Origin of the sequence: Caballeronia sp. INDeC2 (assembly GCF_023631325.1) — a bacterium.
In the GTDB taxonomy this organism is placed as follows: domain Bacteria; phylum Pseudomonadota; class Gammaproteobacteria; order Burkholderiales; family Burkholderiaceae; genus Caballeronia.
The window spans coordinates 57672-115342 of sequence record NZ_JALQDG010000051.1; the positions used below are offsets into that span (position 1 = coordinate 57672).

At 59.5% G+C, this 57671-nt stretch carries 47 protein-coding genes, 5 pseudogenes and 2 riboswitches (1 of these 54 only partly in view); of the genes and pseudogenes, 35 read left to right on the top strand and 17 right to left on the bottom strand.

The genetic code is table 11. The features are described 5' to 3' along the window. The 4 genes from NCS28_RS32535 to NCS28_RS32550 form a co-directional block, all read right to left on the bottom strand. Window positions 1-784 carry the 5' portion of a serine/threonine-protein kinase gene (locus NCS28_RS32535; protein ID WP_250517887.1) on the bottom strand. Its footprint begins 245 nt before the window's first position, so only the first 784 of its 1029 coding nucleotides appear in the window; its start codon is at window positions 782-784; its stop codon lies beyond the left edge, outside the window. Continuing rightward, window positions 777-1235, bottom strand: coding sequence for a hypothetical protein (locus NCS28_RS32540; RefSeq protein ID WP_250517888.1), 459 nt, complete (start codon window positions 1233-1235; stop codon window positions 777-779). Before NCS28_RS32540 ends, NCS28_RS32535 begins: the two co-directional genes overlap by 8 nt. Window positions 1236-1410: 175 nt before the next feature. Further along, entirely contained in the window at window positions 1411-2124 is a 714-nt protein-coding gene (locus NCS28_RS32545; RefSeq protein WP_250517889.1) for an ImmA/IrrE family metallo-endopeptidase, read from the bottom strand. Further along, entirely contained in the window at window positions 2117-2437 is a 321-nt protein-coding gene (locus NCS28_RS32550; RefSeq protein ID WP_250517890.1) for a helix-turn-helix domain-containing protein, read from the bottom strand. Before NCS28_RS32550 ends, NCS28_RS32545 begins: the two co-directional genes overlap by 8 nt. A 189-nt stretch (window positions 2438-2626) precedes the next feature. On the opposite strand from NCS28_RS32550, the gene NCS28_RS32555 reads away from it, so the two are divergent. The 5 genes from NCS28_RS32555 to NCS28_RS32575 all read left to right on the top strand — a co-directional run bounded on the left by NCS28_RS32555 (window position 2627) and on the right by NCS28_RS32575 (window position 8537). After that, window positions 2627-2839, top strand: a complete 213-nt coding sequence (locus tag NCS28_RS32555; protein WP_250517891.1) for a hypothetical protein — start codon at window positions 2627-2629, stop codon at window positions 2837-2839. A 228-nt stretch (window positions 2840-3067) separates the two neighbouring features. Beyond that, entirely contained in the window at window positions 3068-3625 is a 558-nt protein-coding gene (locus NCS28_RS32560) for a Pycsar system effector family protein (protein WP_250517892.1), read from the top strand. 101 nt (window positions 3626-3726) lie between these two features. Next, window positions 3727-4992 (top strand): nucleotide-binding domain-containing protein, encoded by a 1266-nt coding sequence (locus tag NCS28_RS32565; protein WP_250517893.1) that lies wholly within the window; start codon window positions 3727-3729, stop codon window positions 4990-4992. 1174 nt (window positions 4993-6166) lie between these two features. Then, window positions 6167-7954, top strand: coding sequence for a biosynthetic-type acetolactate synthase large subunit (gene ilvB / locus NCS28_RS32570; RefSeq protein ID WP_284506411.1), 1788 nt, complete (start codon window positions 6167-6169; stop codon window positions 7952-7954). Between the two features lie 112 nt (window positions 7955-8066). Then, entirely contained in the window at window positions 8067-8537 is a 471-nt protein-coding gene (locus tag NCS28_RS32575; protein ID WP_250517894.1) for an Lrp/AsnC family transcriptional regulator, read from the top strand. A gap of 482 nt (window positions 8538-9019) precedes the next feature. On the opposite strand, the gene NCS28_RS32580 is transcribed toward NCS28_RS32575, so the two are convergent. Further along, window positions 9020-9730 carry a TetR/AcrR family transcriptional regulator gene (locus NCS28_RS32580; protein WP_250517895.1) on the bottom strand — a complete coding sequence of 237 codons (711 nt, stop codon included), beginning with the start codon at window positions 9728-9730 and terminating at the stop codon, window positions 9020-9022. Window positions 9731-10131: 401 nt separating this feature from the next. On the opposite strand from NCS28_RS32580, the gene NCS28_RS32585 reads away from it, so the two are divergent. From NCS28_RS32585 to NCS28_RS32625, 9 genes and pseudogenes are all read left to right on the top strand, one after another. Continuing rightward, window positions 10132-11388: an acyl-CoA dehydrogenase family protein gene (locus NCS28_RS32585; protein WP_250517896.1), complete on the top strand. Its 1257-nt coding sequence runs from the start codon at window positions 10132-10134 to the stop codon at window positions 11386-11388. A 2-nt stretch (window positions 11389-11390) separates the two neighbouring features. Then, window positions 11391-11936: a flavin reductase family protein gene (locus NCS28_RS32590; RefSeq protein ID WP_250517897.1), complete on the top strand. Its 546-nt coding sequence runs from the start codon at window positions 11391-11393 to the stop codon at window positions 11934-11936. 59 nt (window positions 11937-11995) lie between these two features. Beyond that, entirely contained in the window at window positions 11996-14668 is a 2673-nt protein-coding gene (mdeB, locus tag NCS28_RS32595; RefSeq protein ID WP_250517898.1) for an alpha-ketoglutarate dehydrogenase, read from the top strand. A gap of 31 nt (window positions 14669-14699) precedes the next feature. Next, window positions 14700-16043: a dihydrolipoyllysine-residue acetyltransferase gene (gene aceF / locus NCS28_RS32600; RefSeq protein WP_250517899.1), complete on the top strand. Its 1344-nt coding sequence runs from the start codon at window positions 14700-14702 to the stop codon at window positions 16041-16043. Between the two features lie 41 nt (window positions 16044-16084). Then, window positions 16085-16666, top strand: a complete 582-nt coding sequence (locus NCS28_RS32605; protein WP_250517900.1) for a VOC family protein — start codon at window positions 16085-16087, stop codon at window positions 16664-16666. A 12-nt stretch (window positions 16667-16678) separates the two neighbouring features. Further along, window positions 16679-17572, top strand: a complete 894-nt coding sequence (locus NCS28_RS32610) for a fumarylacetoacetate hydrolase family protein (RefSeq protein WP_250517901.1) — start codon at window positions 16679-16681, stop codon at window positions 17570-17572. Next, complete coding sequence (locus tag NCS28_RS32615) at window positions 17569-17946, top strand: nuclear transport factor 2 family protein (RefSeq protein ID WP_250517902.1); 378 nt, start codon at window positions 17569-17571, stop codon at window positions 17944-17946. Before NCS28_RS32610 ends, NCS28_RS32615 begins: the two co-directional genes overlap by 4 nt. 145 nt (window positions 17947-18091) lie before the next feature. Next, on the top strand, window positions 18092-19192 hold the full coding sequence (locus NCS28_RS32620; protein WP_250517903.1) for a porin: 1101 nt from the start codon (window positions 18092-18094) through the stop codon (window positions 19190-19192). A gap of 78 nt (window positions 19193-19270) precedes the next feature. Further along, a pseudogene (locus NCS28_RS32625) lies at window positions 19271-19544 on the top strand (MFS transporter); the annotation flags it as partial. A 24-nt stretch (window positions 19545-19568) separates the two neighbouring features. Here the strand turns inward: NCS28_RS32625 and NCS28_RS32630 are convergent. Next, window positions 19569-20553: pseudogene (locus tag NCS28_RS32630) on the bottom strand (IS630 family transposase). 87 nt (window positions 20554-20640) lie between these two features. Here NCS28_RS32630 and NCS28_RS32635 point away from each other — a divergent pair. From NCS28_RS32635 to NCS28_RS32660, 6 genes are all read left to right on the top strand, one after another. Continuing rightward, window positions 20641-21363 carry an MFS transporter gene (locus NCS28_RS32635; RefSeq protein WP_284506417.1) on the top strand — a complete coding sequence of 241 codons (723 nt, stop codon included), beginning with the start codon at window positions 20641-20643 and terminating at the stop codon, window positions 21361-21363. Window positions 21364-22065: 702 nt separating this feature from the next. Continuing rightward, on the top strand, window positions 22066-23304 hold the full coding sequence (locus NCS28_RS32640) for a porin (protein ID WP_250517905.1): 1239 nt from the start codon (window positions 22066-22068) through the stop codon (window positions 23302-23304). Window positions 23305-23395: 91 nt separating this feature from the next. Then, complete coding sequence (locus tag NCS28_RS32645; RefSeq protein WP_250517906.1) at window positions 23396-24202, top strand: alpha/beta fold hydrolase; 807 nt, start codon at window positions 23396-23398, stop codon at window positions 24200-24202. 55 nt (window positions 24203-24257) lie between these two features. Beyond that, on the top strand, window positions 24258-25055 hold the full coding sequence (locus NCS28_RS32650) for an alpha/beta fold hydrolase (protein ID WP_250517907.1): 798 nt from the start codon (window positions 24258-24260) through the stop codon (window positions 25053-25055). Window positions 25056-25147: 92 nt separating this feature from the next. After that, entirely contained in the window at window positions 25148-26506 is a 1359-nt protein-coding gene (locus NCS28_RS32655; RefSeq protein ID WP_250517908.1) for an MFS transporter, read from the top strand. A 303-nt stretch (window positions 26507-26809) separates the two neighbouring features. Next, a riboswitch (glycine riboswitch) is annotated at window positions 26810-26899 on the top strand. A 3-nt stretch (window positions 26900-26902) separates the two neighbouring features. Further along, window positions 26903-27006: riboswitch (glycine riboswitch) on the top strand. 70 nt (window positions 27007-27076) lie between these two features. After that, complete coding sequence (locus NCS28_RS32660) at window positions 27077-28330, top strand: D-amino acid dehydrogenase (protein ID WP_250517909.1); 1254 nt, start codon at window positions 27077-27079, stop codon at window positions 28328-28330. A 348-nt stretch (window positions 28331-28678) separates the two neighbouring features. Here the strand turns inward: NCS28_RS32660 and NCS28_RS32665 are convergent, their stop codons facing one another. The 3 genes from NCS28_RS32665 to NCS28_RS32675 form a co-directional block, all read right to left on the bottom strand. Continuing rightward, window positions 28679-29719, bottom strand: coding sequence for a LysR family transcriptional regulator (locus tag NCS28_RS32665; protein WP_250517910.1), 1041 nt, complete (start codon window positions 29717-29719; stop codon window positions 28679-28681). A gap of 1129 nt (window positions 29720-30848) precedes the next feature. Then, window positions 30849-32291, bottom strand: a complete 1443-nt coding sequence (locus NCS28_RS32670) for a recombinase family protein (protein ID WP_250517911.1) — start codon at window positions 32289-32291, stop codon at window positions 30849-30851. Next, entirely contained in the window at window positions 32278-32481 is a 204-nt protein-coding gene (locus NCS28_RS32675; protein ID WP_250517912.1) for a hypothetical protein, read from the bottom strand. The genes NCS28_RS32670 and NCS28_RS32675 overlap by 14 nt, the downstream gene beginning before the upstream one ends. Before the next feature lie 306 nt (window positions 32482-32787). Here NCS28_RS32675 and NCS28_RS32680 point away from each other — a divergent pair. Together NCS28_RS32680 and NCS28_RS32685 are read left to right on the top strand one after the other, a co-directional pair. Then, window positions 32788-33021 (top strand): annotated as a pseudogene (locus tag NCS28_RS32680) (transposase domain-containing protein); the annotation flags it as partial. 103 nt (window positions 33022-33124) lie between these two features. Then, the gene (locus NCS28_RS32685; RefSeq protein ID WP_250517913.1) at window positions 33125-33265 is read left to right on the top strand and encodes a hypothetical protein; all 141 of its coding nucleotides are present in this window, start codon (window positions 33125-33127) and stop codon (window positions 33263-33265) included. 587 nt (window positions 33266-33852) lie between these two features. On the opposite strand, the gene NCS28_RS32690 is transcribed toward NCS28_RS32685, so the two are convergent. From NCS28_RS32690 to NCS28_RS32700, 3 genes are all read right to left on the bottom strand, one after another. Beyond that, window positions 33853-34950 (bottom strand): CobW family GTP-binding protein, encoded by a 1098-nt coding sequence (locus NCS28_RS32690; RefSeq protein ID WP_250517914.1) that lies wholly within the window; start codon window positions 34948-34950, stop codon window positions 33853-33855. Window positions 34951-35019: 69 nt separating this feature from the next. Continuing rightward, window positions 35020-36228 (bottom strand): zinc metallochaperone GTPase ZigA, encoded by a 1209-nt coding sequence (zigA, locus tag NCS28_RS32695; RefSeq protein ID WP_250517915.1) that lies wholly within the window; start codon window positions 36226-36228, stop codon window positions 35020-35022. Window positions 36229-36293: 65 nt separating this feature from the next. After that, entirely contained in the window at window positions 36294-38306 is a 2013-nt protein-coding gene (locus tag NCS28_RS32700) for a TonB-dependent receptor (protein ID WP_250517916.1), read from the bottom strand. Window positions 38307-38588: 282 nt separating this feature from the next. On the opposite strand from NCS28_RS32700, the gene NCS28_RS33490 reads away from it, so the two are divergent. The 3 genes from NCS28_RS33490 (at window position 38589) to NCS28_RS32710 (ending at window position 41957) form a co-directional block, all read left to right on the top strand. Continuing rightward, on the top strand, window positions 38589-39053 hold the full coding sequence (locus NCS28_RS33490) for a Fur family transcriptional regulator (protein ID WP_350029840.1): 465 nt from the start codon (window positions 38589-38591) through the stop codon (window positions 39051-39053). 163 nt (window positions 39054-39216) lie between these two features. Continuing rightward, complete coding sequence (locus NCS28_RS32705; RefSeq protein ID WP_502801273.1) at window positions 39217-40050, top strand: metal ABC transporter solute-binding protein, Zn/Mn family; 834 nt, start codon at window positions 39217-39219, stop codon at window positions 40048-40050. A gap of 746 nt (window positions 40051-40796) precedes the next feature. Further along, window positions 40797-41957 carry an IS30 family transposase gene (locus NCS28_RS32710; protein WP_250517917.1) on the top strand — a complete coding sequence of 387 codons (1161 nt, stop codon included), beginning with the start codon at window positions 40797-40799 and terminating at the stop codon, window positions 41955-41957. A gap of 865 nt (window positions 41958-42822) precedes the next feature. Here NCS28_RS32710 and NCS28_RS32715 read toward each other — a convergent pair. The 5 genes from NCS28_RS32715 to NCS28_RS32735 are packed head-to-tail and all read right to left on the bottom strand — an operon-like array spanning window position 42823 to window position 47806. Next, window positions 42823-44271, bottom strand: coding sequence for an aldehyde dehydrogenase family protein (locus NCS28_RS32715; RefSeq protein ID WP_250517918.1), 1449 nt, complete (start codon window positions 44269-44271; stop codon window positions 42823-42825). After that, window positions 44268-45677: an NAD(P)/FAD-dependent oxidoreductase gene (locus NCS28_RS32720; RefSeq protein WP_250517919.1), complete on the bottom strand. Its 1410-nt coding sequence runs from the start codon at window positions 45675-45677 to the stop codon at window positions 44268-44270. The genes NCS28_RS32715 and NCS28_RS32720 overlap by 4 nt, the downstream gene beginning before the upstream one ends. Further along, the gene (locus NCS28_RS32725) at window positions 45674-45955 is read right to left on the bottom strand and encodes a (2Fe-2S)-binding protein (RefSeq protein WP_250517920.1); all 282 of its coding nucleotides are present in this window, start codon (window positions 45953-45955) and stop codon (window positions 45674-45676) included. The genes NCS28_RS32720 and NCS28_RS32725 overlap by 4 nt, the downstream gene beginning before the upstream one ends. Next, complete coding sequence (locus NCS28_RS32730) at window positions 45948-47069, bottom strand: NAD(P)/FAD-dependent oxidoreductase (RefSeq protein ID WP_250517921.1); 1122 nt, start codon at window positions 47067-47069, stop codon at window positions 45948-45950. The genes NCS28_RS32725 and NCS28_RS32730 overlap by 8 nt, the downstream gene beginning before the upstream one ends. After that, window positions 47066-47806: a GntR family transcriptional regulator gene (locus NCS28_RS32735; RefSeq protein ID WP_250517922.1), complete on the bottom strand. Its 741-nt coding sequence runs from the start codon at window positions 47804-47806 to the stop codon at window positions 47066-47068. Before NCS28_RS32735 ends, NCS28_RS32730 begins: the two co-directional genes overlap by 4 nt. Before the next feature lie 160 nt (window positions 47807-47966). Here NCS28_RS32735 and NCS28_RS32740 point away from each other — a divergent pair, with 160 nt between their 5' ends. From NCS28_RS32740 to NCS28_RS32785, 10 genes and pseudogenes are all read left to right on the top strand, one after another. Then, complete coding sequence (locus tag NCS28_RS32740; protein WP_250517923.1) at window positions 47967-48878, top strand: dihydrodipicolinate synthase family protein; 912 nt, start codon at window positions 47967-47969, stop codon at window positions 48876-48878. A gap of 48 nt (window positions 48879-48926) precedes the next feature. Further along, window positions 48927-49772, top strand: a complete 846-nt coding sequence (locus NCS28_RS32745) for a transporter substrate-binding domain-containing protein (protein WP_250517924.1) — start codon at window positions 48927-48929, stop codon at window positions 49770-49772. A 93-nt stretch (window positions 49773-49865) separates the two neighbouring features. Further along, on the top strand, window positions 49866-50528 hold the full coding sequence (locus tag NCS28_RS32750) for an amino acid ABC transporter permease (protein ID WP_250517925.1): 663 nt from the start codon (window positions 49866-49868) through the stop codon (window positions 50526-50528). Window positions 50529-50536: 8 nt separating this feature from the next. Continuing rightward, window positions 50537-51355: an amino acid ABC transporter ATP-binding protein gene (locus NCS28_RS32755; protein ID WP_284506412.1), complete on the top strand. Its 819-nt coding sequence runs from the start codon at window positions 50537-50539 to the stop codon at window positions 51353-51355. 20 nt (window positions 51356-51375) lie between these two features. Next, on the top strand, window positions 51376-53415 hold the full coding sequence (locus NCS28_RS32760) for an NADH:flavin oxidoreductase (RefSeq protein WP_250517926.1): 2040 nt from the start codon (window positions 51376-51378) through the stop codon (window positions 53413-53415). Between the two features lie 37 nt (window positions 53416-53452). Continuing rightward, window positions 53453-54202 (top strand): electron transfer flavoprotein subunit beta/FixA family protein, encoded by a 750-nt coding sequence (locus NCS28_RS32765; RefSeq protein WP_250517939.1) that lies wholly within the window; start codon window positions 53453-53455, stop codon window positions 54200-54202. Window position 54203: 1 nt separating this feature from the next. Continuing rightward, the gene (locus NCS28_RS32770) at window positions 54204-55136 is read left to right on the top strand and encodes an electron transfer flavoprotein subunit alpha/FixB family protein (RefSeq protein WP_250517927.1); all 933 of its coding nucleotides are present in this window, start codon (window positions 54204-54206) and stop codon (window positions 55134-55136) included. A 154-nt stretch (window positions 55137-55290) separates the two neighbouring features. Beyond that, on the top strand, window positions 55291-56445 hold the full coding sequence (locus NCS28_RS32775; RefSeq protein ID WP_250517928.1) for a porin: 1155 nt from the start codon (window positions 55291-55293) through the stop codon (window positions 56443-56445). A gap of 88 nt (window positions 56446-56533) precedes the next feature. Then, window positions 56534-56737 (top strand): annotated as a pseudogene (locus NCS28_RS32780) (alcohol dehydrogenase catalytic domain-containing protein); the annotation flags it as partial. 2 nt (window positions 56738-56739) lie between these two features. Further along, window positions 56740-57653 (top strand): annotated as a pseudogene (locus tag NCS28_RS32785) (IS3 family transposase); the annotation flags it as partial. Window positions 57654-57671: the final 18 nt, after the last annotated feature.

The following is a 57671-nucleotide window of genomic DNA, read 5'->3' on the forward strand; positions in this document are numbered from 1 at the left end:
TGACGGAAAGGTAGCGGTTTTCGAGTTTGGGTTCGAGACACTTCTTTACGACCTTCGACAAAGCGCTGGGTATATGTAAAGGAAACTGGCTCCGGTCCGGAAACCTGCCCTGATATACGGCCACGGCGAAGTCATCATCGGACTTAAAACTCTCGAACTGCTGGTAGAAGGTGGCATTGCCGCAGCACATGCGGTATAGGGTGAGGCCCACTTGGTAGATATCAAATTGGACCGTGTGGTCAGTTTTGAGTAGGGCCTCCGGTGGAACATTCTTCCAATAATTCAATGCTTGCTCGGCCAAGCCGTCCGCCCGCATCCGCTGAGCAAGACCAAAGTCCGACACGAGCGCCTCGTTGCGGTTGGACAACATGATGTTGTCGGGCTTAATATCGAAGTGAATCAGTTGTTTCGAATGGATGTTGTGGAGCCCACTCAGGAACTGAATCGCATACCGGATGATTTCTCGAACGGTCAAAAACCTCGTTTCAAGGAGCTTGTTCAGTGAGCCGGCCGCGAAGAACGGCATCGCCAGGTAGACGTGCTCCGTGTCCTCGCAGGCATAGTGAATCGGCGCCACGTTCGCATGGTCGCTCAGGTAGAGAATGCTTGCTTCGCGGAAGTACTCAGCAACGTCCGTGAACGAGTCCTTCTTTACGCGTTTGATGGCAAGGTCGGCGTCCAATTGCAGGTCGCGAGCAATGAAAACCGTCGAATTCTTTCCCTCGGAGCCAATTTCCTTGTCGAGTTTGAAACGCAACGTCGTTTCAGTTTCCGGATTAAGCATTTGCGGCTCCTAGCGCGGCGGCGATTGCTTCGCGTTCTTCCTTGGAATGCTCCATCCATCCCTGGATGGGTTCGTATTCGGTCTCACCTTCGAGATGCTTCTTCAGCACCTCGCGTTTCAGATTCATCTTCTTGGCGATGCTGGCAATCTGCCCGCAAAAGTAGCCTTGCAGTTGGCTGCTGGCAAACGCTTCCTGAATGACACCTTCGAGCGCATAGCGTTCAACGGGCACGCCTCGGGCTACCGTCTCTGCAATCCGGATGCCGGCACGAACCACGCCATATTCCCGGATGATATCCAGGACGGTGTTGCGGACATATTTCAGTTGCTCGGGCGTCTCCATCGCTCTGGGTACAACAATCCCCTCGACGTTCACGATATTCTGCTCGTCCGAATCGAAAACAACGAAGGTAATCTTCTTCGGTGCTACGCGAATTCCTAGCGTTTTCATCTGTTTTTCGCTTGATTGGCTTACTAGGCACTCCATGGCGCCCACACATTGTCGGTGCTCGGGAGCTCAAGTAGGGTGAGCGCTCCGTATTGCTCCGAGTCTATCTTCATCTCTCGGATTCTTGTGCCAGGGCGCGCGTTCGGAAACCAAATCTTCGCGGGAACCGACACCCCGTCTAGCTCTCGGGCGACAGTCTCGTCGGCCGTGAGCGAGTCTGCGGAAATTTCGACGGTATCTCGCCGAGAACGCAGAAAAGCTCCTGCCTAGTGGCGGCATCACTCGAACTTGACCACCTCACGAAGCCATCATTCGAAGCAACCAACACCAGTTTCTTGTCGCTGGCGCTGACCCAGCGCAACGCTGCGGCGGTCAAGGAGACATCGTAGCGTTGTGCGCAAAGGCGCAATTGCCCGAAGTCCACGGGCCCTGAAATTTGCTCGCGGAAGTCGTCGAGTGGCATGAGCAGATTCGCGGCAAAGACATCTGCCTCTGACTCCATGCGGCGGTCCTCCGATTGCCAATTGTCCATGTCTTCACTCGTACACTCAAAAAGGGAGCGAAGCGAGCGGTGAAGGACGTAGTGGCCAAGTTCGTGCGCCTGAGTAAAGCGCCGCCGCCCGGACGATTCAACGCTCTCACTGTAAATCAGAGCCCAACCCCTGTCGTCATCAATCTTCGCTAGGCATCCCTCGAAGTTTTCAATGTCTGCGCCAACAACCTTTTCGATGGCGTCGTCCCAATGAAAGAACTCGTGGCAATGCTCGGCGACAGTGGCAACGTCTACCGGGAAACGTGGGCTTCCGTGCGCCGCGTTGAAGACCTCGAGAATCGTCGTGAGTTGAAATGCCGCCTTATACGGCGTTATGGGCGCGTTGGAGGTCTCAGTCATCTTTCAGCGCGTCGAGTATCTTTCGCAGCCGTTCCTTTGCCGCGGAGTCGAGCTTCTTGTAGTTTCGATAGAACGCTTCATCGCGGTGATGCTCTTCAGGCGTCTGAATGTCGTCTTCAATTAGAAACGAGGCGCTCACCCCGAGCGCATCCGCGAGCGATGTCAGCTTCTCTGCTGACGGTCGCTGAGACTCGCGATTCTCCAATTCCCACAGGTAGCTCTTGCTCAAGCCTGCTTGTCCCGCGAGCGCCTCAAGGGTCAGTTTCTTTCCCTTACGCAACTCGCGAATCTTTTCGCCGAGTCGAGTGGCCATGTTCTGCTCCTAGTTGACTACATGGTCAATGTACCACGATAGCGAACTTTTTGTGGCCTTCCAGCGGAAAAATGTATTGACATCGAATCTGAAGGATGAAAGACTTACCTCAAGTTCGGAGTAGCGAACTTTTATTGACAACCGCCGTCGGCTTTGACGAATGGCCGCGAACTTTGTAAGGAAAGAATTATGACGACAAAACACTACCCGAAGGGTCTCGGTGGTCGCCAACGCGACGCAAACGGCGAGATTCGGCAAAAGCGCGGAGATACGCTGGTTGGGACTTTGCGCGAGACCTACGGTGATAATTTCGCCAAGGGAACGCGCTCAGACGCAAAGCTCAAGACAGTGCTGGAGCGTGAAAATGTTGGCTCCCTAAGCCAGCTCATCAAGAAAAAATAACCGATTTCTACCGGAAATATAAGAAATATGCAGCACAATGTGCTGATCTGCATATTGTGCTGCCCGTCGATGAACCTACTAGATATGGGTTCAATGTCGATGTGGCCCAGCGGTCTTTCCGCATGGCGACCTGCTGCGGTAACGGCCACCAGGACGAAGGACTCGAGACGACCCATGTGCGGCGGTTCGTCGGAGCGGTATGCCGAACGGTGCAGCTTAGGAACTTTAATGGCGGACCTGCGCAAATTCGACGACCAGCAGAAGCTGCTGCTCGAAATTATCAAGCGGTACGACTCGTACATCAACTCGAGCAACTCGAAGATTGCAATCATTTTGTCCTACTGCATGGCGTACATCGGGGGCCTCGGATTCAAGCTCGTTGACGTCTCGGACAAGCGCGCTCACGACGCCTGGTGGTGGGGGTTGCTGCTCGTGTCGTTGGCGTCAGTCGGCGTCACGCTTTGGGCGGCGCGTTATGCCTACCTCGCACTGCACCCGCAGTTACCGTCGGGAAGAGCGTCACATGAGGGGCCATCGGCCATCTTTTTCGGTGACGTCGCCAGGCATCCCGGCGGCCGCGATGGCTACGCCGCATCGCTGGGTGCCATGACAGATGAGGAAGTTGTGAAGGACTTATCGCATCAAGCGCACACCCTTGCCGGCATCGCCGCACATAAATTTTCGCTTTTGGGTCAAGCAACAAGCTTCATCGTCCACTTCCAAATACCTCTGTTTGGGGTGATTCTCGCCGTGCTCTTGACGGCTTTGCAGCAACAATCAACTTGAAAAGGCAAAACCATCATGAGCCGCGACATCGAACAGTTTAAAAAGAGCTTCGACAATCTCTTCGAGCAAGTCAGTCGTCGACGGACATTTGCGAAATCCGGATGGGCTCTCGACAGCGTCGTCGGGAGCAACGTTGTTCGGATTCGGCGCTCCCAGCGGTTCAGGAAGAGTACACAGTCCAACTTCCTATCCGCCGCTGGTTCGGCAAAGAGCCCGCCGTTAATCGTGGACGTATCGGCTGTCACCCTGATTTTCAGCACCTTGAAGGAACGGACGAAATCGAGTATCACCACGTCACGACGATGTTCATCGACGTGAAGAACTCGACGCGGCTGGGCCTGCGATATCCGCTAGACGTGGTCCAGCACATCAAGAACTCGATTTTGCGGGCCGCGTCGGAAACCGTCCGCGCGATGGACGGGCATGTGCATCGTTTCATGGGCGACGCGCTCATGGCCTTTTTTGGCGGACGAGGCACGTGCAAGGAGTCGTCCGCGATGGCGGCAATCTCTTGTGCTGCGATGTTGCAGGCGCTCATGCAGGAGTCGGTGGTGCCTGCGTTGATGAAGCGAGGCATCGACGCACGGGACATCGGATTTCGAGTCGGCCTGGACTTCGGGGACGACAAGGATGTGCTGTGGTCATCCTACGGTTATACCGACGTGCACGAAGTGACGGCGACTTCTTTCTACGTCGACGTGTCGGCGAAGCTTCAATCGATGGCGTCGAAGGACGCCGCGATGCTGGGGCAGAATTTAATGAAGTTTCTCGACCTGCCGGAGACCCTCCTGCAGCAGAAGACCGAACGGCGCGGGGATGAGATAGTGACGGTTCCGTATCTGCGGCCGAACTACGAGATGTCGGACGGAAACCCATTGAACTACGAGGTTCGCAAGCTCAACTTCAAGGCGTTTGCGAAACTCCTTCCGCTGCCGACCGAGCTCAAGCAAATTCTTGTCCCCGAGGTCAAGGCGCGCGGCGGTATCAGCTTTTACGCGAGCGTGCTCGGCGGCGCGGAGGGATTCAAGCCGTATCCGTCACTTTCAGAATGCCTGCCCAAGCACGTCGACCTCTCTTTCGTCGTGCGGGCGGAGCCGCTCGCACTCGATGGGCTGCGCCTACCGCTCTCGGGCAAGTTCATCAAGCAGAATCACGGGAAAGAGGCGCGCGAAAATGATGGCCTTGAGCCCGAGGTCGTGGAGTTCGAGATGCGGCGAACGACGGACGGATTCGGTAACGCGAAGCCTTGTGAGCGGACGTTCAAGCGTTCGACGGCGTATCGCGGCGTGCATTCCGTCACGGCGCGTATTGTGGATGCAAGCGGGCAGATCGTGTTTCAAGACACGATTGCAGTTCACATCAAGTAAGTGACTTCGACGGTACGCATCGGTTATCAAGAATGGCCGACTTCAGACCTCGCTCGCCAAGAAGCCGTGCTTCCGCAGCCATCGCTGATGTGTCGTCGTGATGTCGTGGAACATCGTGCAACCGGACAAGCAGCGCTCCGTTGTTGCTCAAGTCGCATCCAACGTATTGGCGTAGATAGTGCGACGGGCCGATTTGTACACCAAGAGCCGTCGAGGCGTCCGGCCGGAGTCAGCGTCGGAGAAAGGGCGGACCATGTGAGCTGGCGAACGCCGGAAGCAGCCATCCCGCCGCGCGGCGCAGTCAATGTCGGTAGCTCGCCATAGTGCTGACGTTCAGGGGAGCCTCCTTGAACGTCAGCTAAGGCCGATTCAGGTTCCTCCGGCAGGTGCCGGCATCAGCACCTCAGCGTGAGCAAGGCAAGACGCTGCTGTCAAACGACTGGGATCGTGCGAGGAGGATGGCGCTCGCTACCGCGTTGTGAAATTGTTGGCAGAATTCGAGCCGTTAAAAGACTGGGAGTTATCTTTATACCCGCGTTTTGTACCCTAACCAGCCGCAAATCGTACTGCCTTAAATCATTAAAAGCCGATCATAGCGTGGCCGCGGTCGACAATGACGAAGCGGCCGCCTTGCTGAGCGAGGTGTTTCAGGATTGGAATGGTCGGACCGAGCCGGTACTGCCCGGTTAAGCAGGCCATACCACGGCGCCTGAGTGTCGTCGATGATCGCGATAGGGCCAAACGGCGACGACAGTGTTGCAGGGCTGCGTCAGTGTTCCGGTACGCTTCGCCGGCGGCCGGGCCGGTCGTGATGGTCTTGGCCGATCCAGCACCTGTCTTTATTTAGAGCAAGCCGACAGTCCATGGACAGGGCGGCGCCTCGTAAGACTCACTGAATAGTACAGAGACCAGCGTGTGCCGCGCAACGGCCGCCAGCAAAGAGGAGCACGGCTGGCAGCCGGTTACGTCGCCTTGTAGCGTGCGTGCGGCATAAACTCTCGCCTCCAATAAAACTGGCAGTGTTTTGTGCTGGAATGGAGCCTCGTCAGCCCACGATTCGACAGCATCTGCGCCAAGGAAACCAATATTATTGATCTATTCAAAACATGGTGCGCACAAGCGCCCGGGGTCTCAAGAAGCAAGACCTCTCGAGTTGCGCTAGTCGGAGAACAAATTGAAAGTTGCTGTCACGGAAATTGCACAGGTCGCGTCGGCCGAGTCGGCTCACTTCACCGGAGCAAACACTCTTTCGGGGGCCCACATGGTGGTGTCGGCATTGCGCATGGAAGGCATAGACACCGTGTGGGGCTACCCGGGCGGCGCAGTTTTGCCGATCTACGATGCGCTTCTCTGCACGCCGGCGATCACCAACGTGCTGGTGCGCCATGAGCAGGCCGCCGTCCATGCAGCGGATGGCTACGCTCGCGCAACGGGGAAGGTCGGTGTCGCCCTTGTCACCTCGGGGCCCGGCGTAACCAACGCCGTCACCGGCATTGCGACGGCGTATTTTGACTCGATTCCCATTGTCGTGATCTGCGCCAACGTACCGACGGACGCCATAGGAAAGGATGCATTTCAGGAATGCGATACGGTGGGCGTGACGCGCTCGATCGTGAAACACAATTCTTTCGTCTCGAACGTCGACCAGCTTGCCGCGACGCTCAAGAAGGCTTTTTATATCGCCGCTAGCGGACGGCCGGGACCCGTCGTGGTCGATATTCCAAAAGACGTTCTGCTGGCGCACGCTCCATTTGTGTACCCGCAAACGGTCGAGTTGCGTTCGTATAGGCCGCGAACTGAAGGTCACGCCAAGCAAATCGAGCGTGCTGCCAACGCGTTACGCCGAGCGCGGCGTCCCTGTATCCTGGTTGGAGGCGGCGCCATCGCCTCAGGGGCCGAGGAAGAGGTTGCTAAGCTCGCGCGGAGCCTTGATGCGCCAGTGGCAAGCACGCTGATGGGGCTGGGCGTGTTTCCTGGCACGCACCATCAAAGCGTGGGGATGCCGGGCATGCACGGGACCTATGAAGCCAACCTTGCCCTTCAGAATAGCGACGTGGTTATTGCGCTTGGCGCGCGCTTTGACGATCGCGTGATCGGCCATCCTGAGGACTTCTGTGCGTCCGATCGAACGATCATCCAGATCGATATTGATCCGGCGACGATTGACAAGCGCGTGCGTGTAGACGTGCCGATCGTCGGCGACGTTAAGACGGTGCTCCGTGCCCTCTTGGCGCTGCTTCCCGAAGAAGCGATTGATAGGTCTGCGCGCGACGCATGGTGGCGCGATATTGAAGGTTGGCGCTCTCGCTCATGCCTTGCTTATTCATCCAGTGATACTGTCATCAAGCCCCAGTTCGTGTTGGAGAAGCTGTGGGAAGTGACGCGTGGCGATGCGTTCGTCTGCTCTGACGTCGGACAGCATCAGATGTGGGCCGCACAGTTTTACGCCTTTGACAAGCCTCGACGCTGGATCAACTCGGGCGGCCTCGGAACGATGGGGGTCGGTCTTCCTTATGCAATGGGCGTGAAGCGCGCGTATCCCGAGGCCGACGTGGTAACCGTGACGGGAGATGGTTCAATCCAGATGTGTATTCAGGAGCTTTCCACCTGCAAGCAATACGGGCTGGACGTCAAGATAGTTTCGCTCAACAACGGCTATCTCGGCATGGTGAAGCAGTTGCAGCACGTCCATTATGGCGACCGCTTGTCGAATTCGTACATGGACGCGTTGCCCGATTTCGCTGCGCTCGCTCGTGCGTATGGCCATGTGGGGCTGCGCGTCGAGGGGCCCGACGAGGTCGAGCCTGCCCTGCGGGAGGCGCTCGCCATGAAGGGACGCGTGGTGTTTCTCGATGTGATCGTCGATCCGTCAGAGAACGTCTGGCCGATGGTTCGCGCGGGTTCCGGCTTGACCGACATGTTGCTCACGTCGGCCGATCTGCAGCGCGACGCTGTTCATTGAACGCCGGTTCGGACTGCATCGACGCGCTACACTCCTGGATCTCATGGCTGTGAAACCGAAACGGCACGCTACGTTTCGCTAACCACCGGGATTTGATTCTCTAGGATGTGCAATGGTGCAACTCGACCCAATCGACATACGGATCCTTAACGAACTGCAGCAGGACGCGCACCTGACGAACGTGGAACTCGCGGCGCGCGTCAACCTATCTCCATCGCCGTGTCTTGCGCGCGTGCGGGCGATGGAGCGCAGAGGTCTGATCAGGCAGCGTGTGACGCTTCTCGCACCAGAGATGTTCGGCTTGAACGTCAACGTGTTTATTCACATATCGCTCGAGAACCAGCGACGCGAGGGACTGGACGAATTCGAGCGGGCGATCGCCGTCATACCCGGAGTAATGGAGTGCTATCTGATGACCGGCGATGCCGACTATCTCTTGCGTGTGCTGGTGCGCGACACCCAAGCGCTTGAACGGCTGATCGTCGACGAACTGACGCGTATCCCCAATGTGAAGAGCATACGCTCCAGTTTCGCACTGAAGCAGGTGCTGTACTCAACGGCGATTCCCTTGGCAGCGGAATAGGCGCGTCCGGGCAAGGAACTCTACGCCAGTGACCTGAACCGCCATGGCGACCATTGGAGGGGCAGCAAGAGGCATGACGCGCGCTGGAATCTGGACGGCCGTCGAAAACCCCGACGCTGCTGCCACGTTATCGCACAGCAAACCGTTGCTTCCTGGGGACGCGGATAGCAACAACTGAGCGTCTTACAACGGTCGTCTTGCCGTCGGTGGCCTAACAGCGGCGACGATTGACCAGACAACTTGCGATCGTTTGCCATGACGCGGCGGGTGCCCAGGCGCTGCACCTGGAGTGAGGGCCTCATGAACGGTTCGTCGCAGGCGTCGCGGTTCGCTTTGCGTTCGTCGACTACTCTTCGATAAGCGAGCTCTGGCGTCACCGGAAACCTCATTGTAGCGGGACTCCGGAGTTCCGTGATTCAACAGCGTATGGGTCGTCCACGGCACGGCGCAGAGACGCAATCGCGTTGCACGATAGGATTTTTTCACGATGCGGAGTAACCCAGGAACGACTGGCCTTCTTTTGAATTCATGTTAAGCGCCCAGAGCGGCTTCGCGGCGCTCAGGCGTCCCGATGCCCAGTCCTGAAGATAGGCCAGCGAAAACCGCGCGCCTTCGTCGCAAAGCTCGCGTTGACAGCCGAGGCTTGCAAGCGCCATGCGGGTATACGCATTAATGTACGCGTTGGGATCGGAAAGGCCTTGTCTGATTGATTGGATGGCACGTGCCGTTGCACCCATCAGGAAATCAGCCGCCGCGTCGACGTCGTCGAACTGAAATATCCCGGCACGTTTTCCGGCTTCGAGGTCCGCAGCCATGTATGTCGTCAGCAAGGTATGGTGAGGCCACGCATCCGGTAGCGTCATGAAACCAGCCCATTTGCGGTCGAGCAGGGCGCGTACGAGGAACACGCGAAAGCCGACTGACGCCCGTTGCCATGGGTGCGTCAGCACGTCATACGCAGGCAGGATATCCGTGATCATCTGATTGCTGAATTCCTGGCCGATGGCTGCCAGCACCTGATCCAACGAATCGAAATAGTTGTAGAACGTGCCTCTCGAGACTCTTGCCTCACGAATGACGTCGTCGATCACAGGGTGCCCCGCGTGATCGGCAAACACGCGTGTTGCAGCGTCAATGAGCTTCGTGCGCATCAATAACCGCTTTTTTTCCGCTACCTTCGAACGATGATCCATTATCGAGTCCTGTCGATGTATCGTGGACAATTAAGTATATGACATCTGTCAGAATGACAAAAAAATCATTACAGATGGTCTGTCGGAGAGGGTCTTTGCCAGCAATCTTTATATTTCATATGTGACATTTTGTCATAGTGACAACCGCGTAGTATAGGAAACCCTAGTAGGAGTGAAAAAGGCTTGAGTGCCGGGCGAGACAAGCTCTATATTTATTCTCAACGAACGATGACATAAACGTCATTGTTCAAATCGGGAAACGGCGTTAATTCCCTGGCTTCAGGCGGCCTTGAGTAACAAGCATGCCGCTTTCCCTGCCACCCTCCGTGCGGAGAAAAGGCAGGCTTCCTTGTCTATTTTCCATGCCTGTTTAGCCAGGCGATGTACTTAGGATGACTAACATGAACATGATGAAAACCATCGAACATGTGCTGCACGATGATGCGCTCCCGTCAGAGTGGCCCGTCCAGCAACCGGTGAAGAGCGCCCCCTCGATCCAGAAGCTCGTTCAGCGCGCCGTCGAACTCCAACCGCTCCTGATGAAGAACGCCGCAGCCGCTGAGCGCAACCGGCGCGCCAGCGACGAAAGCATTCAAGCTATTGCCGAGGCGGGCTTGTTTCGGTTGATGGTCCCGAAACGCTACGGCGGTTACGAGGGCACGGTGCGCGCACATCTCGAAGTGTCGGCAGCGCTCGGCGAAGCCTGTGGTGGTACCGCATGGGTCGTGGCGCTCACCAACGTGTGCGCCTGGATCACGTCTCTCTATCCCACGCAAGCACAGGACGAAGTCTGGGGCAGTAATCCGGCCGCGCGCGTGGCGGGCGTATTCACCCCGTCGACTCAGTCGCGTCGAGTCGAAGGGGGCCTCGTCATCTCGGGCAAGTGGTATTTTTCGTCAGGCTCGCTGCATGCAGATTGGGCCTCGATCGGGGTGATCGAACACGACGAAAACGGGGCGTTCAAGAAGCAGTACCTCGCGCTCGTGCCGATGTCGGAACTGTCAATTGAGGATACGTGGTTCACGGCAGGCATGCGCGCATCAGGAAGTAATTGCATCGTTGGCAACGAGGTGTTCGTGCCGGACCATCGTCTACTCGACATGATGGCTGCCATCGATCGGCGCTACCCGACCGAATGTAAGGACGAGGCCTCGTACCGGGCGTCCTTTGTGCCGCTCGCCGCATTGATTCTTACCGGCCCGCAGCTCGGGCTCGGCCGCGCGGCGCTCAAGTACGTAACGGAGAAGGCACCGCAGCGGCCGATCACCTATACGTCCTACGAGAAGCAGACGGATTCGACGGTCTTTCAGACGCAAATCGCCGAAGCCGCAATCAAGATTGACAATGCTCATCTGCGTGCGTTCCGTGCAGCCGATGAGATCGACGCCGCCGCGCGACGCGACGAACAGCTCGACGATGTTACCCGGGCACGCACCCGTGCCGATACGGGCATGGTGACGACATACATTACCGAGGCGATCAACACCCTGCTGTGGGCGCACGGAGCCGGCGGCTTTGCGGAGTCCAGTCCGCTGCAACGTTGGTGGCGCGACTCCAACACGGCCGCGCGGCACGCCGTTGGTCTGCCGGCGATCGGGCTTGAGCTGTACGGCAAGGCGCTGCTTGGAGTCGAAAACAACATCACCCCGCTCATCTGATCATGAACGCACCCACCTCGTCTCCTGCGCGCCAGGCGATCGACCCAAAGCTGCTTCGCGCGACAATGGGCATGTTCGCAACTGGCGTGACCATCGTTACCTACCGGCTCGACGGCGAGCCGGCAGGCATGACCGCGAACGCCTTCATGTCGGTGTCGCTTGAGCCCCCGCTCGTGCTGGTTTCCGTGCGTGCGCATTCGCGCTTCAACGAGTGGGTCGGCGTGGGCGTGCGGTATGGCATCAACTTCCTTGCTGAGGATCAGCGAGCCCTGAGCGCACATTTCGGCGGGCGACCGCAGGCCGATCTAGGGCTGCCTCCTTTTTGCGAATACGAAGGCACGCCTCTGATCGATGGAAGTCTTGTGCAACTGGTCGCAAGGACCGTGGATGTCCATCCGGCTGGAGATCATCTGCTGTACATCGGCGAACTCGAATACATCCGATACGGGACCCAGCGGCGACCGCTGGTTTTCTACAGCGGGAAATATCAACAGATGCACGCCCATACACCGATGGTCACCGCCGGTGGTTGCGTGGAAGGCTGGTGATGGTGATTCACTCATCGCCGATGCGTTTGAACCGTCTTTGAAAATACAGGCGACTCGAAATGAAGTCTGAAGCAAATCTTTTGCTGCGCGGCGCGCTGGCGCGCAACGCGGAAAGCGACCCAGATCAGCAGGAAACCGGCGAATGGCTCGACGCGCTGGAAAGCGTGGCGCGCGTGAGCGGTGTGGACCGCGTGACGTTCCTGCTACAGCGGCTTGCCGAGCATGCGAGCCACTTGGGCGTGTCGCCTGCGGCACATCCGTACTCGCTGTATCAGAACAGCATCGCCGTCGAGGATCAGCCTGCGTACCCGGGCAATCTGGCAATGGAAGAGCGCATCACCTCGATTATCCGCTGGAACGCGCTGGCGATGGTGGCCAAGGCAAACAAAGCCTATGGCGAGCTCGGCGGCCATATTGCGAGTTATGCGTCGGCGGCGGAAATCTTTGAGGTGGGCTTCAATCACTTCTTCCGTGCGGACAGCGAAGCGGGCAGAGGGGATCTCGTCTATTTCCAGCCGCATTCCGCGCCGGGCGTGTATGCACGCGCGTATCTTGAAGGCCGTCTCGACGCGGATCACCTTGAACGCTACCGCCAGGAGGTGGACGGCGGCGGCCTGTGTTCGTACCCACATCCGTGGCTGATGCCAGACTTCTGGCAGTTCCCGACGGGTTCGATGGGCATCGGTCCGATCAGTTCGATCTATCAGGCGCGCTTTCTTCGCTATCTCGAGAATCGTGGCATCGCACAGACGGCGCAACGGCGCGTGTGGGGTGTGTTCGGCGACGGTGAGATGGATGAGCCGGAATCGATCGCTGCGCTCTCGCTGGCTGCGCGTGAAGGGCTCGACAATTTGACATTCGTCATCAACTGCAATCTTCAGCGGCTTGACGGTCCCGTGCGCGGCAACGGCCAAATCATCCAGGAACTCGAGTCGCTGTTCCAGGGCGCGGGGTGGAATGTTATCAAGGTGATCTGGGGCTCCGACTGGGACGCGCTCTTTGCGCGCGACCGCAACCATGTGCTGCTGCGTCGCTTTGCAGCGACAGTCGATGGGCAGTACCAGACGCTGGGTGCCAACGATGGCGCTTATAACCGTGCCCACTTCTTCGACCTTGATCCGGAGTTGCAATTGCTTGTCTCGCACATGACGCCCGAGGAAATTGACGGTCTGCGGCGCGGCGGCCACGACCTGCGCAAGCTGTACGCGGCGTTTGCGTCGGCGGTGGCACATCAGGGCCGTCCGACCGTAATTCTCGCCAAGACGAAGAAGGGATACGGCATGGGGCAGGCGGGCGAATCGCGCAACACGGCTCACCAGCAGAAAAAGCTTGACGTCGAGGCACTCGAGGCGTTTCGCGACCGCTTCGCGCTGCCGCTCGATGACGATCAGGTGGCCGACATGGCGCTCTACCGCCCCGCCGAGGACAGTGCCGAGTTGCGATACCTGCGCGAGCGGCGCGAGACCCTGGGCGGTTACATGCCCCGACGCACAAGTGAGGCAAGCGTCGTCAGGGTGCCACCGCTTGCCAGCTACGCGCAGTTTGCGTTGGCGCCGGACGCACGTGAGAACTCGACGACGACGGCACTCGTGCGCGTGTTCACGAATCTGCTCAAGGACGCCGAGCTCGGCGCGCGTATCGTGCCAATCGTGGCCGACGAGGCACGCACTTTCGGTATGGCGAACCTGTTCCGGCAGATAGGAATCTATTCGCCGCAAGGTCAGTTGTACGAGCCGGAGGATGCGAGCTCGATGCTCTACTACAAGGAGTCGAAGGACGGGCAACTGCTTGAGGAGGGGATCACGGAGGCGGGCGCAATTTCGTCGTGGACGGCGGCTGCGACCTCGTACAGCGTGAACGGCGTGGCGATGCTGCCTTTCTACATCTACTACTCGATGTTCGGGTTTCAGCGAGTAGGCGATTTGATCTGGGCCGCGGCGGACCAACGCGCGCGCGGCTTTCTGATCGGTGCGACGGCCGGGCGCACGACACTCTCTGGCGAAGGTCTGCAGCACCAGGACGGCACGAGCCACGTGATAGCTGCGACCGTGCCGAATTGCCGGGCGTACGACCCGGCATTTGCGGGCGAAATGGCCATGATTGTCGATCACGGAGCACGTCGCATGCTCGAGCAGCAGCACGATGAATTCTATTACCTCACCGTCACAAACGAGAGCCACACACACGAAGCAGTCGGTCAGCACGAATACGATGACATCATTCGGGGCATGCGCCGATACGGCACGCGCGGCGAGGGTCCGCCGGTCGTGCGTCTGCTCGGATCGGGCGCCATCCTGCGCGAGGTGATTGCTGCGGCGGAACTCCTCGCCAACGACTGGGGCATCGCATCAGAGGTCTGGAGCGTGACAAGTTTTTCCGAACTCGCGCGTGAGGCGCGCGAAGTCGAGCGCGAGAAACTCTTTTCCAATGCAGCGGAGCGAGAGAGTCACGTGGCACGTTGCCTCGCCGGGGCTACGCCCGTGGTCGCGGCGAGTGACTATGTCCGGGCATACGCGCAACTGATCTCCTCCTATGTGCAGGCGCCATATACGACGCTCGGCACCGACGGTTTCGGGCGCAGCGACACACGGGGTGCACTGCGGCGCTTCTTCGAGGTTGATCGCTGGCATGTAGCGCTCGCAGCACTGGCCGCCGTGGATCCGGCGCAGCACGAGAAGGCGCTCGCGCGCTACGACATCGACCTGGGTCCGGCCGCGCCGTGGAACCTGTGATGCCTGAACACACTATGAAAAAGGACCGATTATGCAGGAGCTGAAGGTTCCCGACATCGGCGATTACCGGAATATTCCGGTAATCGAGGTATTGGTTTGCGCCGGAGAGGTCGTGGCGGTAGATCAGCCGCTCGTCACGCTTGAGTCGGACAAGGCCACCATGGATGTACCCAGCGTGTTCGCCGGCACGATCCGCGAGGTGCTGCTCAAGCCAGGCGATCGAGTGTCGCATGGAAGCGTTATCGCGCACCTAGAGTTTGACGCGCCAGCCTCCAATGCCAGCGCGTCGGTGCTTGCAGCCACTCACACTGGCACAGCAATTTCGGATGCGGCAACGGCATTTTCTACGCCGGCTAGGCCGCAAACACCGAAGCAGCGGACAGAGTCGACAGCCAGCGAAGCCAATGCAGGCGCATTGCTCGCGGATCGCTCGGAAGTCACGGTCGATAGAGCACGTGCCGGCAAGGCAGCCGCCGGTCCGTCCGTGCGTAAGCTGGCGCGTGAGCTCGGTGTCGATCTTTCGAAGGTGGCCGGCAGAGGACGCAATGCCCGTGTGGTGCGCGAGGACGTGCTCGCCCATGTGAAGACGACGTTGTCGAAACCAGCGCAAGCCGCCGCGCCCGTCGAGGCGCGAGGTACGCAGCCGGACATTCTCCCTTGGCCGCAAGTGGACTTCGCGAAGTTTGGTCCGGTGGAGCGCCGCCCGCTCTCACGCATTCGCAAAATCTCCGGAGCAAATCTGCACCGCAACTGGGTGATGATCCCCCACGTCACCAATTTTGACCAGACCGACGTGACGGAGCTGGAAGTTTTGCGCACCGCGCTTAACCGCGAATCGAAAGCGGGTGCCGCGAAGGTGACGATGCTCGCCTTTCTCGTAAAGGCTTGCGTGGCGGCGCTTCAGCAGTTTCCCCAGTTCAACGTGAGCCTCGACGGTCAAGAGCTCGTGCAGAAGCGCTATTTTCACATCGGCTTCGCCGCGGACACGCCGAATGGCCTCGTCGTGCCCGTGATTCGTGATGCGGATCGCAAAGGGGTTGCTGCGATCGCAACCGAAATGGCAGAACTCGCGGGCCTCGCGCGTGAAGGCAAGCTCACGCCTGCGCAGATGCAGGGCGGTTCAATGTCGATCTCATCATTGGGCGGCATCGGCGGCTCGCATTTCACACCGATTATCAACGCACCCGAAGTAGCCATTCTCGGGGTAGGCCGTGCGAGTACCCAGCCCGTGTGGAATGGCAGCGCGTTCGAGCCGCGGTTGATCCTACCGATGTCGCTGTCCTGGGATCACAGGGCGGTGGACGGTGCTGAAGCCGGGCGCTTCCTTGCATGGCTGGCCACGCTGATGGCCGACTTCCGCCGCGTCTTGCTCTGATGCGGCTCATTCACGAAACACAGTACAGACTGGAGACAGACATGACCACAGCACAAACAAAGACCGGCAACCCAGAGAACGAAGCGCGCATCGTGCCTGCGCGTATGGCGCACCTCGTGTATCGATGCGCGCGGCGCGCGGAGACCGTTGCCTGGTACTTGAAGCTCTTTCAGGCACAGCTTGTTTTCGAGGACAACGTTCTGACCTTCATTACGTACGACGATGAGCACCACCGGCTGGCGTTCTTCAACATGCCTGATATTCCGGCCAGGCAAGGCGAGACGGCGGGCGTTCACCACGTCGCATACACCTACGACAGTATCGGTGATTTGCTGGCGACGTATGCGCGGGTCAAGCCGCTAGGCATCCAGCCGTTCTGGTGCATCAATCACGGCCCGACCACGTCGCTCTACTTCCGGGACCCGGAAGGCAACGAAATCGAATTGCAGGCTGACAACGGCGACGATCCCGGCGCGTACTTCCAGTCGGAGGCATTCGCAAAGAATCCCATCGGCGTTGAGTTCGATCCAGACGAGCTGGTCCGGATGTGGCAGGCAGGTGCGAGCGACAAGGAGTTGAGCGCCGTCGGCACGGCCGCAACCGGTAAGTCGACCATCATGTGAGCGGGGGACGCGATGAAACTTGTTACCTTTAGTAACGAAGAAAATCCGCCTGCAGCGGGTCTGGCGGTCGATGGCGGCGTGATCAATATTGCCCGGCATTTCCCTGATGCGCCGCGTGACACGATAGCGTTGATCGAAACGTGGTCAACGTGGCACGAGCGCCTCGCATCTCTCAAAGCTTCAAAGCCCGCAGACCTCGGATTCGACGCCGTTACATTGCAGGCACCGGTGCCCCGTCCAGGCAAGATCCTCGGCATCGGCCTCAACTACGCAGACCACGTAGAGGAGTCCGGCATGCAGCGGCCTTCCGAGCAACTGTGGTTCGCGAAGATGCCGACTGCCGCGACGGGTCCGTTTGACCCCATCGAACTGCCCCGTGTATCGGAGCAACTGGACTATGAGGCTGAACTCGCCTTTGTGATTGGCCGCCGATGCCGTCACGTACCGCGCGAACGTGCGCGCGAGGTGATCTTTGGCTACTGCGCGGCAAACGATGTGAGTGTACGCGACTGGCAACTGCGGACATCACAATTCACGATCGGCAAGTCGTTCGATACACACGCCCCGTTCGGCCCTTGGATCGTGACCGCCGACGAGATTGGCGATCCACACACCCTGGGAATTCGCTGCTTCGTGAACGATGAGCAGCGACAGAATTCGAATACGTCTGAGCTGGTCTTCGATTGTTTCTCGCAGGTGGAGCACCTTTCCAAAGCAATGACACTCGAACCCGGTGACGTGATCCTGACCGGAACGCCCGGTGGCGTGGGCGTCGGCCTGAGGCCGCCGCGTTGGCTACGGCCGCGCGACCGTGTTCGGGTCGAAATCGACAAAATTGGCGCCATCGAGAACACCGTGCAAACAGAAACTTCGAACGACCACGCGACCCAGTGGAGAGAGGCATGAATCAGAAAACGATAGAAAGACAAATCATCGAGCTTGAACAGGCGCGTTGCCGCGCGCTGGTCGAAAGCGACATCGCGACACTGCAACAACTGGTCGCCGACGACCTCGTTCACGTGCATGCCAACGGAAAGGCGGATGACAAGACCGCCTATCTGATTGCAGTCAGGGAACAGATTCGTTTTCTGGAAGTACGACGGGACGGTCTCCAGATCAGGGCGTATGGAAATGTCGCCGTTGCCACGGGCCTGCTCGATCAGGTCATCGAGATGAAAGAGACAGGCCAGCGAATCGACATGCATGTGACGACCACTCAGGTCTGGGTGAGGCACAGCGACTCGTGGCAACAAACCAGCTTCCAGGCAACGAATACGTAATGGAAGGCAAGACGTACTAAAAGTCGCGGCCGCCGCGGAGGGAATCATGGGGCTGAGGCGCGATTTCTTTGGCCGATGAGAGGGAGGGTGGCTGGTTCATTTCAACGCGCTGTGAAAAGTTGCACATAACATAGAGGAATGCGAAGTGAAGAAAGCATTATATTTATGCGCGTTGCCTGTATTGATGTCGGCAAACGCTCAGGCGCAGAGCAGCGTGACCTTGTTCGGTCTGTTGGATGTCGGCGTGAGCTACGTATCGAACGAAAACGGCAGCCACAACTTTAAAGCAGAGGATTCGATTTGGACGCCCAGTTTATGGGGGATCCGCGGAACTGAGGATCTGGGAGGGGGTGTCAGGGCGGTATTCGAACTGCAGTCCCAGTTTTCGATCGATAGCGGTGCGGGCATTCCGGGCCCCGGCGCTGACTTCAACCGACAAGCTTTCGTCGGGTTGGAAAAGGAGGGGCTGGGGCGGGTCTCGTTCGGCCAGCAGTTCAATCTGATGGCGGATTTCCTGTTCTTCCCCCCCGCAATGTTGGATAGCTCCTTCATGTATGGCGGGTTGTACAACATGCGTCAGGGTCCGTTCGCTGCACTCGCCATTCCACAGAACCCGACCGGAGCGTTTGACTTCGACCAGACCGCGGGAACCTCTCGCGTCTCAAACTCCGTCAAGGTGACGTCGATGTCTTTCGCGGGATTGCGAGTGGGCGCGATGTATGGCTTCGGCAACACGCCCGGATCGTTTTCCGCCAACAACACTGTCGGCTTCGGTATCAACTATGCGATCAACGGTTTTGGCGCAGGTGCCGCCTATAACGAAACAAAATATGCGTCGCTCAACGACGGTCACGATGGAATTCGCAATTTCGGTGGTGGAGTCAGTCAGACGATCGGAAAACTTTATCTGAACGCCCTTTACACGAACACGCGCAACACGTTGACAGGAGGGATGGTTCAAGTGATGCAGGTGGGTGGACTTTATTCCTTTATGCCCGATCTGCGTTTAGGAGCGAACTATCAGTACATGAAGGGCAACGCCACGTTGAGCAATAACAAGGCACAGCAGGTCACGAATACCCTTCAGTACTTTTTGTCGAAACGCACTGTGGTGTACCTCGAAGCAGCCTATCAATGGACTGGAGGCGACGTCGAAGGCGGTCATAACGCCTGGATCAACGGTGAAGGTCCGTCGAGCACTACCCATCAACTCGTAGGTCGTGCCGGCCTTCAAACAAGTTTCTGAGGCGCGCAGTGAAATTTTGTCGGCTTCAATCGCCAATTTGATTTGTAGTATGGCTAATTATATGAGGGGAGACATAGCGTGGATACTAACGCAATTCATAGATGGGATACCGCATACGAATGGAAGGCGGTGATTCTACTGGCGCTCGGGTTCGGCTTGGTCGGTATCGACCGCTTTATGATCATGCCGCTGTTTCCAGTTATGATGAAAGACCTGCAACCAAGATCTAGGCCACATCACGAGCGCCCTCGCAGTTGCGTGGGGCGTCTCCGCGATCTTCATGGGAAACTTGTCCGACCGACTCGGTCATCGCGCCATTATTATTCCTGCCAGCGTCATATTTTCTCTATTATTGAGACTTACGTAAGTCATGACATCACCACAGCTCGGCTTGTTTCCAACATGCGGCGATGATCGATTTGCGCTTCTGCCCGCTCTTGAGCTTATTGCGAGCGGTGTACTTCAGTCAGCGAGGTTGTCAGGACAGAAGTTGGCCAGGGCGTGCCGCTTAAGCCAGGCCCACAAATACTCGACCGGATTGAGGTCTGGGGCATAGCCGGGCAGCAGTGCCATCTGTATTGCTCCATGCGTGCTGTCGAGATATTCGCGCACCGCGCCGCTTCTGTGCTGCGCAGCGCCATCCCACACGATCAACAACTTGCGCTTGAACTGCGTGCGCAACGCCTTGAGAAATTCCACAATCTGCGCGCTCTTGATTGCGCCATCGTGCAAGCGAAACAGGAAATTCGCGCGGGTGAGGCCGGCGATGGCCGAAACATGCTTCCAGTTGAAGTGAAACTGGATGACCGGCGTACATCCCTTGGGCGCCCAGGTGCGCACGCGCGTGGGACGCTCCGAGAGGCCCGATTCATCAATGAACACGATCAGTCGTCGTTCGGCGGCACACTTTTTTTGAGCGCAGGCCAAGTTTTGCGCTTCCAAGTCAGCACAGCTTGCTCATTGCGTTCGATGGCCCGGCGCTCTGGCTTTTGCGAACTGAAGCCCAGCGCGCCCAGCAGTCGCCAGACATGGACCTCGCTGAAGGTGATGCCATACAGTCGCTCGATGAGCGCCCGTACGCGTTTGAGTGTCCACAACTCGGTACCGAAACCGTGTGCCAATGGACCTTGCAGCAGCGCTACGCGCAAGCCCTCCAACTGGCCCACATCCAACTGCGCTGGCCGGCCCGTGGTCATGACGCGTAACGCCTCGATGCCGCCTTCGTCCAGACGGGCCTTCCATGTGTATGCCGTCTGCCGCGCCACGCCAACGGCCTTCGCGGCTTCGGCTGGCGTCTTGCCCGCCAGCATGAGGCGTCCAGCTCGCACTCGCTTGCGCGTCGCTTCGTCCATCTTGGCCATGAACCTCATCCGTCATCAAGGCGATGATCGTATAACGCTCAAGCCGAGAATCGGTTGTCATGGATTTAGTAAGACTCAATAGCCGGCCTGAGCGGTCTCGCTACGGGCGTCGGTTCGTTGATCCTGATTCGGGCTGTGATGGGTGTTGCAGAAGGTGCTTACGCGCCAAGCAGTATCATCGCGACCTTGGAGGCCTCGAAGCCCTCGCGCCACGGAAGAAACATCGGCATTCAGCAAATGGCCTTGCCACTTTTCGGCTTGGGCCTCGCGCCGATCCTTGTCACCCAAATGCTGAAATTTCTACCGTGGCATTCGATTTTCGCCGTGGTCTCAATTCCGGGCATGCTCGTCGCCTTCCTGCTCTGGAAGGTTCTCCGGAATACCAAGGCCACGAGCGCGGCGGTACATACGGCAACGCATGATGCCACGGAGCACAGGTGGCTCGACGTTTTCGGGTACCGCAATATCCCGCTGAACATGATCGGGATGCTCTGCTGGTTAACCTGCCTAGCGGTACTCAGCGCACTCTTTCCGAGCTATCTGATCGATTATTTGCACTTAGACATGCAGCAAATGGGGTATGTGCTGTCCGCAATCGGATTTGGTGGCACGCTAGGAACGCTCAAGATGCCGACGCTCTCGGATCGGCTCGGGCGCAAGCCGGTCATGATTCTGTCGGTAATAGGTGCCGCGATCTTCTTCGTACTGCTGAGTCGCACGGGCGCCAACCAACCCACGGATATCAGATTGATCCACCGTCGATGTTACAGGCTGCGCCGCCCTGAGCAGATTGAACGAAAAGCCTTATGAATAGAAGCCACACCTTTGCGGTACTTGACCGCGAAAGTCATATCAGTATCTAGATGCGTTGGCAGGTAAATGCGCTCAAAGAGGCTCGCCGCGCGACGCTACCGAGCTGCCGCGACGTAGAGGAATGAAATTCATGCGAGCGACTGTACGTCGACTACGCTCGTCTCTGTGTCCATCGGCATTGTGGCCGAGTCGGCAACGCAGGCCAGATAAAGGCGAAGGAGAGCGGGGCACCCGGCGATATGGCTGTGCATCGACGGACAGAGAAATTGATGCGCGAGACGTGTGGCGCAAGCGGTAGCTCGGTCAGGCTCGGTGGGCCGCAGAAGCGCCGGCGTCGCGCTCTTGGGAGCCGATCTCTCGCCGCTTTGGCACTTCCAGAATTACGAGGTGTAAGACATCGGCGGCCGAGATCACCCTAGTCAACTGTGCCATAAAAGTGGCAACGGTCATGCCGGCTCTCGGCCAACCGCTCTGCGAGTCCGTCCTCGATAACTTTCAGTTATCGGCATCGAAAAAGAATACTTGTGCCACTCTTTTTGATTCGCGAACCTGTGCCCGAACGCGATAGAGATTTGAGCGCCGACATGGCTGAACGCAAAAGTCAAACGCGTGCACACAAGAATAAGGCCGATTAGGTAGTCGTTAATCCTATACATATTTGCAGGACACATTTTCTGTTGCGAGAAGAAATGGGTTGATATGAAAAGAACACAGATTCTAATAGTGCTCGGAGCGGTCGCGATGTCTTGTCGATGTTTTGCAGCAGAGGGGGGAGAGACGGGCGCGACACTGCCCGAGTTAACGCCGAAATCTTTTGGGTCGACAGTGATCGCGACGTTACCGGAATTTAACGGTTCCATCCCTACCGGGGGAATCTCGCTGTACGGGTCGGTGGACGTGGGGATCAATTATCAGCGGGTTGCCGGCAAAACGCTCCTACAGACACAGAGCGGCGGTGAATGGACCTCCAAATTCGGCATGTTCGGGCGTGAAGATCTGGGTGGCGGGCTCAAGGCCGAATTCAATCTTGAGAGCGGATTTCTCGCGAATAACGGAAATTTGCAGGCGAGCCAGACGCTCTTTAATCGCGAAGCTTGGGTTGGCCTTGCCTCCCCGACGTTTGGGCAGGTGCGGCTTGGAAATCAGCTAAATGCCGGTATTCCACTTTTTCTCGACCCGTTTGGGCAGGTGGGCACAAACTCGGTGGTAACCTGGCTCGGCACCGCGCTGGTTCAGACCAAAGCGGGCATCAGCGCGAACGCGGACTTGGGTCCCGGCGCATCGCAGGTTGCTGCACGCGTGGCAAATTCAGTGACGTGGACAACTCCGCGCATCGCCGGGTTTAGCGCGGAATTGCTGTATGCCTTTAAAAACACAGCCGGCGCCTCGCCGAGTGCCTCCAATCAGGGCATGCTGCTCTCGTGGGCAAACGGGCCGCTTTACGTCGTGGGCAGCTATAACCGTGTGTGGAGCGCACCGGTTCAAGTCACTCCGGGCGGCGCCGTAACGACCGTACGTAATGATTTATATAGCGTCGGTGCCATATACGACTGCGGTCGCTATGTGCTCTCGGCGTCCTTCAACCAGTTCAGCCCCAATCTGGCAGCAGATGGGATCGCACGAGTTTATACGGCCGGCGGGATTCTTCCGTTCGGACGCAATGTGTTGCGCGCATCGTTGGTCTATCGCGACACATCGGGCGTCAGGGACGCCGCCGGTGCGCCTGCAAATGATTCGGCTCTGGGCTTGATGTTGGGCTACGACTACAACTTGTCCAAGCGCACGGCGCTGTATGCGCGGGCAGGCTTTATCCGAAACTATGGCGTGTCTACGGTAGTGCTCAATAACAATCCCCTGCCGACCGAGCCGGGCACCGGTCAGCCGCAAACAGGACTGACGCCCCTTACGATGTCCATCGGGCTTTACCACAACTTCTAGATCGCACCCGTGGTCGCTCGCGGGGAAGAGCGTACCTCATTGCGGTATCGCGCATTGCGCAGCATTCTGAAACCGGAAAATGGAGAAACAAATGTCGATTATCGAGCACGAACATAGTCAGCTTTATTACGAAATCCACGGAGAGGGTTATCCAATCATCTTCATTCACGGTGGCGGAGGCAATACAATGGCGTGGTACCAGCAGGTGCCCTATTTCAGCCGTCAATACAAAGTGATCACGGTAGACCTGCGTGGATTCAAGCATTCAAAATGCCCGCCGCAATACGTTCATCCTCGCTTTTTCGCCGGCGACGTGCGGGCCATTATGGACGCCGAGGGCTTGCCACACGCTGCCTTGGTTTGTCAGTCGCTTGGCGCCTGGGCCGGTCTGCGTCTGGCCGTCCAGACTCCACAGCGCGTCTCGTGTCTATTCGTTAATGGTTCACCAACCCCGGCATGGTCGGAGGAAAACTGGCGCGTGATCGACCGGGCAAATGGGATCTTCATGGGCGGCGATTTTGGCAGCTCGACCCGCAACACGTCGGTCGGTTGGAACCGCGATATAGTCGCAGCGCACCCCGAGATGACGTTTCTGTACAGTCAGATTAAGTCTCTCAATCCGCCCTTCAACTCGCGAACCATGGAAGACGAAAGCATCAAGGTTCTTCCAGAAGACCTCCGGGATTATCGGATCCCAACGATCGTCGCCGGCGGTGCGCACGATGACTTCCTGAATCCCGAAAGTCACTTTCACGCTGCGAGCCTTATACCGGGTGCGACGAGCTTCACCTTTGAAGATGCCGGTCATTCCGCTTACTTCGAGACGCCAGAAGAGTTCAACGCGGTGCTCGACGCATTCCTTGCCCGCCACGTGCCGAAATCGACGGAACAGCCCTGACCGCGCGGCGTTACGCAAACTTCATCGTATTCCTCGTTAAGGAAGGACACTTCAAATGCCAACGATCCAAAATGCAGCAGCAACGCTTTATTACGAAGTGCATGGGCAAGGCGAACCATTGATCTTCGTCCACGGCGGCGGTGGAAATTCGATGGCCTGGTTCCAGCAGGTGCCTCATTTTGCGCGTCGCTTCAAAGTCATTACGGTCGACCTGCGCGGATTCAAACACTCGCATTGTCCGCCAGAATTCACGCATCCGCAGTATTTTGCTGACGACATGCGTGCAATCATGGACGCAGAGGGCATTGGACAGGCTGCCTTCGTCTGCCAGTCTTTGGGTGCATGGGCCGGTTTGCGTCTTGCCGTTCAATCGCCGGAGCGGGTCTCGGCTCTTTTTGTCAATGGCTCGCCGACTCCCGCTTATTCAGAAGAAAACTGGGACGTCATTACGCGCGCGCAGGGCATCTATCTAGGAGACAACTCCAAGCGCAATACCAGCATTGGCTGGAACCGGAAGACCATCGCGGAACGTCCGGAACTGCTCTTTCTTTATAGCCAGATAAAGTCGCTGAACCAGCCCTTTAACTCGCATACGATGCAAGACGAAAGCATTAAGGTCTATCCGGCAGATTTTGAACATTATCGCGTGCCCACTATCATCGCGGGAGGGGCGCACGATGACTTCCTGCACCCGAAAAGCCATTTCCATACGGCGAGTTTGATACCAGGCGCCACGACCCATACATTTCCTGATGCTGGGCATTCCGCTTACTTCGAAACGCCAAGGGAGTTTAACCAAGCGTTGGATCGATTTCTTGAGACACACGTTCCGAAAAAGGGCGATGCGGGTTAAAGCCGCTACGACGTCTGTTCGGACCTAGTGCTGGGATCGTGCGGCGCTGCCACGATCCCACCAGGTGGGCGAAAGGCAGGGCACGACGCCTTATGTTTAACCAACCAAGTCTTGAGGAAGCAATGAACGCAACAGACACACCATCGCCGGCAATGGTCCGGCGCGTCGTTCTCGCCTCCATCGTCGGAAACGCCTTCGAGTGGTTCGATTTCGCAATTTATGGCCTGTTTGCCGGTATCATCGCCAAACAATACTTCCCGCGTGACAACGCGCTTGCTTCGTTAATGCTTGCACTCGCCACTTTTGGCGTCGGTTTTGCCGTACGGCCTATCGGAGGTGTCATGCTAGGTGTATACGGTGATCGGGTCGGACGAAAGAAAGCCCTGTCCCTGACAATTGGCATGATGGCAATAGGTACGGGTATGATTGGATTATTGCCTCCCTACGGTGCGATTGGTGTGTTTGCGCCGCTTTTGTTGCTCATTGCGCGACTCCTGCAAGGGATATCCGCGGGCGGTGAGTTCGGGGGCGCAACGACGATGTTGATCGAATTCGCACCCGTTTCACGTCGGGGACTATACGGCAGTTTCCAGATGTGCTCCCAGGCGCTTGCTTTCGCGATTGGCGCCGCAGTCGCGTGGTTACTCGTTACGCGGTTAAGCAATTCAGCCCTAGAGTTGTGGGGATGGCGGGTACCTTTTATCCTTGGTATTTTGGTTGGTCCGCTGGGCTGGTTTATCCGATCGCGTGTTGACGAGTCTCCGCAATTCGCCGCGTACAGACGCAACGCAGGACTCTCCATTGGGGTCAGCCAGCCCATGCCCTTTTGGACGCTTGTGAAAGATCAGAAGCGACAGATCGCAGCCAGCACCGGCGTCTGCGTGGCAGGAACCGTCTCCGCGTATATCTTTGTGTTCTTCTTGCCTATCATGGCGCGGCAACAGTTTGGCATCTCGGCTGGAGACGTTAATCTTTGTACGCTCGCCGGAACAGTAGTAATCCTTCTGGTTTGTCCGATGGCTGGCTATCTGTCAGACCGTGCAGGACGCAAACAAGTGCTGATTCTAGCGATGCTGTTCTACGGTCTTGTATCGTTCCTGATGTTTCGGCAGTTCGTCGCTGCTCCGTCATTCCGCACTCTCTTCCAACTGCAGCTTGGCGTCTCATTCGCGATGAGCTTCCTTTGGGGGCCCGTGCCGATCGCCTTAACGGAAGGGTTCCCGGTCGGAGTTCGCTCGACGGGCGCTGCGCTCGCGTATAACATCGCCGTGCTGCTTTTCGGTGGTCTGGCGCCGGCTGTGAACACGTGGCTTGTCAAGACAACAGGGAGTAATCTAGCGCCGATGTACTACGTACTTTTAAGCATTGCGATCGGTCTCGCCGGGGCGGCACTATTGCCTGGACGTGCGAAGCTATCTGAAGCATCGAACTCTGTCAGATCGATCGTCTGACCGATGCTTCAGTATTCGCCTTCGCGAGGAGGGCGACTACCGACCGTAGCGATACAGAACAGCGTATCCATTGAATGCGCCCAGAGCGTTAGGATCCGTTTGGGCGACGACAGGCCGGTCAATGCGATGCAAGGCGGAGTGCGTCGATGCTTGATAGCAAAGGGTTCGCGATAGATCGACGAGGCGTTGCTCTTCGCTTTGCCGCATCGTTGCCCTGCGCGCTTCGCGACGGGACGCCTGGTCGGTGCGTCACGGAAATCACTTGCACTTGGCAATTTGGAACGCTATCGTGCCAGTGTTCTCGAATGCAGCGCGGGAGAGACCGTCAGCATCGACGGCGCCGACGGAGCAACCGCCCCGGAAACTCTCAGGCCCAAGGACCGCGCCGCAGGAACGATCTGGAGAGAGGCGCACTGCGCCCACCGAAGGGGATTTCCCGCTAGGGCATCGCACGGAAGCGTCGCCGGACGGGATCGAAACTCTCAGGTACATGGACAGATGGGGCAGGGAGCCGAGACCGACGCACATCGCGTCGTGCCGGCACATGCGCAACACAATCTGGACCATGTCATGTCAAGAATCGCCATCATCGGCGCCGGCATCACCGGCGTCACAACCGCTTACGCCCTCGCTCGTCGCGGCTTCGAGGTCACGGTTTTCGAACGTCATCGCTATGCGGCGATGGAAACGTCCTTCGCAAATGGCGGCCAGTTGTCCGTCAGTAACGCCGAAGTCTGGAATCACACGGCGACGGTCGTGAAGGGACTGCGCTGGATGCTCACGCGCGATGCGCCCTTGCTGCTCAATCCATCGCCCTCCTGGCACAAGTATTCCTGGATGGGCGAGTTCCTGCGCCAGATCAGCAACTACCGCGCGAACACTATCGAGACCGTGCGCCTCGCGCTCGAGGCGCGAAACCATCTCTACGCGATCGCGGAACGCGAGCACATTGACTTCGATCTGGAGCGTCGCGGCATTCTGCATGTTTATCGAAGCTGCAAGGATTACGATGCCGCGGCGAAGGTCAACGAGCTTCTTCGCGAAGGCGGACTTGACCGATATGCCGTCGATGGCAGCGAGATCGGCAGGATCGAGCCGGCATTGCATGGCGATTTCTATGGCGGCTTTTTCACGCCATCCGATGCGACGGGCGATATCCACAAGTTCACGCGCGGACTCGCGCAAGCGTGCGTCAAACACGGCGTCGCGTTCAGTTACGACACGGAGATCGCATCGATCGACCGGACGCACGACGGGCGCTTCGAGGTCCGCATCGACGGCGGCGGCGATGCGCAAGCGAGCGGCTTCGATCGCATCGTGGTCTGTGCGGGCGTGAGAAGCCGCGAGTTCGCGCGGATGCTTGGCGATCACGTGAACGTGTATCCGGTGAAGGGCTATTCGATCACCGTATGCCTCGACGATGAGACGAGCCGGCAAGCGGCTCCGTGGGTCAGTCTGCTCGACGACAAGGCGAAGATCGTGACGAGCCGTCTCGGAGCGGACCGGTTCCGTGTCGCCGGGACAGCGGAAATAAACGGTTTCAATCGCGATATCCGGGCGGATCGCATCGCGCCGCTGGTTGCGTGGACGCGCGGGCTTTTCCCGGAGATAGCGACGGCGCGCGTTATTACGTGGGCCGGTCTGCGTCCGATGATGCCGAGCATGCTGCCTCGTGTCGGGCATGGAAAACGGCTAGGCGTCTACTACAACACGGGGCACGGGCATCTCGGATGGACGCTGTCCGCAGCCACCGCGGATTTGATCGCCGGCTTGATCTCGCATAATTCAGCTTCCGGCAAAGCGGCGTTGCGTCACCCTGCATGAGGCAAGCGTAGGACCGATCGCCGCGAGGGCCGAGCTAATCGGGAGGCTTCAATCACACGGGCAATCACACCCGAGACGCGAGCTGCCGTGCGAAGTCTTCAGGCGTTCTACTCAATTCCGAAATGTCTACTATGCTAGTCTTGGATTAGCGGAAGTACCGTGCTTGATGCTTGCACATTTCGCACGTCTAGGTCGCGTAGCGCGGATGCACATCTTCTTTCGGCATTGTGGTCTGCCTTACCGGAGCTTCACTGTCAGACTGACCGGAGCCTGATATTGCCCGAGCCCGCGAAGCTGTATGAAGGCTTCGAACCTTGTCATCTCGACATCCGATCAATGTTTCAGCATTCACTTTGGTAAAGAGACGCCCTTGCCCGGCCGTAGCGGTGGTTGACCCGATTTTTCATTCAACGCGCAACAAGCGTTTCGAATCATGTCGATGCACGAATTAGAAATCTTGGTGACCAGTTCAATGTCACGGCAGACCAGCCCAACTGAGATATCGGGAAGCGATTCCTTGAGTTGAAGACGGGTTAGTTGGCCCTCGAGCGAACGCAGTCCAAACGCTGGCTGTCCCCATGTGCTGATCAAATCGGTCGTGACCGCGAGTTCCATGTAAAGTCCCGTCGACATACATCGCAATACACTTTGCGGTGGCTTCATGCTATGCATATCGAATGTGGTACCAAGGAAACTCGTCGGATCGTCGGGCGTATCGAAGCTCAGCCAACGCTCATTTACAAGTGTTTGAAGTGAACGCGCTTGAGCGAGTTTATTTCCTGTACGTACAGCCAGATAATTCGTCGTCGAATAGAGCAACTCCCAGTAGAAGCGGGATTTGACCGGTTCTCCAATCCTCGACATCAATGCAAAGTCAATCGTTCCATCCATCAACCTCTCTTCGATCTGAGCTGGGCGCAACTCCAGCACATGAATCCGAATGTCAGGAAACTTGATCGCAAACCGTCGTATGACTCCCGCAAACGGCCCCAGCGCGGTGACGGGCGTCACGCCAATAGTCAATGTGCCGCCGGACGAGCCGCGCAGCACTTCGATGTCTTCACGTGCGTTGTTAAGCTCGTGCTCGACCGCACGAGCGTGTCGTACTAGACTTTGTCCGTAGGACGTGAGTGTGACGCCTCGTGGGGAGCGGACCAATAGAGGCACGGAAAGTTCGATTTCCAGATCGGCCAACGCCTTGCTCACCGCGGGCTGAGAGACGTGAAGCGCGCGGCAAGCGTCGTGCATGCTGCCGGTTTCGGATACGGCGATGAGCGCCCGAAGCTGATGAAATTTCATATTCTTTGCAGCAGCTTTAAAGTCAAAGGAGTATTGTGGGTGGCGTTTGGCCTTCGCCGGCCGTCGAAGAATCGATCGGTCGAGGGCCAATTATGCCTCCGCATATGAAGGTGCAGCGATGGTAAGCGTATACGATGAGCGCGTGTGACCGCACGTTGCCTTCCAACTGGCTCGACGCTCAATGAGGCACCCGCACGCATCGATTGAGCGGCAAGGCAGCGTGCATGTGGTCGAATCGATTCGGTCGCCTCTGTACTGAGCATCCGTGGCCTTGGCGCGGACGAACATACAATGAGGGACGTTCTGTATGGACCGGCGACGTAGGCCACACCTGTTCCAAGACATGAGTAACACCTCGGACGAATGGGTCGTTCGGAGTCCACCATTGTTTGGGATAGCAAGGACATTTTGGAACTGCGGCTTGAATTCATGAGCTTCGCGAGACGAGATGGCGCCAATCGGCGGGCGTTGTCTCGGCAGTATGCGATCGGTAAAGCACTTCGAGCAGGGCGATGCCACCGCTCCAGACGTCCCGTTCATAGTCCGGCGCGTGTGAGCGCTGAGACCGAGGCGCGCGTGGTCGAATTGCACCGGAGCCAACCGGTCTGTGGTGGGGCCAGGATCTGTCGTCGAATGCGCAACACGGGCCGCGTTCGGGTGCCTTTGCCCAGCCCGGCCACAAGCATGCTGCGTCGGCACGGCCTCACTCGCTTTTCGATCTCGCGCTCGATGCCTGCGGCAGCACACCCCCCGACTGGTGCGCGGGCGCTTGCGCGCGGCATTTCGTCCTTGTGGAGTGCCGTACGCATCAACACGGACGATCTCTTGGATGCTGAATGGCAGTGAGCCTTCAGCTGTTTAACACGCGGAGAAATGCACTGGACGGCATTGTTGACCACGCCGAGCGATCCGCGGGCGTTGCCAGAAATTCCCGGCAGCTGCTGCATCAGCGAGAAAATTGAGCCATTGGTCGTCCGCCCAAGCGGATCGACGGGTACGGTAATCCACGCCGACGGTGCAAACTGACTCCCGAGTCGAAGGGTGCCGTAGTCTGCATTTGAGACGCCGACCTTGGCACAAGTCCGTTCATCGTGACGGTAAACGCGAAAATGAAACCAGAAATTCGGCCCAAACCGCTCAAAAAGGACGTTCAATTGCATCGGGCTTGCACAATGCGAAAATCTCGCGGCGAAAGCCCTGTGATTGGAGCGAGGCCGCTTCAGCTCAAGTGAATTTCAGCGGCCTGCCAAACTGGGTTCGTCAGGCTGAGAGCGATCGTGGTCTGCGAGGCCTGTACACGGCGCAATGCCACTTCCCAGTTCTTCTCCAACTGCGCGGCAATCAGGCGGTTCTCGGGATCACAGGCGGCGTAGCGCCGCTCAGCCAGCGTAGCCTCATACCGTGCCTGCTGCAGTTCGAGCTCCATGATTCGCCGCTGCTCGTTCAGGGTATCCATGTGCATTTGCTCGGCCTGTTGTGCTGCTTCGATCGCCAATGGCTCCACGACACGTAGCAACTCCTCGCCGATTGCGGCATCGATACGTGAGCCGCCGAACGTCATGCATCGCGGCGGCATGTCGAAGCGATTGCATCGGTAGACTGCCTGCGGAATGCGCCCAGTATAGGCCACTGACAGGCGACGCCCGCAACGTGCGCAGGCAAGCAGGCCAGCAAGAAGCGCGCGCCCACCACGGCCGGATTTTACGTCGCCAGCCTTGCCGTAGGCATTGGCTGCAAGCTTCTCCTGGTTGCGCTCGAACTCGGCCCAGTCGATATAGCCGTCGTGATGCTCCCTGAGCATGACGTCCCAGGCCTCAAACGGCTTGCGGTGCTTGTAGCTCTTGCGCGCGCGACCTTCGACGATCGTCATCTGCTTGCCGCTCTTGCCATACGCGTAGACACCAGCATAGAACGGATTCTTGAGCACGGAGATCACGTTACGATATCGGATCGGGGTCCAATCGAAGTGCGTCAGCGTTCGGCCGTCGGACGGGCGCGGGAAGTGAACCTGCTCGGCCCTCATCGACAACAGGACCTGCCGCGCACTACCCAGTTGCTGGAAGCGGGTGAAGATCAGGCGTATGACTTCCTGTAACCGCGCATCTGGATCGAAACCCAGACCAACGTCACGATGCCAGACATAGCCAACCGGCACGCTGATACGCAACTCGCCACGCTGTGCCTTCTCGCGTTTGGCGTCAAGCATGCGCGTTCGAAGCACGTTGAGTTCGAACTCGCTGATGCTGCCCTTCATGCCAAGTAGCAGCCGGTCATTTGCTCGACAGGGATCGTATACACCGTCGAGATCGATTACTCTCGCTTCAACGAGACCACAGAGTTCGAGCAGATGATGCCAGTCACGCCCGTTACGGGCAAGACGTGAGGCATCCAGGCAAAGCACCGCACCGACATCGCCTGCGCACAACAATGCGACCAGGCGATCGAAGCCCGGCCTCGCAACCGTGCCGCTTGCCGAGCGCCCCAGATCATCATCGATGACTTCAACGTCGCGAAAGCCACGGCGCTTTGCTTCCTGAACGAGTTCATACTGTCGGCGCTGGCTCTCGACGTTCAGTTGGACCTGCGCCTGGGTCGATTGCCGGACATAAACCACGGCCTTGCGTTTGAGAAGATCTGCGGGCAAACGATCAACGTTCGTCATCGTCACACTCCTTCGCAGTCTTGATGCCGGCGGCCCGCATCAGCAGAATCGCAAGATGACTGAGTGCGTTTGCTCGTTGCACCATGCTCATCCCCTGGAGCTCGGGCGCATCGAACTTTATGCTCATCTGCTGCGGTATCGACTGCGACGATTGTTGACCTGCTGGAACGACGTTTGGCAGATTGCCCATTGCGTTTCTCCCGGACGTTAATGGAGCCGTCCTGGGAGTTTCCCCGCAAATGCCGATCGACCAGCAATTGATGCAGGTTATGCAGTGCAGCTACGGAAACTCTCGGTTCGCCGAGAACCATCGCCGAACATGTAGGGGCGTCGAGCATCCACATCGCCATCAACTTGACTACGCCGCCGTCCGTCTCCACGTGAACGACCGGGCTTCCGCCTCGATGCTCTACATCTCTGACTTTGACGCGACGCCTATATAGCGGATGCCAGCGATAATGAACTTCGACTTCCTGCCCGATATGGGCAGAATGAACGGGCAATAGCCACCAGCAGAAAGGTTTGGCTCTTCAGCGACACGGTCGCCGGAGCAAAAGCCAGCGCCGTCATCTACAGTCTCGCGCTTACATGCCGCGCGTGCAACGTCGAGCCATACGCGTACCTGCTTCACGTACTGACCCAACTGCCTCAACGAGCACAAGACGCCGACATAAGCGACCTACTGCCATTTCGGTTCATGCAGTCTCAGGTTCCGATCGACGCCGGCTGAGCAAAGAAAATCACACGCAAACGTCACGCTTCCAGCGCCAACAGATTTGCGGCGCTCGGCGAAATTCATGCGCGTGCCCGTGCACTCAAATTAGCGCTTACTGATGAACCGCCCCTTGTTGCCATCGGGCCGCTGTCGCGGATTGCCGTTCACAATTCCCGACGACTGGACGCCTGAGCAGGCACTCGCCGTGTTCGAACTGCTCGAGGATCTGCTCGCCGTCGTGACTGACTTCTACACGTGAAGACATCGAAGTGCTGCGCGGCTCGTCCGGCGGCACATTGACTATTGGCGTGACGCCCGTCACCGCGCTGGGGCCGTCGTGTGTGGAGTCGAGCCGGAACGACGCGCCCAGATCAGAGGCAGCAGATATTTCATTTTACATAAATGAATTTATCGCATTTCAATTAGTGATCCTAAATTCGTAAGTACATATGCGGGTCGAGAGCCCAGCGTCAGCATATCGAACGTCGAATCGAAACTAAGTGAAGAAATTTTTGAAGTTCTTCGGTGTGCCTCCAACGATAGCAGAGGAAATCGCCACCGGGCGCCGAGTCGGATCGTCCGACGCGATGACCAAACGCCTGCAGATCCGCCGAATTCCCGCCAATGCGCGCCCCAGGTTGAGTAATTCGGGACCACGTAGCTCGCCGCGCGATACTCGGTACACCGCGCGGCTATTGACAAAGTGCAACTGCGAGTCGTTCGCGGTCTTCGCCACACGTTGACAAGCGAGGCGCGGAAGTAGTCTCTCAAAGGAAACGGAGGTTTGGCAACGCGAGGCGACCCCTAATCACGCACGGTTGTGGCATGTGCGCGGCGGCAACAGCCTCATCCGAGCACTGGGCCAGCAGCCGTCGCGCGAATCGCATCTGCCTCGCGGAAAATTCGGAAGCTCTGCTCGATGGTCTCACGCCCAATTGATCGCGTGATAAACACGATGCGCGAGCGCCGGTCATCGGATGGCCACGCATCTAGCGCAACCGGTGGATGAAAGACGTGCTGCACGCCATGAATGACGATGGGCTGCTCCTGGCCTTCCACGTTCAAAATGCCTTTGATTCGGAGCATCGACACGCCCAGCAGGCTCATCAGCACATCGAGCCATTCGGTGAGGACGTGATCGGGAATGGGATCGTCGATGATGAAGCAAAAGGCGCGAATCTGGTCGTCGTGCCGGTTGACGTCGTGATGATGTTGATGATGGTCGCAGTCCTGCGAGTGGCCATGCCCGTGATGGTCATGGTGTTCGTGGTCATTGAAACGCTCGTCGGCCAACCACTTCTGGACGTCCGCGATCTTCCCATCGACAGTAAAAAGCCCGATATCGAGGATCCGCCGCGCATCCACTTCGCCGTGACTCACGGGCATGACCTGCGCAACGGGATTGATCGAATAGAGGCGTTCTCGGAGCTGCGCTAACGCTTGCTCATCGACAAGATCCGTTTTGGTCATTAGCAGGCGTTCAGCCATAGCCGCCTGTTTCACGGCTTCGACGTGCGCGCCGAGCGTCGCTTCTCCGTTGCGGGAGTCGATGGCTGTCACCACGCCATCGAAGCGGTAGCGCTCCTTCAGCGCCGGATGCGTCGCGAGCGTATGGACGATTGGCGTTGGATCGGCCAGTCCCGTCGTTTCGATCACGACACGCGCGAAACGCCGCGCTTCGTTTCTGTCGGCCGCATCCAGAATCGATACCAGCGTGCGCACGAGATCGCCGCGGATCGTGCAGCACAGGCAGCCGCTGCTCATCTCCACGACGACGTCCTCGCGGCTATGCGCAACGAGTAAATGATCCAAGCCGATCTCGCCGAACTCGTTGATCAGTACCATGGCATCCGCCATGTCTGGCTGCTGCACGAGCCGGTTCAGCACAGTCGTCTTGCCGCTGCCGAGAAAGCCGGTCAGCAAAGTAACGGGAATCTGAGCCACACTGCCTCCGATGTTGAGCGGTCTCGTCGCGCCGCCAGCGTCAATCGTCAATCGTCACGCGTCCAAAAGTCAGGCTTCTTCCGGTACGCCGCCCCACACCGGAAACGGGTCCGCGAAGCCGAGCCAGCCCGTGGGCCCTTCGGCCATTTCCGCGTCCGTCAGCAGACACGCGTTCAGGCGCAGCCGCAGATCAGCTTCATCCATGTCGATGCCGATCAACACGATCTCCTGACGCGCATCGCCGACATGCGGGCCCCATTCTCTTTCGATAGCCTGAAGCGATTCAGGGTCGGTCGGCCAATGCGCCTTTGGGACGGCAGCCCACCATAAGCCCGCCGCGCCGTGTCGGCACACCGCGCCCGCCTGCGACCACGAGCCTGCATAGGTCGGACGGCTCGCGAGCCAGAAGAAGCCTTTGGAGCGGATCACGCCCGGCCATTCGCCATTGATCAACGCCCAGAAGCGTTGCGGATGCATCGGCCGCCGCGCGCGCCACACAAAGCTGCCGATGCCGTATTCCTCGGTCTCGGGTGTGTGTTCGCCGCGCATTTCCTTGAGCCAGCCGGGCGCTTCGGCGGCCTCCTCGAAGTCGAAGAGCTTCGTGTCCAGCACCCGATCGAGCGGCACGCGCCCGAACGCCGACACTTCGATGCGCGCACGCGGATTGAGGCCGCGCAGAATCGCCAGCAGCCGTTCGCGACCGGCATCGTCGATCAGATCGATCTTGTTGAGCACGATGACATCGCAGAACTCGACCTGTTCGATCAGCAGATCCACCACCGTGCGTTGGTCTTCCTCGCCTAGCGATTCGCCGCGCGACTGGAGACTTTCCTGCGAACTGTAATCACGCAAAAAGTTGAAGCCGTCGACGACCGTGACCATCGTGTCCAAACGCGCGACATGCGAGAGGCTTTGACCGGCTTCATCGGCGAAGGTGAAGGTTTCGGCGACCGGCAGCGGCTCCGAAATCCCCGTCGATTCGATCACCAGTTGATCGAAGCGCCCTTCCTGCGCCAGCCGGTTCACTTCCAGCAGCAAGTCCTCGCGCAAGGTGCAGCAGATGCAGCCGTTGCTCATCTCGACGAGCTTTTCATCGGTGCGCGATAGCTGCGCACCGCCATCGCGCACGAGCGCGGCGTCGATATTGACCTCGCTCATGTCGTTGACGATCACCGCGACACGCCGGCCTTCGCGATTGTTGAGAATATGGTTCAGCAGCGTGGTCTTGCCCGCGCCGAGAAAACCGGAAAGCACCGTAACCGGCAGTCGTGAGTCCATGAAATGCTCCTTGTTGCGCGATGCGCGTGCCGCGCGAGCATCGCTTCGAGTCGGAACGTCGAACATCAGAACGTCGTGCGCAGACCGACCATCACACTGCGGCCGCCTTCGGGCGCGATGTCGCGCACGACAGAACTCGCATAGCGAATGTCCTGATTCGTCAGGTTGTCCCCACGCACATAAGCGAGCCAGTTGGTGGTGCCGACGTGGAACTTGTAGGTGAGCATCACGCCGAGCTTCGTGTAGCTCGCCGTCGGCAGATCGTCCTCGGGCACGCGATGCTGCGCCCACGCGTGTTCCAGTTCCGCGCGCGCGCCGAACGGGCCGTATCCGTAGTCCAGGGCAACGGTCGCGCGCAACGGCGAGATGCGCGGCAGCGGCGAACCCGTGTCCATGTTGCGTGCGTGCGTGTAATCGCCGACCAGCGAGAAATCGACCTTGTGCGCGCCGTGCTCGTAGATGCGCCACTTGCTGTCCCACTCGATGCCGTAGAACTCCGCGCGCACGCCGCGATATACCGCTTCGTTGAGCGCGTCGTCAGTGCCGGGCGGGACGGGTTGATCGTCGTCATCGACCAAGCGACCGGTGTTGTACTCGGTCAGATAGTTGCGGAAGCGGCTATAGAACACGCCGATGCTGCCCTTGTTCGGACCGCTCGCATAACGCAGCGACAAGTCCGCCGACACGGCCTTTTCCTTCTGCGCGTCCGGATTGCCGATCAGATACTGGCCGGTCGCATCGTGCGGGCCGTTGGCGAAGAGTTCGTACAGCGCGGGTGCGCGCTCCGTGTACGCGATGTTGCCCGCGACCGCCCACGCGGGCGTGAGCTTGTACAACGCACCGAGCGATGCGCTTACCGCGTTGAAGTCGCGCGAGGTATCGCCCGCGAATTTTTCGTTGCCGGCTGCCGTCGGGTCCTGCTTCACATGTTCATATCGAGCGCCCGCGCTCAGCTTGAACGCGTCGGTGACATTCCATTCTTCGAGGCCGAACAGCGCGACATTGGTCGTCTGCGTGGTCGGCACGAGCGCTTCGTCGCCGAGCGCGGAGAAGGTGTTCTGGCTGACCTGCACGCCAATTGCACCTTCCAGCGGCCCGATTTTCTTGTGGCGTGCCTCGATCCGCGCTTCATAACCGTGATTGCGGAACGTCGTGCCGGTCACGCCGTCGTCGATCTCCTTGTGCTCGTAATCCGTATAGCCGAAGTCGAACTTCAGTTGCGAGAACGGGCCTTGCAGATTGCGCACTGCGGACGCGAACGCGACGTGATCCTGATGCATGCGCAGACGCACGTCGTCCTCCGCGACCGAGCCGTAGTTCGCCTCGTAGCCGTTGTACGAGAGACCGGCGTACCCGTCCGCCCAGGTGTACGCGCCGCCGACCGCGCCGCCATGCCATCGGCCGTCGCTGTTCGGGATGCTGCCGTAGGCCTCGTCCGCGTCCGGGCCGTCGAGCGCGCGTTGACGGTCCGAATGCGCGAAGCCGGGAATGCGCTCCTTGCTCGTTTCCCGGTCGAAGGCATCCACGTGGAACGCAAACTGGCCGTTGCCGCCCTCGACCATCGCCGCGCCCGCGCGTGCGTTGTTCGCGCCGCCGTAGCTCGCATCGACCGCGCCGTCCACGCCCGTGATCGGCTCGCGCGGAATGCGATTGTCGATGGTGTTGACGACGCCGCCGATCGCGTTGCCGCCATACAGCAGCGCGGCCGGCCCGCGCACGATTTCGACGCGTTCGATAGTCAGCGGCTCCTGCGGCACGGCATGGTCGTACGACAGTGACGAGGCATCCCACGCCGCCACGCCGTTTTGCAGCAGACGGATGCGATCGCCATCCATGCCGCGAATGATCGGGCGGCCAACCATCGGACCATAGGTCGTCGTGGACACGCCCGGCAGACCGTTAAGGGTTTCGCCGAGAGAATTGGTTTGCCGGCGCGTGAGTTCGTCGCCGTAAAGCGCCGTCGCGGGCGCGATGAGGTCGCTGTCGCCAAGCGGGTTAGCCGTGACGAAGACGGGAGCAAGCGAGCCTCCAGGGACCACAGAATCGCTCGCGGCAGTGCCTTGCGCTTGCGCTGCCATGACGAAGCAGGCCAGCGACATAGGCGTTAGGCGGAGGGCACGTTGGGAGAGGCGTCCGAAATTGTTTTTCACGGTCGTATCGAGTTATTTCGTTTTCTTGGCGCCCGCACTATCAACGCAACAATATATCGTTGCATAATGCAGACGCGGCAGTCGCACCGGCGAACTGAGTGACCTCTCCGATGCGTTGACGCAATGTTATATCATTGCATATTCGGCGTAAACAATCATTCGTCTCCACGAAACAGGCTGCTGATGCGGAACGGATACGACCTGGCATTGATGAACGAACTCGAAGCGCGATCGGGGGCACTCGGTCACCGGTCCACAGTGCTTCGCCGGCAAGTGCTTGATTTGCTGCTCCGGCGAGGCGGACATGCGTCGGCGTATCAACTCGTCAATGACTTGCCAACGATCGGGCGAGCCCCTTCTCCGCCGCAAGTGTACCGAGCGCTTGATTTTCTGATCGACCTCGGTCTGGTGATGCGCTTGTCAGCGACCAATACGTTTATCGTGGCACCCGTGCCGCCTGGAAGCGCGGTAGATGCAGGGCACACTGTTTTCCTCATCTGCACGCGCTGCAACGCAGTGGAAGTTCTACCCGGACCGGGTCTACAGCAAGCGCTCGATGACGCCGTCGGCGCGCTCAGATACCAATTGAAAGGCGGACATACGGAGGTGAACGGTATATGCGCTGCTTGCCAGGCGATGTCAGATATCTCGAGGCCCAGACCGGCCAGGACATGACGTTCGCCGACTCGTGACAGGCGTCCCTCGGACGCCCTCTTCCACTGACAGACAATTGCCACACGAAGCCGCCGTGAATCTAAAGCGGCACCCCTTATCTCGATTCTTTCTTGCCTTGGAGGCCTTTGTGAAGCTTGGTTTGATTGCGTCATCCGTCGCTGCAATGTGCGCTTCTTTGCATGCGATTGCTGCCCCTATCAAGATTGTCGCGGCTGAAAACTTCTATGGTGATGTGGCACGCCAAATTGGCGGGTCTCATGTTCAGGTGACCAGCATCCTCAGTAATCCCGATCAGGATCCGCATCTCTTCGAAGCCAGTCCGAGTGTCGGCAAAGCGCTGGCCAACGCGAAGATCGTGGTCTACAACGGTGCAGACTATGATCCGTGGATGGTCAAACTGCTCTCGGCCCCGAGCGGCACCAGTCGAAAGACGATCGTTGTCGGTGAGTTGCTGCAGAAGAAAGCTGGTGACAACCCCCACCTCTGGTACGAGCCGGACGCCATGCCAGCCTACGCTCGCGAACTCGCCTCATCGCTGCAGTCCGATGATCCATCGCATGCAGCCGATTATGCGAAGAATCTGCAAAATTTCCTGAACACCCTCAAGCCGATTGATGATCGCATTGCTGCGATCAAGGCAAAGTATGCTGGCACACCCGTCACCGCAACCGAACCGGTCTTCGGTTACATGGCGCAGGCACTCGGCCTCGCGATGCGAAACGAGAAATTTCAGCTCGCGGTCATGAACGGCACTGAACCGTCGGCGTCCGATGTGGCTGCATTCGAAGGCGACTTGAAGAGCCACCACGTACACCTTCTGTTCTATAACAGCCAGGCAAGTGGCGGGGCCGCGCAACGTATGCGCGATCTGGCCTTGAAAGTCGGCGTGCCAGTCGTTGGCGTGACTGAGACAGCCCCAGCGGGAAAGGCTTTCCAAGCCTGGGTACTCGACGAATTGAACGCTGTTGAGAAAGCCCTCGCCAAGGGGTCCCGTTAAATCCATCGAAGTGGTAGCAGGCCCTTAGGGCGACGTGCTTCCGCCGCCCTGCCCCCAGCCGCGCCGTGTAGACCGCATGCACCTGGGGGCTCGCCGATGAGTCGGCAGCACTTACCCAGCCAGTAAGCCCGCGGCAATCGGGCCTGCTCCGACGGTCTCCTCCCGCCCCGAGTATTGCATGTGAATCAAGGCGATCCCGTGAGCGGAGACGCATGATCCTCAAGCGAATTTGGTCCGATCCTAATACTTACATAAAGGATTTTAGCGTTGTTTTGTTAGTTATCCGATACTTCTACTAGTTCAGTGTTTGGGCCGATGAACACAAGCTGGCTTGGCGGCATTGTGCGCACGTCGAAAGCGATAGCAACGACATCTGCGATGCAAGGCAGCGATCACCTTCCTTCGCTCAGCATGAAAGGCTCGTAGGCTCTCTCGGGCGTCCATGTACATATTTTCCGCTTGCCTATGTCAGCTAAGCGCGCCAGAAACGTCTTTCGGAATGTGCCGATCTCGCGCCTTCGCCGGTTCCATATCGTTTGCGCAGCTGTTAGTGGACATTGGCGGCAAAGACAATTAGTTGCTTTCTTCGCAGCGTTCCCTCAGGACAGTCGTCGATGCTGACGAATGGGTGAAATCGACCCGACTCGGTCATCGGATGCGCGCGACGGTAGGCGTCTGATTGGAGGGGGAGATTCAACCGGTCGATGCAACACAATGAACGCTGCTTAAGCGGCGGGAGTGTTGCGATGAAACAGAGATGCCGGATCTATTACAGCGAGAGCCAGAAAGCGCTGATGTGGGAGCGCTGGCGTGCGGGTGAGTCGCTGCAGCACATTGCGCAGCTGTTTGATCGCAATCATTCATCCGTGGCCGGGATTTTGGCGCAAACTGGAGGGATCCAGCCTCCACCGCGACGGCGATCGGAGTGGTCGCTCACGCTCGCCGAGCGCGAAGAAATCTCACGAGGTCTCGCAGCAGATGATTCGATCCAGTCGATCGCACGGCGCCTGTCGCGAGCGCCTTCCACAATCTGCCGTGAGATCAAGCGCAACAGCGGCGAGAAAGGGTATCGAGCCGACTCCGCCGATCAGCTTGTCTGGCAGCGGACGCTGCGCCCGAAGGTGTGCAAACTGGTCACGAAACCAGCGCTGGCAAAAATCGTGGCCGCAAAGCTGCAACTGCAGTGGTCGCCGCAGCAGGTCGCCGGATGGCTGAAGCGGGCGTGGCCGGGCAACGAGGATTTCCACGTGTCACACGAAACGATCTATCGAACGCTGTTCATTCAGGCACGCGGCGCGCTGAAGAAAGAGCTGTTGGAGCACCTGCGGTGCACCCGTGCCATGCGTCGATCACGTCATCACACGCAGAAGACTGAGGATCGCGGCCGTATCCGCGATGCGGTTTCGATCAGCGAACGTCCCGCTACCATTGAAGACCGCGCGGTTCCGGGGCACTGGGAGGGCGACCTCCTGTGCGGCAGTTGTAACAGTCAGATTGCCACGCTTGTCGAGCGACACACGCGCTATGTCATGCCCGTCAAGATTGACAGCAAGGACAGTGAAACGGTGGCTAACGCGCTCATCAAACACGCGGGGAAGCTTCCCCAGGAACTCTATAAATCCCTCACCTGGGATCGGGGAACGGAGATGGCGGGACACAAGCGGTTCACCGTTGCCACCGACGTCGCCGTGTATTTCTGCGATCCCAAACATCCATGGCAGCGCGGGTCAAACGAGAATACTAATGGGGTGTTGAGACAGTACTTTCCAAAAGGCATCGATCTATCGTCTTACTCGCAGGCCAAACTGAACGCTGTAGCGAAACGGCTGAACGAGCGTCCAAGGAAGACATTGGATTACGGAACGCCAGCCGAACGATTCCATCAGGCTATTGCATCGACCGGTTGAATCCGCCGGTTGCAACGGTCATTCGTTCTTGGTCTTGGCTATGCAATACCCGTCACGCCCGTGCCTGTCTCGTTTCCATGTAGTTCGGTGGGTGTTCTGAATGCTGATATCACAAGACCCACCTTGGAACCTGGATCGTTAGCCGCAGCGATTCGATCAGCACTCTCTCTTTTCAGGTCCGAGCGAGAGCGAGCGCGTGTTGTCCGCGCCTCGTTCCTATGCCAGACGACGGCTTAGGGGTGCGTCTTCCGGTGACCTATGCTTCCTGGAGCTCGCTTGGCGACCCTTATCGCCCGATCAAAGTCGTCTTCGGTAGCCACATGTCGATGATCTACGCTCACTAACCAGCTACCGCCAGCAAGACACCAACGGATCCGGCGTTCCTCTACCAGGCCGGCAAACCATCTCCAAATATCCGCATCTTCGGCGTTCGCTGCGGTTGCAGCGCTTAGACGGTTTTGCTGTGAAAAACTCAACGGTTCCTCCTTCATGCGGTGCGCGTCGGTCCGAACTACGCTCCTTTCATGCGACGCGAGGCATGGCGGCTTTACAGATGCCGCCCTACGCGGCATGGCTTGGATGCCGAGTAGGGCAGGAGCGGCAATTTGCATGTTCCATAGGCCAGTTCGAATGGGCCATTTCTTACGCGCATTAGCGATTCAAGTCTGCGCGCCGATGAGCGGAACGCTGACGAATTGCTGACCCGACTTGTATGTCCGGGACATAAGGGAATCGCTCGATCCTCGCACGACGGATTGAATGGATCCGCTGGTTCGATTCAGTTAAATCAAGGTTCACTTCCGGCTGAGACACCGGGTTGAAGCAAGGGGACACTACATAAGTCGTCCGCGTCCCCTTTACGACGTCAAAGGCGAGCAGTCACAGTCTTCACTGCGTAGTACGCTTTAAGCCCCTCGAGCCCCTTCTCTCTGCCGAACCCGCTGTTCTTCGTCCCGCCAAACGGTGTCTCGACCCCGCCGGCGAAGTACTGGTTAATGAAAATCTGCCCGGCGCTCAAGTGACGGCTGAACTTCAAGGCCTTCGACACATCGCGCGTATAGATTCCGCCGACCAGACCATACGGCGTATCTTCCGCAAGCGCGCACGCATGATCGAAATCATCGGCGATCTGCACGGTCAGCACGGGCCCGAAAATCTCTTCCTGCACGGCGACACTGCGCGCATCTTTGGCGAGTAACACGGTCGGTTCGTAGAACCAGCCGTTCAGACCCGACGGCTTGCCCAGCTTGCCGCCCGCGAGCGTCTGCGCACCGCTTTCCGCGACGATGCTCGCGACCTTGCGAACCTGTTGCTCGGAGATCACCGGCCCGATGTCCGGATCGTCGATGCCGCGCCCGAGCGTGAACGCGCCCACGCGCGCTGCGAGTTTGTCGAGAAACGCATCGGCGCAGGACTTTTCGATGACGAGACGCGAACCCGCCGAGCACACTTGTCCCGCGTTCATGAACGCGGCCTTGAGCGTGCCATTGAGCGCATCGTCCATGTTCGCGTCCGCGAGCACGACGACGGGCGACTTGCCGCCGAGTTCCATCGTCACCGATGCGACGTGGCTGGCGGCCGCGCGCATCACCGTTTTGCCGGTGGCGACCGAACCGGTGAAGGTCACGTGCGCCACATCGGGATGCTCGCACAGCAGCGCACCGGTCTTGTTTCCCGGGCCGCAAATGATGTTGACGACGCCCGGCGGCACGCCTGCTTCCGTCAGAATGTCCGCGAGCACGAGCGCGGTCAGCGGCGTCTGCTCCGCCGGCTTCACGACCGCCGTGCAGCCGGCCGCGAGCGCGGGCGCGAGTCCGCGCGCCGTCGTGACGAGCGGAAAATTCCACGGAATGATGTGCGCGGTCACGCCGATCGGCTCGTGCATCGTGAAAGAGACGAAATCCGGGCCGAGCGGGATGGTGTCGCCTTGCAGCTTGTCGGCGATGCCCGCGTAATACTCGAAGTAGCGCGCCGATGTCTCGATGTCGCCTTTCGCCTCGCGCAGCGGCTTGCCGCTGTCGAGCGATTCGATCGTCGCGAGCCGCGCCGCGTCCTTGCGGATCAACTGCGCAACGCGCATGAGCATGCGGCTGCGTTCGGCCGGTATCACCTTCGCCCACGGTCCCTTGAGCGCGCGTTTCGCCGATGCAACCGCGTCGTTCACGATGTTTTCATCGCTGACCGGCACGTTGCAGAGCACCGATCCGGAGGCGGCATCGTAGGTCGGAATGACATCGGCGCCGGACAGCGAAATGCGCTTGCCATCTACGAAAGGACTGAGGTTGATGCTGTCGAAGTCGAACAGTTGGGTCATGACGTCTCTCGGTTGTGAATCAAGGCTTCATCGGGTTCGTGAGCCGGCCCCGCGTCGGCATCGGCGGCGAGATGACGGAGCTGGATGGGCTTGAGCGGCGGCCGCGCGCGCGGCAACGTGGCGTAGCCGTCGGGCGGCAGGTCGAGCATTTTCGCGAGCGCGGGCAGGCAGTTGCGCCCCTGACAGCGTCCCATGCCGATACGGCTGGATTTCTTCAGCCGGTCCACATCGCCGCACGAGAAGTTGGCGTCCTTGCGCAGGTCGCCGAGCGTGAGTTCTTCGCAACGGCAGACGATCGTGCCAGCATCGGCCGCGCTCAGGGTTTCGCTGCGGGCATAGGCGATATTGAGCTTGCGGCGAAAAAGGTCGAGCTTGCGATACTGGCGCGCGAGTGCCGCTTCGCCTTCGATGCCGAGAATCGCGTTCGCCGCCATGCGCCCTTCGACGAGCGCGACTTCCACGCCGCCAATGCCCGCGCCATCGCCGACGGCGTACACGTTCGGCACGCTCGTTGCAAGCGCGGGCGAGCGCAACGGCACTACGCCGTTCAGCGAGCGGTCAAACGCGGTCTGGCAACCCATCATGCGGGCGATATCGGTCGAAGGAACGATGCCGTAGCCGAGCACGAGCGTATCGACTTCGGACCACGTCTGGGCGTCGATGCGCGGCCTGCCGTCACCGCCGACCGGCGCAATCGCGGCCCGCTCGACGGCGTCGCGCCCGGTGGCCTGCGCGATCATGCGTCCGGTTTTGAACCACGCGCCCGACCGCGCGATACGGCGCCGGTAATCGATGGCCGTGCGCAGCAGTTTCGGAGCGGCCCACACGCTGGTGGCGAGCGCGCCCGCGAGCCGCGCGCCTGGCTGCGCTTCGACGACGCCGATGACGTCCGCTCCCGCGGTCACGAGCGTCGCCGCCGCGACGAGCACAAGCGGCCCATTGCCGACGACCATCACGCGGCCTTCCGGCACGAGTCCGTGCGCCTTCACCATATTGAGCGCGCCGCCCGCGGAGATCACGCCGGGCAATGTCCATCCCGTGAACGGAAACGGCTGGTCTTGCGCCCCGCCGGCGATGACGACCGCCGTCGCGCGCACCCGTCCGCTTCCCGACGGCCCGGCATATGCGATGGTCATGTCACCCGGCGAACCCCAGACGGTGCTCGACGGCCGATAGGTCACATTCGGGAGCGCGAGCACGCGTGCGAGCCGGTCGAAGCGCGCCTTGTCCCGCAGCAGCGGCGCATTTGCGCCGACCGTATATCCGGGCGGAAGTTGACGAAAATACTGGCCGCCCGCCTGCGCGTTGTCGTCGATGACGACGACCGCCCGTCCGCCTTGCGCGAGCCGTTCGGCGCAGGCGAGACCCGCCGGGCCCGCCCCGATGATGACGACCGGATCGCTCATTCGATGTCTCCGTCCGCCGTGCTCACCCGCATGCCGGCTCGCACCGGGTAGCCGCACCCGCGCACGACGCCTTCGTCCTCGACGCGCACCGCGCATTCCCAGCACAGGCCCATGCCGCAGTAATAGCCGCGCGGCTCCTGTCGACGCCAGCCGACCCGTTGCGCGGCGATGCCGGCGCGCATCAGAGCCGACGCGATGCTTTCGCCCGCGAATGCATCGAGTGTGCGGCCATCGAACACGAATTCGACCGCCGGCCCCGCATCGATACCGTTAATCATGCGCATTTTCGGCATACGCGAATCGTCCTGGATTGAAGAGATCGACGGGATGCGAAGTCGTGCCGCTCGCGATCAGTTCGCCGAGCAACTGGCCGAAGATCGGACCGAGCGTGAAGCCGCCACGCGCGCACGCGCCGATGAAGACGTCCGGCATGTCGTCGAGCCGGCCGAGATACGGCAGCGAGTCCGGCGTCACGCCTTCGTACCCCGCCCAACTGCGCAGCACGTTCAGCTGCGCGAGGCCCGGTACGACGCGCACTGCGAGCCGAAGGTTGTGCACGAGCTGGTCGTAATCGACTTCCTTGCGCCGGTCGTCCAGCGTGCCGATCCCCTGCCAGCCGCCTCCGATGAGGCAACTGCGGTTGGCCGCCTGCTTGAGCGTGAGAATGCCGCGCGCGTGACTCGTCATCGTGCCGATGGTCGGCGGCGCGCTCTCGGTGACGGACACCATGTTGACGTCGAGCGCAATGGGCAACGCAGCGCCCAGCATGGCCGCGCATCGTGACGACCACGCGCCGGCCGTGATGCCCAGCGACGCCCCTCGAAACGCGCCGCGATCCGTATCGACGATCACGCCGTTCTGCCTGCGGATCGACGCGATGCGCGCGTGTTCCACGATCTGCACCCCTGCCCGCGCAATAGCCGCGCGCAGCGCGGGACCGGCGAGCGTGGGACTTGCGTAGCCGTCTTCGGAGGCAAACGTCGCGGCCACGACTTCGCTGGAAAGCCATGGCGCTTCATGGCGAAGATCGGCGCGATCGAGCAGGCGCACATCGAGTCCGCAGGCACGCTGTTCGTCGGCGGATCGCGCGAGGCGCGCGGCTTCGTCGTCGGTCATCGCGATCTTGTAGCCGCCGCTTTGCGACACGCCGACATCCGCGCCAAGCCGCTCCGACATTCGCGCCCAGAGGTTCCACGACCAGCGCGCATACGGCACGAGTTTGGTCAGCTTGTTTTGCACGCCCAGCGAGCCCGCGTTCACTGACGATGCCTCGCTCCAGAGCGCGCTGCGGTCGATCAGTACCACCTTGCGTCCTGATTCGGCCAGCGTCAGGGCGGCGAACTGCCCGAAGATGCCGCCGCCGATTAGGATGACATCCGCACGCGTCGTCATACCGTCAGCCTGGCCTTGCGACGGCGTGCCTCGGCCGCGGTCTGACGGATGTACATGTGCAACGCAATTTCCGATGTGTCCAGGTCGGAGATGACCGCGGCCTTGAGTTGCTCGCCGTCGCGGGCGCGCGCGCATTCCAGGATGTCGTCGTGATGGCCGTGATCCTGGCCACCGCCATTCAGGATCGGATACATGTAGCGCAGCGTCGGCCCGATGCGAAGCCACAGACCTTCCACGATCTTCAGATGCACCGGAAGCCCTGCACTGCGATAGATCCTGAAGTGAAACTCGGAGTTGTACTTCAGCACGCGCTTGAAGTCCTGCGCCCGCTTGGCTTCGAGAAACGCCGCCTGCGTTGCGCTCAGGAACTCCAGGTCCGCCGCCGTCAGACGGCTCGCCGCCGTTTCCGCGAGCGTGCCTTCCAGCCCGCGCCGGATCACGAAGATTTCCTCGATCTCCTCCACCGTGCGCGACGGCACGATGATGGCGTTGCGATCGGTCGCCTGCAGCACGCCCTCGGAGATGAGCCGCAGCACCGACTCGCGCGCGGGCGTCGCGCTTACGCGCAACTCTTCCGCGATGCGCCGGATGCTGATGCGCTCGTCCGGTGCGTAGGTACCGGAGAGCACCGCGCCGCATAGCTGGCGATACACCTGCTCCGAGAGTGATTCTCCGCGCGCAGGGACTTCGTACGCGGCCTTGTTTCGTTCATTGGATGCTTCGGGTTCGATCGCCATCTGAGGACTCGTCAAGTCGTGCTGTTAGCGAAATATGCTATAGCATCTTGTAACATAATCAAAGCTTCCATTAGTGAAACCCCGTAAAACAGTCTTCTTGACTTTGTTTTTGGTCGCAATATGCTATATCAAATTGTAACAACCATGACGGAGAAAACTGATGCAAGGCACGAAGTGGTCTGGCGTATTCACTGCTCTGGCAACGCCCTATTCCAGCAACGGCGATATCGAATGGGGGCAACTGCGCGAACTGATCGACCTGCTTCTCGTAGACGGCGTGAATGGTTTCGTCGTCGCGGGTAGCACGGGCGAGTACTACTCGCAGTCAGCCGACGAACGCAAGGAACTGTTCAGGAACGTCAAGAAGCATGTGGGAGAGCGCGCGACGCTGATCGCGGGCACGTCGTCGCTGAGCGCGACCGAGACGTTCGCCCTCACGCAGGAAGCGAAGCAGATCGGCTTCGACGGCTGCATGGTGCTGCCGCCGGTCTACTGCTTGCCGACCTTTGCCGAGACGCGCCGCTATTTCGAGCAGGTCGCCGCAATCGGCTTGCCTATCATGATCTATAACAACCCGGCGCGCGTCGGCGTGGGCCTGTCGCCTGCGCAGACGGCGGAGCTCGCGAGCATTCCCAATGTGGCCGCCTACAAGGAAAGCGCCCGTGACCTCTACGCGATCGCCGAGACCTACTACGCGACGCGCGACCGCCTGGCGCATTTCGCCGGCCTCGAACCGTACGCGAGCGCGCTGCTTTCGCGCGGTGCGAGCGGCATCGTGTCGACGATCTCGAACCTGTGCGCCCGCGAAGTCGTCAACTACTACAAGGCTTTCCGCGCCAACGACGCTGAAGCGGTTTCGCGCAACCAGCAGGTCATCGACCAGCTGTATCACTTGCTGGCGCATTCGGGCCTGTCGAGCTTCGCCTTCGTGAAAACGGCGATGTCGACGCTCGGCCGTCCCGGCGGCGTCACCCGCGCGCCGCACATCATGGGCAGCGACGAGCAAACGCCTCAGATCGGCGAGGCGGTCAGGCAGATTTACGCTCGCGCCGGCATTGCGCTGCAACGCTGAACATCGCGCGGTCTCAGACCGATATCGAACACGCACAGCGAGGAAATCATGAAGAACCGCTGGAAAGTCACATCGTTTGCCATGGCGTTTGCATGGTCCGGCCTGATGCCCGCGCTGGCACACGCCGATCCGGTCTGGGACCGCATCAGGAGTTCCGGGCATCTGGTCTGCGGCGCCATTCCGAGCGATCCGATCGGCTCCTGGGTCGATCCGAAAACGGGCCAGTGGGAAGGCTACGAAATCGAGCTTTGCCGGCAAATGGCGAGCGATCTGTCGAAGACCATGGGCAAAAAGATCGAGCCCGAGTTTCGCGAAACCGGCTGGAACACGGTCGTGCTCGATATTCAGTCGCAGAAGATCGACATCTGGCCGGGCATGAGCGCAACGCCCGAGCGTCAGAAGGCATTGTCGATGGTCGGTCCCATCTACACGCTGGCGATGTGCGGCATGGTCGGCCGGAATTTTCAGACCAAGGATACGTGGGCCGATCTGAACAAGAGCAACGTCCGGATCGCAACAGTAACGGGCACGAGCGTCGAGACGGCGTTCAAGAAGACCGCGCCCGAGGCCCAGCAGGTCACGTTGGCAGGCTATTCGGAAGTCACGATGGCCGTGCAGTCGGGCCGCGCCGATCTGATGGGCGCGGATGTCCTGCGCTGCCTGAACGTCGCCAAGAGCGCGCCCAATGCGTTCAGCGGCGTCGTGTATCCGAAGCCGATCCAGTCTCTGGACTCATCCGCCGGCGTGTTGAAGAGCGCCGATCACCTGACCGCGTGGCTGCAAAAATGGGCCGACGAGAAGCGCACGTCCGGGGACGTCAAGAAGCTGTTCCTGAGCGTGTTCCAGAAGGCCGGACTCGACGCGAGCAAGATTCCGCCCGACGTGCAGTTCTAGCGGGACGTGGTGGGGCGTCAGCCGTAAAGGCAGGTGGCCGGCGCTTGGCCGGCCGATGGAACACAACTTTCTAACTCGCTGGAAGAAGAGATAATGAATTATCAATTCGACTGGTCGGTAGTTTGGAGTCCGTCATTCTGGCTTCATGCCATCGGCATCACCATCGGATACGGCGTCGCGACGACCATCACCGGGCTGCTGCTCGGGCTCATGCTGGGCCTTTTGCTCATCAGCCGTTTCAAGCTCGCGCGCCGGGCGGTGGATTTGTTCATCGGCGTGTTCCGCTGCACGCCAGCGCTCATTCAGATCGTCTGGTTCTACTACGCCTTCCCGATGGCGCTCGGCGTAAACCTGCCGCCGTGGCTCGCGGCCGGCGCAGGGCTCACGCTCTACATGGCCGCGTTTTCCGCCGAAATCTTCCGTGGCGGTATCGAGTCGATCGAGCGCGGACAGTGGAACGCGTGCCGGTCGCTGTGCATGTCGCGCCGCGAAACCATGGTGCACGTCATCCTGCCACAGACGTTCCGGCGCATGGCGCCGGCCATCGTCAACCAGTCGATCATCCAGTTCAAGAATACCGCGCTGCTGTCGATCGTCTCGGTACACGACATCATGTTCGCGGCGAATTCACTCACATCGAGCACGTACCGGCCGCTCGAAGTGTTCACGTTCTCCGCGCTCTTGTATATCGCGATCATCTGGCCGATCGCCATGATGTCGCGGCAATTTGAGCGTCATTTCGATTTCAGGAAATAGGAGACCGCATGGCTTTCATCGAAGTGAATCAATTGTCGAAACACTATGGCGACATGGTGGCGCTCGACAACGTGAGCCTGTCGCTCGAAGAAGGAAAGACCGCGGCGATCATCGGTTCGAGCGGATGCGGCAAGTCGACCTTCCTGCGCTGCCTGAACCTGCTCGACGAACCGACTTCCGGCACGATGCGCATCGGCGATGACACGCTGCGTTATGCCGGCTCGAAGCTCGTCGAGGGCGCGCAACAGTCGCTGTCGTTCCGCAAGAAGATGGCGATGGTGTTTCAGAGCTTCGATCTGTTTCCACATCTGAGCGTCATCAAGAACGTGTCGATGGCGCCGATGCTCGTCAACGGCATGACGAAGGAAGCCGCGATGACGCTCGCGCTTCAGCTGCTCGATCGAATGGGCCTCAAGCACAAGGCCGATGCGTATCCCGGCAAGCTCTCCGGCGGCCAGGCGCAGCGCGTTGCAATCGCGCGAGCGCTGGCGATGAATCCCCACGTCCTCCTGTTCGACGAAGCCACCTCCGCGCTCGATCCGGAACTCGTAGGCGAAGTGCTCGATGTGATGAAGAGTCTCGCGGAGGAAGGACGCACCATGCTCGTGGTCACGCATGAACTGGCATTCGCGCATGACGTCGCCGATGTGATTTTCTTCTTCGACAAGGGCCGCATCGCCGAAAGCGGCAACCCTCAGGAGATGTTGCGGAATCCCAGGACCGAGCGTCTTGCCGCGTTCCTGCAGCGGTATCAGCGCTTCTTCGTGCATGACGGCCCTGCACAAGCGCCGCACGCGCCCGCGCCGGTCTGCGCCAGTCAATCGTAACCTTCAGGACGATATCTGCCATGACAAGCTATCAGGCTCTTCTGGAGCCGCTCCAACTGCGCAATCTGAAGCTTCGCAACCGCATCGTGAGCACGGCGCATGCGCCCGGCTACGGCGTGCAATCGGTTCCGATGGAACGCTACCGGCTCTATCACGAGGAGAAGGCCAAAGGCGGCGTGGGACTCACGATGATCGGCGGCTCGACCGCGGTTTCGCCTGATGCCACGACCGCGTTCGGGCAGCTCAGCATGGTCGACGACCGCGTGATTCCGTACGTGAAGGCGCTGACTGAAGGCGTCAAGAGTCACGGCGCGGCGGTGTTCTGCCAGATTTCGCATCCCGGCCGGCGCGGTCGGTGGGATACCGGTTCCTGGCTGCCTGCGGTCGGCCCTTCGCATGTGCGTGAACCGGAGCACCGGTCTTTCCCGAAGGAAATGGAGGACTGGGATATCGCGCGCATCCTCGAAGATTACGAGGCGGCCGCCCGGCGCTGCCGCGCGGCCGGGCTCGATGGCGTGGAACTGCTTTTTGCGGGCGGGCAGCTCGTCGGACAGTTTCTGTCGCCTGCGGTGAACGAGCGCACGGACGACTACGGCGGAAGTCTCGAGAACCGCCTGCGTTTTCCGCTTCAGGTCATCGAAGCCGTGCGGCGCGGCATGGGCGATAACCTCGTCGTCGGCGTGCGCATGACCTCCGACGAATTCTTCGCGGAAGGCCTCGATCGTGCGCAGTGCATCCAGATTGCGCAGGCGCTCTCGGGCAAGGGCGACATCGATTATCTCAGTGTCATGGCGAGCAACGTGTACGACTGGCGGCTGTCATCGCTTTCGATGCCGAGCATGAACGAGCCGAATGCGCCGTATCTGAAGCTGGCCGGTGATGTGAAAGCCGCCGTCTCGGTGCCGGTCCTTCATGCCGGGCGCATTCTCGATCTGGCCACGGCGGCGCGGGCGGTCGAGGAAGGTTTCATCGATCTGGTCGGGATGACGCGTGCGCAGATCGCCGATCCTCACATGGTCAGGAAGCTGATCGAGCGGCGCGAAGATCAGATTCGCCCGTGCGTGGGCGCGAACTACTGCATCAATCGCCTGTATGCGGGCGGCGAGGCGCTGTGTATCCAGAACGCGGCGACGGGTCGTGAAGAAACGATGCCGCATGTCATCCCGCGCGCCACCGAGCGCAAGCGCGTGGTGGTCGTGGGCGGCGGTCCCGCCGGTCTCGAAGCCGCGCGCGTCTGTGGCGAACGCGGGCACGCGGTCACGTTGATCGAATCGGAACCGAAGGTCGGCGGGCAGATCAACATCGCAGGCAAGGTCGAGTGGCGCAACGCGCTGGAGACGATTCCGCTGTGGCTCGAAGAACAGTGCCGCCGCCTCGAAGTCGATATGTGGCTGGGCTATACCGCCGACGTCGCGATGGTCGAGCGTTTCGAACCGGATGTCGTGATCGTGGCCACAGGCGGGTATCCGAATGCGGGTCCTGTTCAGGGCGACGAGCATGTGCTGACCACCTGGGATGTGCTGGGCGGCCGGGTCGACGTGGAAGCAAGCGTGCTCATGTTCGACGATCAAGGTGCGGATTCCGGCATCAGTTGTGCGGAATATCTCTCGGAGAAAGGCGCGAAGCTGGAAGTCGCCACGCCCGAGCGTCACCTGGGCGTCGAAGTCGGCTCGACGACCTTTCCGATCTACCTCGGTCGCCTCTACGAACGCGGGACAACAATCTCGACCGACCGCCGGCTGCTGCGCGTCGAACCGAAAGGCAACCGCCTGCTTGCGACCTTGCGCAACGAATACACGCTCGAGGAAGAAACGCGCGAGGTCGACCAGGTTGTCAGCGACCACGGCACGCTTCCGAATGCCGATCTGTACTTCGAGCTCAAGTCGCGCTCGACGAACAATGGCGCGGTCGATTATCACGCGCTGGTGGCCGGAAAGCCCCAAACGATCGAATCGAACCGTGACGGCAAATACAAAGTGTTCCGCGTGGGCGATGCGATAGCCGGCCGGAACATTCATGCCGCGATGTTCGACAGCTTGCGGCTTTGCAAGGACCTTTGATTCTATAACTGCTGAACTTCATTCACTCCATTTTCCGATGAAAATTCTGGTAGCGGTCAAACGTGTGGTCGATTCGAATGTGAAAGTCCGGGTCAAGTCGGACAACAGTGCAGTCGACATCGCCAATGTGAAGATGAGCATCAATCCGTTCGACGAGATTGCGGTCGAGGAAGCCGTGCGGCTCAAGGAGGCGGACATTGCGGCAGAAGTCGTCGCGGTGTCCTGCGGCGTCGCCCAGAGTCAGGAGGCGCTGCGCACCGCACTGGCTATTGGCGCGGACAGAGCCGTCCTCGTCGAGACATCCGACGAGCTCCAGCCGCTTTCCGTTGCGAAACTGTTGAAGGCCGTCATGGATAAGGAGCAGCCGCAATTGCTCTTCCTGGGCAAGCAGGCCATTGACGATGATTGCAATCAGACCGGCCAGATGCTGGCGGCACTCGCCGATTTGCCGCAAGCGACCTTCGCGTCGAAGGTCGCTGTCGCCGACGGCAAGGTCACGGTCACGCGTGAAGTCGATGGCGGTCTGGAAACCGTATCGCTGACGATGCCGGCCGTGGTGACGACCGACTTGCGCCTGAACGAGCCGCGCTATGTGACGCTTCCGAACATCATGAAGGCCAAGAAGAAGCGCCTCGATACCACGACGCCGGCTGATCTCGGTGTGGACATCAAGCCCAATCTCAAGACGCTGAAGGTGATGGAGCCGCCAAAACGCAGCGCCGGCATCAAAGTGCCGGACGTCGCCGCCCTCGTCGACAAACTGAAGACCGAAGCCAAGGTGATCTGATATGACCGCACTCGTCCTTGCCGAACACGACAATGCGTCCATCAAGGGCGCGACCCTGCACACCGTCACGGCCGCAGCGAAGTGCGACGGTGAAGTGCATCTGCTCGTAGTGGGACATCACGCGGAAGAAGCCGCAAAAGCTGCGAGCCAGATCGCCGGCGTGGCGAAGGTGCTGCTTGCGGACGGCGCGCAGTTTGCGCACGGTCTCCCCGAGAACGTCGCCGCGCAAGTCCTTGCGATCGCCGACGGCTACAGTCACATTCTTTTCGCGGCCACCGCGAGCGGCAAGAACATCGCGCCGCGAGTCGCCGCGAGGCTGGATGTCGGCCAGATCAGCGACATCACGAAAGTCGATGCCGCCGATATCTTCGAGCGGCCGATCTACGCGGGCAACGCGATCGCTGTCGTCCAGAGTCTGGACCCGAAGCAGGTGATTACCGTGCGCATGACGGCCTTTGATACGGCACCCGCGGCAGGCGGATCGGCGAAGATCGAATCGATCGCGGTTACCGAGGTCAGCGGCAAGAGCACGTTCGAAAGCAACGAGATCGCCAGGCGCGATCGCCCGGAACTCGGCGATGCGAAGATCATCGTGTCCGGCGGGCGCGCGCTCGGATCACCCGAGAAGTTTCAGGGCGTTCTCACGCCGCTTGCCGACAAGCTCGCCGCAGCCATCGGCGCGAGCCGGGCGGCAGTGGACGCGGGCTACGCGGCCAACGACCTGCAAGTCGGCCAGACCGGCAAGATCGTCGCGCCGCAGTTGTATGTCGCGGTGGGCATCTCCGGTGCGATACAGCATCTGGCCGGCATGAAAGACTCGAAGGTGATCGTCGCGATCAACAACGATCCGGAAGCGCCGATTTTCAGCGTCGCGGACTATAGCCTGGAGGCGGATCTATTCACTGCGGTTCCGGAGTTGATCTCGTCGCTTTGAGCATTCTGCATCGGCCGGTTGCACCTCAAGGTCCACGGTGACCTTGAGGTGCTGTTGAATGCCGTCATTTTAATTTAGTCATCCTAGTCGCATGCTTCGCGGCATTCTTGAGGAATGCTGCGAGGACACTTCACACCCATCCAAAGAGATTGAGATGAACAAGAAGCTTCTCGCAGTCGCCTCTGCGCTTGCTTTACCTTGCGCCGCCCATGCGCAAAGTTCCGTCACGCTATACGGCCTGATCGATGTAGGCATCGCCTATACGAACAATGCCGCGGGGCAGAAACAGTGGTTGATGAGCAGCGGCAACATTCAGGGTAGTCGCTGGGGCCTGCGCGGGACAGAAGATCTCGGCGGTGGACTCAGCGCCCTCTTCGTGCTCGAAAACGGTTTCAACCTTGCGAACGGACGCCTCGGCCAGGGCGGCGACGAGTTCGGACGGCAGGCTTACGTGGGTCTGTCCTCGACGCGCTTCGGCACGCTGACCTTCGGCCGCCAATACGACTCGCTCGCGGATTTCACCGGACTGTTCGAAGTCGCGGATCAATGGTCGCCCTTTTACGGCGCGCATCCGGGCGACCTCGACAATATGAACAACACCAATCGCGTCAACAATACGATCAAGTTCAAAAGCCTGAGCTATAGCGGATTTTCCTTTGGCGGCATGTACAGCCTCGGCGGCATCGCAGGTCAGTTCAACCGCAACCAGATCTGGTCGCTCGGGGCGGGATATGCGCGCGGTCCGCTATCGGTAGGCATTGCCTACGTGAATGTCAAGGACCCGAACTTCTCGTACTTCGGCAATAACGCCACGTCAAGCGCGACCACCTCCAACATGACGGCGAGCCGCGTCTATTCGGGCTATGCATCGGCGAAGACGCAGCAGATCTTTTCCGCGGGCGCGGCCTACGCGTTCGGCGCCGCGACCGTCGGCGCGACCTACAGCAACACGCAGTTCAAGGACATCGGCACGCTCGCCGGTCTGCCGGCGACCGGCAGCGGCGGTGACGCGAAGTTCCATAACGTCGAAGTCAACTTCAAGTATCAGATCACGCCCGCGCTTCTCGCCGGCGCCGCCTACGACTACACCAGAGGCTATGGCGTGAATGGCGCCAAATACCATCAGGGCGTGATCGGGCTCGACTACTTCCTGTCGAAGCGCACGGACGTGTATGCCGATGCGGTCTATCAGCATGCGTCGGGCATCGATTCGACCGGAGGCGCGGCAGTCGCGAACATCAACTTTCTGACGCCCTCATCGACGTCGCATCAGGTCATGGCGATCGTCGGTATGCGTCACAGGTTCTAGGAGATCGATTCGTATTGACGTGCACCTCTCCTGGCGACCCGAACTCGCTTTCTCCCGGACAGTCGTTCCATTCATGACAGAGGTATTCATGAAATCACGAGCCGCCGTTGCATTCGCGCCCGGCAAACCGCTCGAAATCGTCGAGATCGATGTCGAACCGCCTCGCAAGGGCGAAGTGCTGGTCAGGATCACGCACACAGGCGTTTGCCACACCGATGCGTTCACACCTTCCGGCGATGACCCGGAAGGGCTCTTTCCCGCAGTGCTAGGGCACGAGGGAGCGGGCATCGTCACAGTGCACGACTCGATATCGAGATCCTTCGAAAAGCGACGGCGTACTTCGTGAAGGGGTCGCGGTGAAGTACGCATGGATCGACGAGCACCGCGACCAGTACAGTGTTACCCGGCTGTGTCACATCTTGACGGTTTCGCGCAGCGGATATTGCCAGTGGCGTAACCGGGGGCCAAGTCAGCGAGCGCAGGCCAACGCCGCGCTTGATTGGGAGGTGGCAGCGATTCACCGCGCCAGTCGTGGGAGCTACGGCCGCCCTCGGATCGTGCAGCAATTGCGGACCCAGGGCCAGCCGGCGAGCGCCGAACGTGTGCGCCGTAGTCTGCAACGCCTAGGGCTGCGGCCGGTCTACAAACGTCCGTATCGGGTAACGACAGATTCTACCCACCGCCTACCGGTGGCGCCCAATCTGCTTGATCGTCGTTTCGACGGCTGGCAGCCCGATCAGGCTTGGGTCAGCGACATCACCTTTATCAGGACCGGCGAAGGCTGGTTATACCTGGCTGCCATTCTGGACCTGGCAAGCCGACGCATCATAGGCTGGTCAATGTCAGAGCGCATCAACGCGGAACTTGTCTGCCAGGCACTGAGCAGCGCGTGCTGGCACCGTAAGCCCGCGCCGGGATTATTGTTACATTCCGATCGCGGAAGTCAATATGCAAGCCGAGCGTACCGGAAACTGGCCGCCGACTTCAAGATGACCGTTTCGATGAGTCGTCGCGCTAATGCATGGGACAACGCGCCAATGGAAAGCTTCTTCAAAACCCTGAAAGTCGAGCGAATCTATCAGGTGCGCTACGAAACGCGCGCTGAGGCTCGTCTGGATATCGAGGGCTACTACAATCGACAACGCCTGCACACCTCTATCGATTTCTCCACTCCCGTCGATTGCGAGGCCAGGATGATCGCTGCATGATTTGCTGTACGTGGAAAC

Coding starts and splice junctions, on each gene's coding strand:
- NCS28_RS32540 (WP_250517888.1), bottom strand. CDS start 1,235: ATGAAAACGCTAGGAATTCGCGTAGCACCGAAGAAGATTACCTTCGTT.
- NCS28_RS32545 (WP_250517889.1), bottom strand. CDS start 2,124: ATGACTGAGACCTCCAACGCGCCCATAACGCCGTATAAGGCGGCATTT.
- NCS28_RS32550 (WP_250517890.1), bottom strand. CDS start 2,437: ATGGCCACTCGACTCGGCGAAAAGATTCGCGAGTTGCGTAAGGGAAAG.
- NCS28_RS32555 (WP_250517891.1), top strand. CDS start 2,627: ATGACGACAAAACACTACCCGAAGGGTCTCGGTGGTCGCCAACGCGAC.
- NCS28_RS32560 (WP_250517892.1), top strand. CDS start 3,068: ATGGCGGACCTGCGCAAATTCGACGACCAGCAGAAGCTGCTGCTCGAA.
- NCS28_RS32565 (WP_250517893.1), top strand. CDS start 3,727: ATGGGCTCTCGACAGCGTCGTCGGGAGCAACGTTGTTCGGATTCGGCG.
- NCS28_RS32575 (WP_250517894.1), top strand. CDS start 8,067: ATGGTGCAACTCGACCCAATCGACATACGGATCCTTAACGAACTGCAG.
- NCS28_RS32580 (WP_250517895.1), bottom strand. CDS start 9,730: ATGGATCATCGTTCGAAGGTAGCGGAAAAAAAGCGGTTATTGATGCGC.
- NCS28_RS32585 (WP_250517896.1), top strand. CDS start 10,132: ATGAACATGATGAAAACCATCGAACATGTGCTGCACGATGATGCGCTC.
- NCS28_RS32590 (WP_250517897.1), top strand. CDS start 11,391: ATGAACGCACCCACCTCGTCTCCTGCGCGCCAGGCGATCGACCCAAAG.
- mdeB (WP_250517898.1), top strand. CDS start 11,996: ATGAAGTCTGAAGCAAATCTTTTGCTGCGCGGCGCGCTGGCGCGCAAC.
- aceF (WP_250517899.1), top strand. CDS start 14,700: ATGCAGGAGCTGAAGGTTCCCGACATCGGCGATTACCGGAATATTCCG.
- NCS28_RS32605 (WP_250517900.1), top strand. CDS start 16,085: ATGACCACAGCACAAACAAAGACCGGCAACCCAGAGAACGAAGCGCGC.
- NCS28_RS32610 (WP_250517901.1), top strand. CDS start 16,679: ATGAAACTTGTTACCTTTAGTAACGAAGAAAATCCGCCTGCAGCGGGT.
- NCS28_RS32615 (WP_250517902.1), top strand. CDS start 17,569: ATGAATCAGAAAACGATAGAAAGACAAATCATCGAGCTTGAACAGGCG.
- NCS28_RS32640 (WP_250517905.1), top strand. CDS start 22,066: ATGAAAAGAACACAGATTCTAATAGTGCTCGGAGCGGTCGCGATGTCT.
- NCS28_RS32645 (WP_250517906.1), top strand. CDS start 23,396: ATGTCGATTATCGAGCACGAACATAGTCAGCTTTATTACGAAATCCAC.
- NCS28_RS32650 (WP_250517907.1), top strand. CDS start 24,258: ATGCCAACGATCCAAAATGCAGCAGCAACGCTTTATTACGAAGTGCAT.
- NCS28_RS32655 (WP_250517908.1), top strand. CDS start 25,148: ATGTTTAACCAACCAAGTCTTGAGGAAGCAATGAACGCAACAGACACA.
- NCS28_RS32660 (WP_250517909.1), top strand. CDS start 27,077: ATGTCAAGAATCGCCATCATCGGCGCCGGCATCACCGGCGTCACAACC.
- NCS28_RS32670 (WP_250517911.1), bottom strand. CDS start 32,291: ATGACGAACGTTGATCGTTTGCCCGCAGATCTTCTCAAACGCAAGGCC.
- NCS28_RS32675 (WP_250517912.1), bottom strand. CDS start 32,481: ATGGGCAATCTGCCAAACGTCGTTCCAGCAGGTCAACAATCGTCGCAG.
- NCS28_RS32685 (WP_250517913.1), top strand. CDS start 33,125: ATGAACCGCCCCTTGTTGCCATCGGGCCGCTGTCGCGGATTGCCGTTC.
- zigA (WP_250517915.1), bottom strand. CDS start 36,228: ATGGACTCACGACTGCCGGTTACGGTGCTTTCCGGTTTTCTCGGCGCG.
- NCS28_RS32700 (WP_250517916.1), bottom strand. CDS start 38,306: ATGGCAGCGCAAGCGCAAGGCACTGCCGCGAGCGATTCTGTGGTCCCT.
- NCS28_RS33490 (WP_350029840.1), top strand. CDS start 38,589: ATGAACGAACTCGAAGCGCGATCGGGGGCACTCGGTCACCGGTCCACA.
- NCS28_RS32705 (WP_502801273.1), top strand. CDS start 39,217: ATGTGCGCTTCTTTGCATGCGATTGCTGCCCCTATCAAGATTGTCGCG.
- NCS28_RS32710 (WP_250517917.1), top strand. CDS start 40,797: ATGAAACAGAGATGCCGGATCTATTACAGCGAGAGCCAGAAAGCGCTG.
- NCS28_RS32715 (WP_250517918.1), bottom strand. CDS start 44,271: ATGACCCAACTGTTCGACTTCGACAGCATCAACCTCAGTCCTTTCGTA.
- NCS28_RS32720 (WP_250517919.1), bottom strand. CDS start 45,677: ATGAGCGATCCGGTCGTCATCATCGGGGCGGGCCCGGCGGGTCTCGCC.
- NCS28_RS32725 (WP_250517920.1), bottom strand. CDS start 45,955: ATGATTAACGGTATCGATGCGGGGCCGGCGGTCGAATTCGTGTTCGAT.
- NCS28_RS32730 (WP_250517921.1), bottom strand. CDS start 47,069: ATGACGACGCGTGCGGATGTCATCCTAATCGGCGGCGGCATCTTCGGG.
- NCS28_RS32735 (WP_250517922.1), bottom strand. CDS start 47,806: ATGGCGATCGAACCCGAAGCATCCAATGAACGAAACAAGGCCGCGTAC.
- NCS28_RS32740 (WP_250517923.1), top strand. CDS start 47,967: ATGCAAGGCACGAAGTGGTCTGGCGTATTCACTGCTCTGGCAACGCCC.
- NCS28_RS32745 (WP_250517924.1), top strand. CDS start 48,927: ATGAAGAACCGCTGGAAAGTCACATCGTTTGCCATGGCGTTTGCATGG.
- NCS28_RS32750 (WP_250517925.1), top strand. CDS start 49,866: ATGAATTATCAATTCGACTGGTCGGTAGTTTGGAGTCCGTCATTCTGG.
- NCS28_RS32755 (WP_284506412.1), top strand. CDS start 50,537: ATGGCTTTCATCGAAGTGAATCAATTGTCGAAACACTATGGCGACATG.
- NCS28_RS32760 (WP_250517926.1), top strand. CDS start 51,376: ATGACAAGCTATCAGGCTCTTCTGGAGCCGCTCCAACTGCGCAATCTG.
- NCS28_RS32765 (WP_250517939.1), top strand. CDS start 53,453: ATGAAAATTCTGGTAGCGGTCAAACGTGTGGTCGATTCGAATGTGAAA.
- NCS28_RS32770 (WP_250517927.1), top strand. CDS start 54,204: ATGACCGCACTCGTCCTTGCCGAACACGACAATGCGTCCATCAAGGGC.
- NCS28_RS32775 (WP_250517928.1), top strand. CDS start 55,291: ATGAACAAGAAGCTTCTCGCAGTCGCCTCTGCGCTTGCTTTACCTTGC.